The 57,671-nt window shown below is 39.1% G+C and carries 49 protein-coding genes (2 of these 49 only partly in view); 22 read left to right on the top strand and 27 right to left on the bottom strand.

Going from position 1 to position 57,671, the window contains the following annotated elements:
* Positions 1 to 1,295 carry the 5' portion of a signal recognition particle protein gene (gene ffh, locus ADS77_RS05585; RefSeq protein WP_054205158.1) on the bottom strand. The gene continues 85 nt to the left of window position 1, outside the view, so the window shows 1,295 of its 1,380 coding nt (coding positions 1–1,295); it begins with the start codon at positions 1,293 to 1,295; its stop codon lies off the left edge, out of view.
* 272 nt (positions 1,296 to 1,567) lie between these two features.
* Between ffh and ADS77_RS05580 the strand changes: the two genes are divergently transcribed.
* From ADS77_RS05580 to ADS77_RS05570, 3 genes are all read left to right on the top strand, one after another.
* On the top strand, positions 1,568 to 2,374 hold the full coding sequence (locus ADS77_RS05580) for an inner membrane protein YpjD (RefSeq protein ID WP_054205157.1): 807 nt from the start codon (positions 1,568 to 1,570) through the stop codon (positions 2,372 to 2,374).
* A 61-nt stretch (positions 2,375 to 2,435) separates the two neighbouring features.
* A complete protein-coding gene (locus ADS77_RS05575) occupies positions 2,436 to 3,704 on the top strand; it encodes an HlyC/CorC family transporter (protein ID WP_152960587.1) in 1,269 nt (422 codons plus the stop codon).
* Positions 3,705 to 3,832: 128 nt separating this feature from the next.
* Positions 3,833 to 4,672, top strand: a complete 840-nt coding sequence (locus tag ADS77_RS05570) for a mechanosensitive ion channel family protein (RefSeq protein ID WP_054205155.1) — start codon at positions 3,833 to 3,835, stop codon at positions 4,670 to 4,672.
* 55 nt (positions 4,673 to 4,727) lie between these two features.
* Here the strand turns inward: ADS77_RS05570 and ADS77_RS05565 are convergent, their stop codons facing one another.
* Both ADS77_RS05565 and gshA read right to left on the bottom strand, forming a co-directional pair.
* The gene (locus tag ADS77_RS05565) at positions 4,728 to 5,336 is read right to left on the bottom strand and encodes a hypothetical protein (protein WP_054205154.1); all 609 of its coding nucleotides are present in this window, start codon (positions 5,334 to 5,336) and stop codon (positions 4,728 to 4,730) included.
* 125 nt (positions 5,337 to 5,461) lie between these two features.
* On the bottom strand, positions 5,462 to 7,039 hold the full coding sequence (gshA, locus tag ADS77_RS05560) for a glutamate--cysteine ligase (RefSeq protein WP_054205153.1): 1,578 nt from the start codon (positions 7,037 to 7,039) through the stop codon (positions 5,462 to 5,464).
* Positions 7,040 to 7,482: 443 nt separating this feature from the next.
* Between gshA and ADS77_RS05555 the strand changes: the two genes are divergently transcribed.
* Complete coding sequence (locus ADS77_RS05555; protein WP_054205152.1) at positions 7,483 to 9,030, top strand: methyl-accepting chemotaxis protein; 1,548 nt, start codon at positions 7,483 to 7,485, stop codon at positions 9,028 to 9,030.
* A gap of 208 nt (positions 9,031 to 9,238) precedes the next feature.
* On the opposite strand, the gene clpB is transcribed toward ADS77_RS05555, so the two are convergent.
* The 3 genes from clpB to rluD form a co-directional block, all read right to left on the bottom strand.
* Positions 9,239 to 11,815 (bottom strand): ATP-dependent chaperone ClpB, encoded by a 2,577-nt coding sequence (clpB, locus tag ADS77_RS05550; protein WP_054205151.1) that lies wholly within the window; start codon positions 11,813 to 11,815, stop codon positions 9,239 to 9,241.
* Between the two features lie 107 nt (positions 11,816 to 11,922).
* Positions 11,923 to 12,648, bottom strand: a complete 726-nt coding sequence (pgeF, locus tag ADS77_RS05545) for a peptidoglycan editing factor PgeF (RefSeq protein ID WP_054453322.1) — start codon at positions 12,646 to 12,648, stop codon at positions 11,923 to 11,925.
* 9 nt (positions 12,649 to 12,657) lie between these two features.
* Positions 12,658 to 13,635 (bottom strand): 23S rRNA pseudouridine(1911/1915/1917) synthase RluD, encoded by a 978-nt coding sequence (gene rluD, locus ADS77_RS05540; RefSeq protein ID WP_054205149.1) that lies wholly within the window; start codon positions 13,633 to 13,635, stop codon positions 12,658 to 12,660.
* 141 nt (positions 13,636 to 13,776) lie between these two features.
* Between rluD and ADS77_RS05535 the strand changes: the two genes are divergently transcribed.
* Positions 13,777 to 14,538: an outer membrane protein assembly factor BamD gene (locus ADS77_RS05535; protein ID WP_054205148.1), complete on the top strand. Its 762-nt coding sequence runs from the start codon at positions 13,777 to 13,779 to the stop codon at positions 14,536 to 14,538.
* Positions 14,539 to 14,841: 303 nt separating this feature from the next.
* Here the strand turns inward: ADS77_RS05535 and glnB are convergent, their stop codons facing one another.
* Entirely contained in the window at positions 14,842 to 15,180 is a 339-nt protein-coding gene (gene glnB / locus ADS77_RS05530; protein WP_054205147.1) for a nitrogen regulatory protein P-II, read from the bottom strand.
* Between the two features lie 72 nt (positions 15,181 to 15,252).
* On the opposite strand from glnB, the gene ADS77_RS22340 reads away from it, so the two are divergent.
* From ADS77_RS22340 to ADS77_RS05520, 3 genes are all read left to right on the top strand, one after another.
* Entirely contained in the window at positions 15,253 to 15,420 is a 168-nt protein-coding gene (locus tag ADS77_RS22340; protein ID WP_157601495.1) for a hypothetical protein, read from the top strand.
* A 206-nt stretch (positions 15,421 to 15,626) separates the two neighbouring features.
* A complete protein-coding gene (locus tag ADS77_RS05525; RefSeq protein WP_054453320.1) occupies positions 15,627 to 16,175 on the top strand; it encodes a GspH/FimT family pseudopilin in 549 nt (182 codons plus the stop codon).
* Positions 16,176 to 16,259: 84 nt separating this feature from the next.
* Positions 16,260 to 16,790: a GspH/FimT family pseudopilin gene (locus tag ADS77_RS05520; protein WP_054205145.1), complete on the top strand. Its 531-nt coding sequence runs from the start codon at positions 16,260 to 16,262 to the stop codon at positions 16,788 to 16,790.
* Between the two features lie 91 nt (positions 16,791 to 16,881).
* On the opposite strand, the gene ADS77_RS05515 is transcribed toward ADS77_RS05520, so the two are convergent.
* The 13 genes from ADS77_RS05515 to murJ all read right to left on the bottom strand — a co-directional run bounded on the left by ADS77_RS05515 (position 16,882) and on the right by murJ (position 31,652).
* Positions 16,882 to 17,286, bottom strand: coding sequence for a type IV pilin protein (locus ADS77_RS05515; RefSeq protein WP_054205206.1), 405 nt, complete (start codon positions 17,284 to 17,286; stop codon positions 16,882 to 16,884).
* 10 nt (positions 17,287 to 17,296) lie between these two features.
* Positions 17,297 to 20,404, bottom strand: a complete 3,108-nt coding sequence (locus ADS77_RS05510; RefSeq protein WP_054453317.1) for a pilus assembly protein — start codon at positions 20,402 to 20,404, stop codon at positions 17,297 to 17,299.
* A 15-nt stretch (positions 20,405 to 20,419) separates the two neighbouring features.
* Complete coding sequence (locus ADS77_RS05505) at positions 20,420 to 20,905, bottom strand: pilus assembly protein PilX (protein ID WP_054205143.1); 486 nt, start codon at positions 20,903 to 20,905, stop codon at positions 20,420 to 20,422.
* Positions 20,893 to 21,882, bottom strand: a complete 990-nt coding sequence (locus ADS77_RS05500) for a PilW family protein (protein ID WP_054205142.1) — start codon at positions 21,880 to 21,882, stop codon at positions 20,893 to 20,895. Before ADS77_RS05500 ends, ADS77_RS05505 begins: the two co-directional genes overlap by 13 nt.
* Before the next feature lie 2 nt (positions 21,883 to 21,884).
* On the bottom strand, positions 21,885 to 22,445 hold the full coding sequence (pilV, locus tag ADS77_RS05495; protein WP_054205141.1) for a type IV pilus modification protein PilV: 561 nt from the start codon (positions 22,443 to 22,445) through the stop codon (positions 21,885 to 21,887).
* A gap of 122 nt (positions 22,446 to 22,567) precedes the next feature.
* Positions 22,568 to 23,269: a LytR/AlgR family response regulator transcription factor gene (locus ADS77_RS05490; RefSeq protein ID WP_054205140.1), complete on the bottom strand. Its 702-nt coding sequence runs from the start codon at positions 23,267 to 23,269 to the stop codon at positions 22,568 to 22,570.
* Positions 23,266 to 24,306, bottom strand: coding sequence for a sensor histidine kinase (locus tag ADS77_RS05485; protein WP_054453315.1), 1,041 nt, complete (start codon positions 24,304 to 24,306; stop codon positions 23,266 to 23,268). Before ADS77_RS05485 ends, ADS77_RS05490 begins: the two co-directional genes overlap by 4 nt.
* A gap of 29 nt (positions 24,307 to 24,335) precedes the next feature.
* Positions 24,336 to 25,265 carry a 4-hydroxy-3-methylbut-2-enyl diphosphate reductase gene (gene ispH / locus ADS77_RS05480; protein ID WP_054205138.1) on the bottom strand — a complete coding sequence of 310 codons (930 nt, stop codon included), beginning with the start codon at positions 25,263 to 25,265 and terminating at the stop codon, positions 24,336 to 24,338.
* On the bottom strand, positions 25,265 to 25,705 hold the full coding sequence (gene fkpB, locus ADS77_RS05475) for an FKBP-type peptidyl-prolyl cis-trans isomerase (protein ID WP_054205137.1): 441 nt from the start codon (positions 25,703 to 25,705) through the stop codon (positions 25,265 to 25,267). Before fkpB ends, ispH begins: the two co-directional genes overlap by 1 nt.
* A complete protein-coding gene (gene lspA, locus ADS77_RS05470) occupies positions 25,702 to 26,202 on the bottom strand; it encodes a signal peptidase II (RefSeq protein ID WP_054205136.1) in 501 nt (166 codons plus the stop codon). Before lspA ends, fkpB begins: the two co-directional genes overlap by 4 nt.
* Before the next feature lie 9 nt (positions 26,203 to 26,211).
* Positions 26,212 to 29,040, bottom strand: a complete 2,829-nt coding sequence (gene ileS / locus ADS77_RS05465; RefSeq protein WP_054453312.1) for an isoleucine--tRNA ligase — start codon at positions 29,038 to 29,040, stop codon at positions 26,212 to 26,214.
* A 25-nt stretch (positions 29,041 to 29,065) separates the two neighbouring features.
* Positions 29,066 to 29,992: a bifunctional riboflavin kinase/FAD synthetase gene (gene ribF, locus ADS77_RS05460; protein WP_054205134.1), complete on the bottom strand. Its 927-nt coding sequence runs from the start codon at positions 29,990 to 29,992 to the stop codon at positions 29,066 to 29,068.
* 130 nt (positions 29,993 to 30,122) lie between these two features.
* The gene (gene murJ / locus ADS77_RS05455) at positions 30,123 to 31,652 is read right to left on the bottom strand and encodes a murein biosynthesis integral membrane protein MurJ (RefSeq protein ID WP_054453355.1); all 1,530 of its coding nucleotides are present in this window, start codon (positions 31,650 to 31,652) and stop codon (positions 30,123 to 30,125) included.
* Between the two features lie 287 nt (positions 31,653 to 31,939).
* On the opposite strand from murJ, the gene rpsT reads away from it, so the two are divergent.
* Positions 31,940 to 32,200 (top strand): 30S ribosomal protein S20, encoded by a 261-nt coding sequence (gene rpsT / locus ADS77_RS05450; RefSeq protein WP_054205133.1) that lies wholly within the window; start codon positions 31,940 to 31,942, stop codon positions 32,198 to 32,200.
* A gap of 158 nt (positions 32,201 to 32,358) precedes the next feature.
* Here the strand turns inward: rpsT and ADS77_RS05445 are convergent, their stop codons facing one another.
* Positions 32,359 to 32,742 carry a response regulator gene (locus ADS77_RS05445; RefSeq protein ID WP_054205132.1) on the bottom strand — a complete coding sequence of 128 codons (384 nt, stop codon included), beginning with the start codon at positions 32,740 to 32,742 and terminating at the stop codon, positions 32,359 to 32,361.
* 121 nt (positions 32,743 to 32,863) lie between these two features.
* On the opposite strand from ADS77_RS05445, the gene ADS77_RS05440 reads away from it, so the two are divergent.
* Positions 32,864 to 33,313 carry a hypothetical protein gene (locus ADS77_RS05440; RefSeq protein WP_054453310.1) on the top strand — a complete coding sequence of 150 codons (450 nt, stop codon included), beginning with the start codon at positions 32,864 to 32,866 and terminating at the stop codon, positions 33,311 to 33,313.
* Positions 33,314 to 33,412: 99 nt separating this feature from the next.
* Entirely contained in the window at positions 33,413 to 33,658 is a 246-nt protein-coding gene (locus ADS77_RS22635; RefSeq protein WP_054205204.1) for a hypothetical protein, read from the top strand.
* A 184-nt stretch (positions 33,659 to 33,842) separates the two neighbouring features.
* Here ADS77_RS22635 and ADS77_RS22860 read toward each other — a convergent pair whose 3' ends face one another.
* Both ADS77_RS22860 and ADS77_RS05430 read right to left on the bottom strand, forming a co-directional pair.
* Positions 33,843 to 33,974, bottom strand: coding sequence for a hypothetical protein (locus ADS77_RS22860; RefSeq protein WP_268794831.1), 132 nt, complete (start codon positions 33,972 to 33,974; stop codon positions 33,843 to 33,845).
* 100 nt (positions 33,975 to 34,074) lie between these two features.
* Positions 34,075 to 34,995 (bottom strand): 2-hydroxyacid dehydrogenase, encoded by a 921-nt coding sequence (locus ADS77_RS05430; protein ID WP_054205130.1) that lies wholly within the window; start codon positions 34,993 to 34,995, stop codon positions 34,075 to 34,077.
* A gap of 173 nt (positions 34,996 to 35,168) precedes the next feature.
* Between ADS77_RS05430 and ADS77_RS05425 the strand changes: the two genes are divergently transcribed.
* The 3 genes from ADS77_RS05425 to ADS77_RS05415 all read left to right on the top strand — a co-directional run bounded on the left by ADS77_RS05425 (position 35,169) and on the right by ADS77_RS05415 (position 39,384).
* Complete coding sequence (locus tag ADS77_RS05425) at positions 35,169 to 36,881, top strand: GNAT family N-acyltransferase (protein ID WP_054205129.1); 1,713 nt, start codon at positions 35,169 to 35,171, stop codon at positions 36,879 to 36,881.
* Positions 36,882 to 37,043: 162 nt separating this feature from the next.
* Complete coding sequence (locus tag ADS77_RS05420) at positions 37,044 to 38,666, top strand: ATP-binding protein (RefSeq protein WP_054453308.1); 1,623 nt, start codon at positions 37,044 to 37,046, stop codon at positions 38,664 to 38,666.
* A gap of 10 nt (positions 38,667 to 38,676) precedes the next feature.
* Entirely contained in the window at positions 38,677 to 39,384 is a 708-nt protein-coding gene (locus ADS77_RS05415) for a response regulator transcription factor (RefSeq protein ID WP_054205127.1), read from the top strand.
* 123 nt (positions 39,385 to 39,507) lie between these two features.
* On the opposite strand, the gene ADS77_RS05410 is transcribed toward ADS77_RS05415, so the two are convergent.
* Together ADS77_RS05410 and dapE are read right to left on the bottom strand one after the other, a co-directional pair.
* Positions 39,508 to 40,179, bottom strand: coding sequence for a hypothetical protein (locus tag ADS77_RS05410; protein ID WP_054205126.1), 672 nt, complete (start codon positions 40,177 to 40,179; stop codon positions 39,508 to 39,510).
* A 502-nt stretch (positions 40,180 to 40,681) separates the two neighbouring features.
* A complete protein-coding gene (gene dapE, locus ADS77_RS05405) occupies positions 40,682 to 41,866 on the bottom strand; it encodes a succinyl-diaminopimelate desuccinylase (protein ID WP_054453306.1) in 1,185 nt (394 codons plus the stop codon).
* Positions 41,867 to 42,144: 278 nt separating this feature from the next.
* Here dapE and ADS77_RS05400 point away from each other — a divergent pair, with 278 nt between their 5' ends.
* Entirely contained in the window at positions 42,145 to 42,798 is a 654-nt protein-coding gene (locus ADS77_RS05400) for an OmpW/AlkL family protein (protein ID WP_054205124.1), read from the top strand.
* 66 nt (positions 42,799 to 42,864) lie between these two features.
* On the opposite strand, the gene ADS77_RS05395 is transcribed toward ADS77_RS05400, so the two are convergent.
* On the bottom strand, positions 42,865 to 43,401 hold the full coding sequence (locus tag ADS77_RS05395) for a thioesterase family protein (protein ID WP_054453304.1): 537 nt from the start codon (positions 43,399 to 43,401) through the stop codon (positions 42,865 to 42,867).
* Between the two features lie 112 nt (positions 43,402 to 43,513).
* On the opposite strand from ADS77_RS05395, the gene ADS77_RS05390 reads away from it, so the two are divergent.
* Positions 43,514 to 44,002 (top strand): hypothetical protein, encoded by a 489-nt coding sequence (locus ADS77_RS05390; protein WP_054205122.1) that lies wholly within the window; start codon positions 43,514 to 43,516, stop codon positions 44,000 to 44,002.
* A gap of 21 nt (positions 44,003 to 44,023) precedes the next feature.
* Here the strand turns inward: ADS77_RS05390 and tyrR are convergent, their stop codons facing one another.
* Positions 44,024 to 45,580 carry a transcriptional regulator TyrR gene (tyrR, locus tag ADS77_RS05385; protein WP_054205121.1) on the bottom strand — a complete coding sequence of 519 codons (1,557 nt, stop codon included), beginning with the start codon at positions 45,578 to 45,580 and terminating at the stop codon, positions 44,024 to 44,026.
* 258 nt (positions 45,581 to 45,838) lie between these two features.
* Between tyrR and ADS77_RS05380 the strand changes: the two genes are divergently transcribed.
* The 6 genes in view from ADS77_RS05380 to ADS77_RS05355 are tightly spaced (at most 22 nt apart) and all read left to right on the top strand, a layout consistent with a single transcriptional unit that may run on beyond the window.
* Positions 45,839 to 48,064: a CapA family protein gene (locus tag ADS77_RS05380; protein ID WP_054453302.1), complete on the top strand. Its 2,226-nt coding sequence runs from the start codon at positions 45,839 to 45,841 to the stop codon at positions 48,062 to 48,064.
* A 22-nt stretch (positions 48,065 to 48,086) separates the two neighbouring features.
* The gene (locus ADS77_RS05375; protein ID WP_054205119.1) at positions 48,087 to 50,072 is read left to right on the top strand and encodes a hypothetical protein; all 1,986 of its coding nucleotides are present in this window, start codon (positions 48,087 to 48,089) and stop codon (positions 50,070 to 50,072) included.
* Positions 50,072 to 53,188 (top strand): poly-gamma-glutamate biosynthesis protein PgsC/CapC, encoded by a 3,117-nt coding sequence (locus ADS77_RS05370; RefSeq protein WP_054205118.1) that lies wholly within the window; start codon positions 50,072 to 50,074, stop codon positions 53,186 to 53,188. Before ADS77_RS05375 ends, ADS77_RS05370 begins: the two co-directional genes overlap by 1 nt.
* On the top strand, positions 53,175 to 55,448 hold the full coding sequence (locus tag ADS77_RS05365; RefSeq protein ID WP_054453300.1) for a hypothetical protein: 2,274 nt from the start codon (positions 53,175 to 53,177) through the stop codon (positions 55,446 to 55,448). Before ADS77_RS05370 ends, ADS77_RS05365 begins: the two co-directional genes overlap by 14 nt.
* Positions 55,432 to 56,196, top strand: coding sequence for a hypothetical protein (locus ADS77_RS05360; protein WP_054453298.1), 765 nt, complete (start codon positions 55,432 to 55,434; stop codon positions 56,194 to 56,196). The genes ADS77_RS05365 and ADS77_RS05360 overlap by 17 nt, the downstream gene beginning before the upstream one ends.
* A protein-coding gene (locus ADS77_RS05355; protein ID WP_054453297.1) for a hypothetical protein crosses the window boundary here: on the top strand, positions 56,181 to 57,671 show its start. 2,814 nt of this gene lie beyond the right edge of the window; only the first 1,491 of its 4,305 coding nucleotides appear in the window; its start codon is at positions 56,181 to 56,183; its stop codon lies beyond the right edge, outside the window. The genes ADS77_RS05360 and ADS77_RS05355 overlap by 16 nt, the downstream gene beginning before the upstream one ends.

Here is a 57,671-nt window from a genome sequence, read left to right as displayed (position 1 = left end):
CCTTTCATTTTTTTCATCATTTTTTGCATTTGCGTAAACTGTTTTAGCAACTTATTTATCTCTTGCACTTGGGTACCAGAACCCGCTGCTATACGCTTTTTACGCGAACCTTTAATGATTTCAGGACGGGCACGCTCTTTTTTAGTCATTGAGCTGATGATCGCTTCCATTTGAATAAAGGTTTTATCACCCATTTGACCTTTCACTGCATCGGGTAAGTTTGACATACCTGGTAACTTATCAAGCATCGACATCATGCCACCCATATTTTTCATTTGCTTTAGTTGCTCAGCAAAATCATCCAGGGTAAAACCATCGCCTTTAAATACTTTTTCAGCTACTTTTGCAGCTTGCTCTTTATCGACTTTCATCTCGACTTCTTCGATCAATGAAAGTACATCACCCATCCCTAAAATACGGGATGCTATGCGGTCAGGATGAAAAGGTTCGAGTGCATCTGTACGTTCACCCACCCCCATAAATTTAATCGGCTTACCGGTGATATGGCGAATAGACAACGCCGCACCACCGCGAGCATCACCATCGGTTTTTGTTAATATAACACCAGTAAGCGGCAATGCTTCGTCAAATGCTTTAGCTGTGTTTGCCGCATCTTGACCTGTCATAGCATCAACGACAAATAAGGTTTCGATTGGGTTGATTGCTTTGTGCAGCGCTTTTATCTCATCCATCATGTCATTATCGACATGTAATCGGCCTGCGGTATCGACTAATACAACATCAATAAACTTCTTTTTTGCGTGTGTTATAGCAGCCGTTGCAATATCAACTGGCTTTTGTGATATATCACTTGGGAAAAATTCAACTTCAACTTCTGCGGCAAGCGTTTCTAGCTGTTTAATTGCGGCAGGACGATATACATCGGCACTGACCACTAACACTGATTTCTTTTTACGTTCTCTTAAAAATTTCGCAAGCTTGGCAACACTGGTGGTTTTACCCGCACCTTGTAAACCCGCCATCATGACAACAGCTGGCGGTTGTGCGTTTAAGCTTAGCTCTTCGTTTGCTTCACCCATGGCTTTTTCTAGCTCTTCACGAACTATTTTGATAAAAACTTGCCCTGGGCTTAAACTTTTAGTTACTTCAACGCCTACCGCACGTTCTTTAACTTGTTTAACGAACTCGCGAACAACGGGTAAAGCAACGTCAGCTTCTAAAAAAGCCATACGAACTTCGCGTAGCGTATCTTTTATGTTGTCTTCAGTTAGGCGACCGCGGCCGCTGATATTCTTTAAGGTTTTACCTAATCGTTCTTGGAGGTTCTCAAACATGTAAAGGTTCCGATCAAACGTGATATACCGACAGCTCAATTTCACACCGTGAGCAAATTAATAGTTTGCTCTTTATATGCGTTAATTTAACTTAGTCAGTAATATTAAAATTTTAATTAAAAACAGTATACCGTAAATTAAGGTGCACAATACAGTACTCAAGTCGGCTGTTTGAGTTTCTTTTTACAAAGCCTAGGCATTTGTCTTGCTATAAAATACAATGGACTTACTCTAACAAGGATATTTGACTCAAATTGAGTGGCCCAAGTACTATGCTGATTATTAGTTTAACTATTATTGCCAGTTTATTTTACGTTTTAGCGACATCACATGTCCTATCTCGATTATTTCACCAACAAGGTCCGAGCCAAAAGCTCACGGTGATACTAAGCACTATCGCTATCTTAGCGCACATGCTATTGCTGGTAAATTCGGTCTTTCGTTCTGATGGACAAGATTTGAGTATCGTGAATGTCGCACTCTTAACTTGCTGGGTGATCGTGGTGTCTGTCACCACGGTTTCATTAAAGTTCCCTGCAACATTACTATTGCCTGTGGTGTATGGTTTTGCGGCTTTACTAACAATTGCTAGTTTATTTATTCCTCATCATATTCTATTGCAAAGTATTGATATACAAATCGGCCTTGTTACTCATATATCACTCTCTTTACTCGCTTATTGTGTACTTATTATTGCTACGTTATATGGTGTGCAATTTTATTTTATTGATAAGCGGTTAAAGCGCAAAGATTTAGCGATCGTGCGTAGTCATCTTCCTCCATTAATGGTGGTTGAACGCCAGCTTTATCATTTATTGACATTAGGAACAGCACTTCTTACTTTGGCTTTGCTATCAGGGTTGGTTTTCCTCGAAGGTATGTTTGCTAAAGAGTTTATACATAAAACCATTTTATCTTTATGTGCATGGGCTATTTTTGCCACGGTTACACTTGGTCACTTAAGATTTGGCTGGCGCGGAAAACCTGTTGTACTTGCTATAATGAGTGCTGCATTTGTACTGACATTAGCTTATTTTGGTAGCCGCTTTGTGCAAGAAGTTATCCTTAATAAGTTTTAACTTGACTCAGCGTGCTCTCTACCGCTTAATATACCTTGATTAAATAAAAAAGGATCCTTCTTTGGACGACATCTCTACAAGTGTTTTGTTTATAATACTTGGAATACTCATACTTTGTTCTGCATATTTTTCTGGTTCTGAAACGGGCATTATGTCAATTAACAGAATCCGCTTACGCCACCTTGCCAAAGAAAACCACCGCGCAGCAAAGCGTGTCAACAAACTCTTGAGCCGTCCTGATAGACTTATTGGCCTGATCCTAATTGGTAATAATCTGGTAAACATTGCTGCCGCACAGGTTGCAACTATAATTGGTATCCGTTTATATGGTGATTTAGGTATCGCTATTGCCACTGGCGCACTTACGTTAGTCGTCCTTATTTTTGCAGAAGTAACACCTAAAACGCTTGCTGCGCTTTATCCTGAAAAAGTTGCCTTTCCAAGCTCGGTAATACTCAAAGGTTTGCTAAAGATTCTCTTTCCATTTGTCGTCGTTGTTAACTGGATGACCAATGGTATATTACGCTTATTTGGTATTAGTGCGGCACAAATAGATGAGCACAGTATGAGTAAGGAAGAATTAAAAACAGTGCTGAATGAATCTGGTGCGCTGATCCCCGCTCGTCACCAAAGCATGTTGACCTCTATTTTAGATTTAGAGCAAGTCACTGTTGAAGATATTATGATACCCCGTAACGAGATCGTGGCCATTGATATCAATGATGACTGGAAACTTATTAGTAAACAGCTTACCCACGCACAACATACACGCGTACTTTTATACCGTGACCAAATTGATGATGCGGTAGGTTTTATCCACTCACGTGATGCGCTGCGCTTATTAACGAAAGAGCAATTTGATAAGCCATCACTACTTCGCGCAGTTCGTGAAATTTACTTTATCCCTGAAGGCACATCGCTTAATACACAGCTGTTTAAATTTCAGCAATCAAAAGAACGCATTGGTTTGGTCGTCGATGAATACGGCGATATTCAAGGCTTAGTAACCCTTGAAGATATTCTTGAAGAAGTGGTTGGCGACTTTACGACTACTCAAACACGTACTCCAAGTGAAGAAGTTGTATCACAAGAGGATGGTTCATTTTTAGTGGATGGCGGTGCTAACGTACGTGATCTAAACAAAGAAATGGATTGGGAATTTCCGCTTGATGGCCCAAAAACGCTAAGTGGATTAATTGTTGAGTACCTTGAAGATATTCCAAATGCAAATTTAAGTTTACGCATTGCAGGCTACCCTATCGAGGTAATTGAGGTGAAAGAGAACATGATTAAACTTGTTCGAGTTCAAGCCGCTTTACGCAAATCCTAACCCCAAATGATAGAGTAACCAGTAAGTTACTCTATCTCTCTTTCTTATTTCTGAATTTTCCGACATAGATTCTCAACCCAGTGATATATATTAAGCTATTATAATTCTTTATCTTACGGAGAACTTTAATGGATGATATTTCAGTAGAGACTATATACACCAAAGCTATCGAAATGCTTATGTTGTATGGCCCTAAATTCTTACTCGCAATATTTGTATTAGTTGTGGGCTGGTGGTTTATTGGCCGAATTGCAAATATGACCGAAAAATCAATGGCTAAAGTGAAATTTGAAGCCGGTTTAACTCACTTTTTAGTCTCGTTTATTTCAGTGATATTAAAAGTCCTATTACTCATTTCTGTTGCCTCGATGATTGGGATCGAAACCACCTCATTCATCGCGATGCTCGGCGCTGCAGGTTTGGCTGTAGGTATGGCTTTACAAGGCAGTTTAGCTAACTTTGCTGGTGGTGTACTTATCTTGTTCTTTAAACCATTTAAAATTGGTGATGTCATTGAAGCACAAGGGCATATGGGTAAAGTCGTTGAAATTCAAATTTTTGTTACTATCTTACTTACCTACGACAATGAAAAGATTATTATCCCTAACGGCGCACTTTCAAATGGCTGTGTTAAAAATAAATTTGCAGAGCCAACTCGCCGTGTTGATATCGAATTCGGCATTAGCTACCAAGATAATGTACTAAGGGCTCGCGAGGTGTTAATGGCTGTCCTAAATGAGTATGAGTTAGTGCTTAAAGGTGATGAAGCGAAGAAACCTATTGTGCATGTTAGCCAACATGGTGATAGCCATATTGGCATGCTCGTTTGGGCATGGGTTGACTCTGAAAATTATTGGCCGGTATATTTTGGTTTATACGAGCGCGTTAAGATCGCTTTCGATAAAGAGAACATCACCATTCCATTCCCACAAAGAGATGTACATATCCATCAATTTCCAGGGAAGTAAATAGCCTTCCCCCTTAAAACTAACAAGCCCGCAGTGCGGGCTTGTTAGTTTTAAATTAGCCAAATAAACGATCTAACCAACCTTTGTCTAAACTATCTTCACATTTTTTAAGTTGAGCACCATAACGGCTTGCCCTATTTTTTACTTTATTTGCGACACCCATTAGCCACTTTTTCTTTTTGTAGGTGCCACGTTTATAGCCACCCCAGCCTTCGTGGTAATTTAAATATTGTGCGTAAGCATCCCATTTTGATATGCCATTCACTTTATGCGTTTTATAAACAAACCAACCCATGAAGTCGATAGCATCATCAAAATCATCACGATCAGCCCCGCTGTTACCTGTTTCGCGAATATAATCAGACCATGTTGGTGTTTTAGCTTGGGAGTAGCCATAAGCAGAACTTGCACGCCCGGTGGGAATAACCCATAAAAAATATTCCATTGGAGGTGCTGCATCATGCTTAAATGAACTTTCTTGATACATCATACTCATTAGCACATGCTTTGGTGAGCCCCACTTTTCTTGGGCATTTTTGGCATCATAATACCAACTTGATTTTTCTTCAAAAATCTTACAGATATCATTAGGTTGCTTTGGCGGAGCGGTCGCGCAGCCGGTTAAAATCACTCCCAGCGATAGAATTATTAAATTTTTTTTCATTTATTTTGATTCTCGCTGAACTTTTAATAAAAACATCGGTCTTAGTTTATGAATGCGCAGTTTAGCATTGTTTCATCCCTGAAGAATTTTTACGCAGCCCATATGGGCTGCGTTTTTTTTGTCTGTTATTTATCTTTAAAATACTCATCTAAAAACACTTTAAAAGATACGCTATCAGCAGCAACTACAGCAAGCTCGTCCTGTATTGAACGCTGTGCTTGTTGTTGCAAATAGCTATCAGAATAAACGTTGTATGGCGTTGCTTGATGGCTATGCTTGTAATTTTTAGCTAATGCTAAAGCAAAGTGTCCGTTATCAAGACCTGACTCTTTCAATTGCGCCACATAGCGACCTGAATAAGTAAGTGTAGGATCTGTGATCCACGAAGATAAGCGTGCAACCGTTTCACTGTAGTATTGGACACCATAAGCATTATCCATGTAATGAGCCACAGAGCGAAGCTGAGCAAACACCTCTTGTCCCCAGTCGACTAAATTACTTGGTGCGCCTGATTTATTGAGCTCAACATGACTAGCACGCCCATTATTAACAACGGTATCTAGATTCTCAGTGCTGCGCTGTTGCGAGTCCCAATCCATGTCCGGTGAATCTTTTAACAAGCAATATGTTAAAAACACATCGAGAAAGCGAATTTGTTCAATATTAATGCCTGTTTCGCTAAACGGGTTCACATCTAATGCACGAATTTCTATGTATTCAATACCACCACGTAATAATGCATCCGTTGGTGTTTCACCACTTTTTGCATTGCGCTTAGGCCGGATTGGAGAATAAAATTCATTTTCTATTTGTAAGATATTTTTATTAAGCTGTTTTGGTTGATCATTATTGTAATCGCCAATGCCACTGTAAATATCTGATGGCGTATTAATCGCACGCTTTAAGCCGGCGACATACTCATCTAATGAGTTATACATAACCTTTAATGATGACTGCGCACTATTTGTATAACCTAAGTTACCTAATCGAAGCGCCGTGCCTGTTTCAAGGTATAGTGTACCTTTGCCTAACTTTTTAAATGGTAAATCCGTCTTACGACCTTGTAAAAACGAATTACATAAAGCGGGTGACGCACCAAATAAATAGCTTATTAACCAAAGCTCTCGTTTAAAGTTACGGATCAAGCTGAGGTAACCTGCTGAGATAAAATCAGTTAACGGTCCCTTGTCGCCTTTTATTGTCTGCAAACTTTGCCAAAACGTTTCAGGGAATGAAATATTAAAGTGCACGCCAGCAATAGCTTGCATCATGCTGCCGTAACGGTTTTTCAATCCTTGGCGGTAGAGTGTTTTCATTCGGCCAATATTGGAATCGCCAAATTGAGCTAACACTATGTCGTCTTGGTGCTCAATGAAACACGGCATACTGATAGGCCATAATAACTCATCCCCCATCTGCGCTAAGGTAAACTTTTGCAAATCTTGCAACTGACTTAACGTTTCTTCGGCAGATTCACTAACCGGTGTAATAAACTCTAATAACGATTCAGAGAAATCAGTGGTGATATGCCCATTTGTTAACGCACTACCAACCCCTTTAGGATGTCTTTGCTGTGATATAACACCATTAGGCTGAATCCTCAATGCTTCTCTTTCTATGCCACGTTGAATACCTTTAATTGCGTATTGATGTTGTTCTGGAGATAACGCTGCTAGCGTTTTATTTAGATCATGTGTAGTCAAAAATGCTTCCTCGAGCCACGTGGCTTAATCTTAAGTCAATGGGGGCGAATTGATAATACTCAAGGCTAAATAATAGGGATCACACTTATTCTAATTATTTGCCACACAAACTACCGCGCGAATTACAGCAAGGCGTACAAATTTGCCAATGCATTATAGACTAATCTTGCCATTGAAAGTGTCAATATACAATTGCTTTAAACGCACCACTGTCATGACATATATCATGATGTGGTTTATTCAAAATACATAGACCCGCCCAGTCGAGCTAACCATTCAAATAACTGCAAAGTAAATATGGTTAATTGACCTTTTATTTGTTTTAGATCATCAAAAGTGTAATTAGCAATCTATGCGTACCCACTTGAGGTATTTTACCTTTCATTAATTTAGGATGAACTTTATAATCGGGTTTAATAATAAAGTATGTTTAAGGACTACCCATGCGTCGGGGTCAGCAAATAAAGAATGAAGAGGTTACTTTTTCACAGCACCAAGAATTGGTCTCTACAACAGATTTACGTGGTGTGATCACTTATGCTAATGACGCTTTTTGCGCAATAGCAGGCTACACATTAGAAGAGTTGATGGGTAAAAACCATAACATTGTTCGCCACCCTGACATGCCCAAAGCTGCATTTAAAGAAATGTGGGAAAAGCTAAAAGCAGGCCACTCATGGCGTGGAATGGTTAAAAACCTCTGTAAAGACGGTCGTTATTATTGGGTTGACGCTTTTGTTACCCCTATTTTTGAACACGGTCAATTAGTTGGCTATCAATCTGTCCGCAGCAAGCCGACACAACAATTAAAACAGCGCGCCACTGAATTTTATAAAAAAATAAATGCTGGAAAGTCTCTCACTTCATACCGTGAATTAGTTAGTGTAAGGCAAACATGTGCGTTGATCATCACGTTACTGGGTTTAACTCTGTTAGCTGTGACTATATCTGTTACTGCAGCCCTTGTTGCAGTGTTATTTTGTAGCGCTATTGTTTTCCTCAATTATGACGAACTGATTGTAACTCCCAATTTATTAAAGCAGCAAAAGGCTGAGTTTGATTCTGTCTCACGCTATATTTACGTAGGCACTCACCCATTTAGTATTAGCGAATACAATCGTGAGATGCTCAACGCAAAACTACGCACAGTGCTTGGCAGAATAAAAGATGCCACCATAACATTTAACGGTATAGCGTCTAATTTAGATAACCAGTCGTCACTTACAGAGCAAGGTATTTCGGCGCAAGGTCAACGTCTAAGCCAAATAGCGACGGCAATGTCGCAAATGAGCACAACAATTGGAGAGATCTCCACAAGCACTCAAAATACCGCTGAACAAGTTAATGTAACCTACCAAAGCTGCTCTGATATTAAAGTTCACATTGCTGATAACAGCTCAATGGTGTCAGAACTTGCATCTCAAGTAGAGCAAGCGGCTAGCACTGCAAATGCATTAGCAACAGAGGCTGATAAAATTGGTCAAGTAATGACTGAGATTGAAGGCATTGCTGAACAAACCAATTTATTGGCTTTAAATGCTGCAATTGAAGCTGCTCGCGCAGGTGAACATGGCCGCGGCTTTGCTGTAGTAGCTGATGAAGTGCGTGCACTTTCTTCACGTACCCAACGTGCAACATCGCAAATTCACAGCTCAATTAAAGAAATTCAAGACACTTTGTTTAGTTGGTCAACAGTGATGAAAAATACAAAATCCCAGGCCGATGAATGTGTAAATACAACTGGCCATACGCAAATAGAGCTTGATAGCATTTTTGCTCAGATAAGCGAAATATCACAATTAGCCACACAAATATCAGCCGCAGCACAGCAGCAACAAGCGGTCAGTGGTGATATTGGTGAGAACGTAAAACAAATTAAAGGATTTAGTGATGAAAACCTTGCTTTAAGCTTTAATGTAGCTAAAGATGCGGCTCAGCTAGTTGAAGGTTCACGTAAAGTGAATGATATTTTGCTTACTTTTAAAGTTTAAATTATGGTTTATTAGGATGTTAAAGCCTGATTTTAGAGCTTTATTTTTAACTTTACATTAGGCCGTGTTGACCTTTATGGATTGAAATTTGTTCAATCTAGGGGCGATTTAATCGCGGCGCGAGGTTTGTAACCTAGCGAGCTAAATAAAAATAGAACAACAAAAAGTTATGACCAGCACATGCGCTGGTCATAACTTTATTACTTATTTAGCGTGTTGTGAATACTAAACCATTTTCATCAGCGTCTATCACTATCATGTCTCCACTTTGATATTCACCAGCGAGTAGCTTCTGAGACAGTGGGTTTTCAATTGTGTGCTGGATTGCTCGTTTAAGCGGTCTTGCACCATAAACTGGGTCAAAACCGCTAGCAGCAATTCGTTCAAGTGCAGCATCACTAATGTTTAACAAATACCCCATTGCTGTAAGTCGCTCGCGTAATTTGCTCAGTTGAATATCTGCAATCTCTTTGATGTGCTCATTCGCTAGGGGATGAAATACGACAGTTTCATCAATACGGTTTATGAACTCAGGTCTAAATTCATTAACGAGTACACCCATTACTTTTTCTTTCAAGGCACTGTAATCATTACTACCTGTTTGCTCTTGGATGATATCGGAGCCTAAATTAGAAGTCATGATAATCACCGTGTTTTTAAAATCAACGGTTCGACCTTGCCCATCCGTTAAGCGACCATCATCCAATACTTGTAGTAAAATATTGAATACGTCAGGGTGCGCTTTTTCAATTTCATCAAGCAAAATGACTGAATATGGACGGCGTCGTACAGCTTCGGTCAAGTAGCCACCCTCTTCATAACCTACATAACCAGGAGGCGCGCCAACTAAACGTGCTACTGAGTGTTTTTCCATAAACTCTGACATATCAATACGCACCATTGCGCTCTCAGTGTCAAACATATATGTTGCTAACGCTTTTGTCAGTTCGGTTTTACCGACTCCGGTTGGCCCTAAAAATAAGAATGAACCAATTGGTCTATTTGGATCAGCAAGCCCTGCGCGTGAGCGCCTAATCGCATTAGATACGGCAATAACGGCTTCGTCCTGCCCGATTACTTTTGCATGCAGATGATCTTCCATTTGCAGTAACTTTTCTCGCTCACCTTGAAGCATTTTTGAGACCGGGATCCCCGTCCAACGCGATAAAATTTCAGCAATCTCATCTTCGCCAACCTGATTTTTGAGTAAACTCATATCTTGCATTTCAGCTTGCGACGCTAAATCAAGTTTACGCTCTAAATCAGGGATGCGACCATACTGGAGTTCAGACATACGTTGTAAATCAGTTGCTCTGCGGGCAACATCTAAATCTAAACGAGCTTGTTCTAGTTCTGCTTTTATAACTTGGGTGCCTTGAAGTGATGCTTTTTCGGCATTCCACACTTCATCAAGCTCACGGTATTGGGCTTCAAGGTCTGTGATCAATTCCTGCATTTCACTTCGACGCTTTTGGCTTGCGTCATCTTTTTCTTTCGCTAACGCATTGTCTTCTAATTTAAGTTGAATAATACGACGCTCCAACTTATCTAAAGACTCTGGCTTTGAATCAATCTGTAGACGAATAGACGAACCTGCTTCGTCAATTAAATCAATAGCTTTATCTGGTAGTTGGCGATCACTAATATAGCGGTGCGACAAATGTGCAGCAGCAACAATGGCCGGATCGGTAATATCAACGCAGTGATGAAGCTCATAACGCTCTTTTAATCCACGTAAAATCGCTATTGTGTCTTCGACTGAAGGCTCTTCAACTAAGACTTTTTGAAAACGACGCTCTAAAGCTGCATCTTTTTCAATGTACTTACGGTATTCATCAAGCGTTGTTGCACCTACGCAATGTAATTCACCTCGTGCTAAAGCAGGTTTTAACATGTTCCCTGCATCCATTGCACCATCGCTCTTTCCTGCGCCCACCATAGTATGAATTTCATCTATAAATAAAATCACTTGGCCTTCTTCTTTAGCCAATTCATTAAGAACTGATTTTAATCGTTCTTCAAACTCACCTCTATACTTGGCACCAGCCACCAGCGCCCCTAAATCAAGTGACAACACACGTTTGTTTTTTAACCCTTCGGGCACTTCACCATTAATGATACGCTGCGCTAGTCCTTCGGCAATCGCCGTTTTACCGACGCCTGGCTCACCAATTAGAACGGGGTTATTCTTAGTGCGTCGTTGTAGTACTTGAATTGTACGACGAATTTCATCGTCACGACCTATAACAGGGTCTAACTTACCTTGCTCAGCGCGTTCGGTTAAATCTATGGTGAATTTTTTCAATGCTTGGCGTGTTTCTTCAGCATTTGGATCATCCACTTTTTGGCCACCTCGAATCGCTTTAATTGCCGCTTCAATTTTTGTCGCGGTCATATTCAAGGCACGGAAAATATCACCTAACGGTCCTTTATCTTCACAGGCAGCTAATACGAATAACTCGCTCGAGATATATTTGTCTTTACGTTTTTGTGCATATTTATCACATAAGTTAATCAGTGAAACCATGTTATTCGATAACTGTACGTCACCACCAACACCTTCCACTTTAAAGAGTTTTTCTATCTCTTGGGATAATTTAGTATTGAGCTCATCGGCACTCACACTCGCTTGAGCGAGTAATGCACGCACACTTGAACCGCTTTGCTGAAGCAATGAGTACATTAAGTGCACAGGTTCAATAAATTGATGATCGCGACCTAGAGCAAGAGACTGAGCATCTGAGAGCGCAGATTGAAATTTACTGGTAAATCGATCTAAACGCATAATGAGATAACCTATAAAAAAACTAATTGTTTAATTAATGGGTATGTTGAGTGGTTTGTTCAAGGTTTAGCAAAAAATATAATCATGAATATGAGTGTAGTTAGAGGTTATTTGCGCCAGATCAAGCTTGCCATTCGTCCTGTCTGCCTATCACGGCGATATGAAAAAAATGATTCGGGCTGGCTTACGGTGCAATATTCGCCACCACTAATAGTATTAACACCTAACTGTATTAATTGAATACGGGCAATAGCGTAAATATCAGCTAAATATTTGCCATTATTGGTTTCTTTAAATGCGTATTCATAGGCATCTGATTGCTCACAAAATGCAGCTCTTACTTCACTGCCTACTTCAAACTTTAATGCACCAATTGCAGGCCCTAACCATGCAATGATGTTATTTTTTGATGCCGAGAATTGAGCAATCGTATTCGCAATAATACCTGCATTTAAACCACGCCAGCCACCATGTATTGCGGCAACTTCATTACCACACGATGACGTCAACAATATAGGGAGACAATCTGCCGTCATAATTGCTAAAGGCTGATTCTGCAAAGATGTATAAAGTGCATCTGCATCTCGTACTGTTAATGGATCAAAGTGTTTATCAACGACGACAACCTCAGCGCTATGTACTTGATTTAACCAAATCGGCGGATTTGGCAATAGCTGATCTAATAAATGGCGATTTGCTAATACCACTTGCCGATCATCACCCACATGAAGCCCTAAGTTTAAACTTGAAAAAGGGGCACGCGATAGCCCCCCGTCACGAGTTGTACTTAATGCACCAACATTTGTTGGTGCTGACCAATTGGGTGAAAGCATTAACTAAGCTTAATAATCAATATTTGGGTTTGCTTTCGTATCTTCACGTAGCACGTGCGTCATCGCAACCATGTCATCAGGAATAGGTGCCTGCCATGTCATCATCTCACCAGTAATTGGATGAGCAATACTTAACTTAACAGCATGCAAAGCTTGACGATTAAACTCACGTAGCATTTGGAATAACTCAGGTGTTGCTCCTTTTGGTGGACGTGGACGGCCGCCATATGCTTTGTCGCCTATTAATGGGTGATTAATAAATGCCATATGAACACGAATTTGGTGAGTTCGTCCTGTTTCTAAACGCAGACGTAATCGCGTGTGCGCACGAAACTTTTCAGCAACGCGAAAATGCGTAATTGCAGGTTTACCCTGCTCATGAACAGCCATGTGTGTACGCTGTGTAGGGTGACGAGCAATTGGTTTTTCAACCATGCCACCTGCTGTCATCGTACCATTACAAATTGCTTCGTATTCACGCGTGAAATTCTCGCGCTTTTGCAAGGCTTTAACTAAATGTGTTTGCGCCTGAATAGTTTTAGCTACCACCATTAAACCGGTCGTATCTTTATCTAGACGGTGCACAATACCTGCACGTGGAACGTTAATAATATCAGGATGATGATGCAATAATGCATTAAGCACAGTGCCATCAGGATTACCAGCTCCAGGGTGCACAACTAAACCCATAGGTTTATTGATAACTAAAATATCATCATCTTCATAAACGATGTTTAATTTGATATCTTGTGCGAGGTATTCTCGTGGTGCTTCAATACTCGTTTCAACATTAACGACTTCTCCGCCAAAGAGTTTTTCGCGTGGAGTGTTGAAAATTTCACCATCAACGGTGATTTTATCATCCAAGATCCACGTTTTTATACGTGAACGTGAATAATCAGGGAACAATTGTGCTAATACTTGGTCTAGACGTTTACCGCCTAACTCAGTTGGTACATCGGCTTGAAGAGAAATTTGCTCTGTCATTAGTAACTTTACCCAATTTACCAGTGCAAGCTGCGCTCGACTGGGTTAGAATCGCTTTTAATAAAAGCATTATATAATAAGTATAGTTTACTCGGTTTTACCCACTTGGCCTAGCCGAAGACATCGAAGGTAACAAATAAAATGATAAATAGAATAGGGAAACGTGCATTCGCCATTGTTTTTACAGTTTCATTGCTTGGTTTAGGGGCTTGTTCGTCAGCACCAGATGAAGAAGATATCCAACGCGTACCAAATAAATCTGCACAAGCACTTTATGAAGATGCGAAACAAACTCTCGATTCAGGCTTATACGCACGTGCAATTGAACTTTTAAGTGCTATAGATTCACGCTACCCGTTTGGCCCAATGTCAAAACAGGTGCAATTAGATTTGGTGTTTGCTCATTATCAAGCTGGAAATACTGAGCAGGCATTAGCAACAATAGACCGTTTCATTCGCCTTAACCCAAACCACAAAGATTTAGACTACATGTACTATATGCGTGGCTTGGTAAATATTAAAGCGGATGAAAATGCTTTCCAAGAATATTTTGGTGTTGACAGAGCTGACCGTGATGCAAACCGAACTCGTGTTGCATTTACTGATTTATCAACTTTAGTTAATCGCTTTCCTGATAGCGGTTATGCACCTGAGGCAAAACGCCGCTTAGTATGGTTGCTAAATAAAATGGCACGCTATGAACTTAAAGTAGCCGATTATTATTACGAACGAGAAGCATATCTAGCTGCAGCTAACCGTGGTAAATATGTTGTTGAACATTATTCACAAAGTAGCTATCTAGATGAAGCTCTGGAGATGATGGAAAAAAGCTATGAAAAGCTTGGTTTACCAGAGTTAAGTAAGCATGCAAGAATGACTCGCGAACTAAATAAAAATAAGTAGATTATTTCCAAACACACTCTAACGTGTTTGTAATAAATACAAAAAAGGCGCTACTTGATACAAGTAGCGCCTTTTTTAATGGATGAGTAATACCAATCGACTTAAATTTTTAACCATTCTAGCGGACTAAATAAAGCGCTAACTGCGTTAGTCATTTTTCATGTACGACTGCATGGATGCAGGAGCTAGAGCAATGCAGGAGCAATTGCCGAGAACAACACCATGTCAAAGTTTCTGCCTTGTTATCACTGTATTTATCTTTCGCTATAAATGACCATTAACTTAATACAATTGGTATAACGTCTAAATTGCTTCTTCATCTTCTTCCGCTGTACGGATACGAACAACACGTTCAACGTCAGTTACAAAAATCTTACCGTCACCAATCTTGCCCGTTTGCGCTGTTTTGACAATAACTTCAATAGCACGGTCTACATCTTCATCCGTTAGTACAATGTCTAATTTTACTTTAGGTAGAAAATCAACCATGTACTCAGCACCACGATACAATTCAGTGTGCCCCTTTTGACGACCGAAGCCTTTAACTTCGCTTACTGTCATGCCTGTAATACCAACTTCTGATAATGCTTCTCGTACATCATCAAGTTTAAAAGGCTTAATTATTGCTTCAATTTTTTTCATTGTTTGTTGCTACTCATAATTCCCATTTGCATCGATTTTAGACAATCCTGCATCCCATAGCAAACAAAGCAATTGAATTACGATGATTTAATCGCCAGCAGTGGTATGATTGAGCAACAGATTACAGCCATACCCAAACTACCTCAAGGTGTGAGCGTCGTTGGAGTTAAAAGCGATTTAGGCAAGGCATTGATTGCAGAGAATAGTTATTCCCTTGCTAAAATAAATAACACAGTATAAATCGCTTTTAAACCAACCCATTGGGCGATTCACCGGGAGTTACTCTCTGCGTTGTTACTTCTTAAAAGGGACATTCTTACAAGTAACGCTTGATATTAAGCCCCTGTGAAACGCTGAACCCTGCATCTTGAGGCGGTTTGGGTATATAATTAATAATGAGTTTAAATAACTCCACAGTAAGTACCTACTTAGTAGCAGAGGTGTATATGAAAAATAAACAACGTGGTTTCACACTACTAGAATTAATGGTCACAGTTGCAATTGTAGGGATTCTTGCTGCGATCGCATTTTGGAATAGCAGTGATATGCTTAATAAAGATCGTGCCGAAAATTTTCTTTTAGATTTAAAGCGCAATATTAGTTTTGCTCGAGCTAAGGCAAGTAGTACTGATGAAATTGTTATTCTCTGCCCTGTGTTAGAAAGTAGTGTAATCGCAAAAGCGACAACCATTGAATGCTCAAATGACTGGGCTGATAAAAACGCTATTATTGTATTTGTAGATGCTAATCAAGATCAAGGCTATGACGCTGGCTCTGACTCAATACTGAGAGTTATGGATAAAGTACCACTTAATAATCAGCTGAAATTTTCAGGCAGCAATAGCTTACGTTTTAATACCAGCGGTAGAGTAACAACAAACCCTGGTGATTTTGTTTTTTGCCCCAGTAAATCAGGTGAGAACAACAAAGCTTTAAGCGTCTCCCAATCTGGCACAGCAATGTATCTTGGAGATACCACATCTAACTGCCAATAATTACATCTATGTTTGCTAATCTAGGATTAGCATCTAGAATTTAGAGATATTGGATTACTACGGACTTCAAGGATGAAGCAGTTAATGCCCCTTCACCAACATTCTGGGATCACATTAATTGAAATAATGATTGGTGTGTGTATCTTATCTATTTTGCTTCACTTTACTGTATTTCAAATGTCTGAGGTATTAGCGCGTGTAAGAGCTGAGAATAATACAGCCTTATTGCATCGAGGCTTATACTTATCGAGGCTGTATGCAATAGAGCACAATACTTTTACTACTTTTTGCGCCATGAAAAATAAACGCTGTGTGCTGGATCAGTGGGATAAACAAGTTGTTGTTTTTACTGATAAGAAGAATTTTGGAGTACGAGATCCAAATGAAGAAATACTCATGGTGTTTGACCTTGCTCATCAAGCCGATAGATTAAAGTACCCTAGACGTATGATCACTTTTCGCCCTGACGGGACACCAAACGCTTTAAATAATGGGACATTTATATACTGTCCAAATTATCAACAAGCAAAACTTGCTGGCTATGCTGTCACACTGAGCCAAACAGGACGAGCAAGAGTGAAATCCACAAAAGAATGTCAGTCAGCCTCCCTATGATATAAAACCTTATATCATAGGGAGGCAAACGTGGTTAAGTAGCTTATCGCTTGTGGAATATACCCAAAAGCGATAATTAATAATTAAGTTACTAACCCCAGCAGTAGTCGATACTTTTACTGCCCCCTACGCCTTTTAAACCAACATCAGTTATTGTAAAAGAGCCACAATCACCGTCTGACTTTACAGGCCCACCAACTGGCTTTGCTGTTAGAGTGAAATTAGAACCTCCAACGTTCACTGTAAGTGAATAGTAGCCGTTTTCAGTCGTTGTATTAACACCTAAATCACCTAGATTAGACGTGTACTGTCTGTTATCAACAAAGTACTGTTCTTGTCTATTTGCGGCATCTAATAACGCTGTTACAGCTTCTACACGCGCAGCACGCTTTACATGCTCAGAATAACTTGGAATAGCAACCGACGCTAATATACCTGCAATAGCCACTGCTATTAACAGCTCAGTTAATGTAAAGCCATACGTTCTTTTTTTCATTACTTGCATCTTAATTATCATTACTTGCTTCATCATTATCTTCACGTTTATAAATAAATGTTTGTCGTGTTTTAAAACCAAACCCAACCGGTAGCTCATCACTAAATAGCTTTATTTTGCCACTTGTATCCAGATTTAAGCCTGGACCAGTAATTTCTTTTGGTACAAAAGGATTTGTAACACCATACTTTTCAGGGTTTTTAATGCTTGGCCCAATTGTTTGAAATTTACTCACTTCTTCTACGTCTTCACCTGTATCATCACACTTACCATTACTGTCTGAATCCGCACATGAGGCACCACTACCGAAGAATATTTGCGGTGTGTCAGGCACGTCATTACCTGTTTGATACTTTAAATTACTATAGGCCTTAGTGCCATAATGCAAATGAAACGCGTATACGTGTCCTGATCCTCCACTTAATGAACATTGATTCACTGTCGACGTTTTTGATGCTGGTGTATAACTTGTAAAATATGCAATGCCACCAATCACTGTCGCTGCAGCCAATGACTTTTCACCTGCGCTTGGTAGCGCATAGCGCCACCCTTTATAGCTATTGGCTAATTCAGCTTCTAATTCGACAAATTTCTCTACATTATCGAGTGAATTACCAAAAGGATCATCGTTCATCTTCATCAAATCACCTACTTCTATTGTAGGCGGTATTTTTGTTTTAAACGAACGCGTAACCGTGTTTTCATCTCTGATCATGAATAGTTGATCTTGTTCAGATGTTGATGTCGGTTTAGAGCGGTTACCACTGCCTATCAGTACTGCATCAAAGGGGGTATCTTTACGTGTTGTAACACCGCTTACTAGATCTTTTGTTACTTTACTAAACATTGTACGTGCTACCATCGGCTTATAAAAAAAGCGACGGTCTTGGGCTGCGTTGTTACTTCCCAGTTCTGCGAGCTTAAAATGTGTCCATGGATTTTTTGCATCCGTAGGGTTATCTGAGGGCATGTCAACACGCCAAACATTGCCTCCCGTATCTGTTGCATAAAGGCGATCAATATAACCATCGTAATCAGAATCCATCGTCGTTATATCTGAAGCAATACTATGTTGTCCTTGAAAACCATTGCCTGACTCTAAAGACCATACTTTTTTTCCAGTCTGTGCATCAACGATAAAAATACCACGCCCTTTGCTATCATTACTGCGTATTGCATTGTCTTTATTTGTATCATAGCCTGCACCAAAAATGAGCATTGGCTTATTTTTGTAGCCATTTAGATTAACAAAGGCAACTTGTGCTTTTGACCATGTTTGTCCAAGTTCGTTAAAATCGCCACTGCTTCCAGTGATTGGCCCACCCCACATTAACTTTGGTTTATCTGGTATCGAAATATCAAACGCATAGTATTGATTTCCACCACGACGCATCCCAGTAAATGCCCAGACTCTGTCGCTACCATTAACAATGCCGTCTTTATTTTTGTCATCAAAGTAAATTGAGATTGGGCCATCAAAGCCATATACTTTTGTGTCAGCTTGGTTGTCTCGTAACGGTTTCATTATTTTATAAAGGCTGGTCGGTATGAAAGCCCAGCTTTCAGATACAGTGTCTCCACTGTCTTTAAACATATGCAAGTAACCTGCATTTGTTCCAATCAGGATTCTTATGTCGTCATTACCGTAATCTATCGCAACAGGCTTTGAATGTAACGGATCACCAAAAATATCTGTTCGCTGATCAATTATTGAACCATTATCATTTTCATCATTAACATCAACCCCTTTCGACCAACTTATAATATCAGGTAACTCAAGTAAGTTACCCCCAGCTAATTTTAATAAGTTGTTAACGCCACCTAATGCATTAGCAACATCGGTATAATTGAAATCTATTAACCCACCAGTGCCCGCATCTGTAAATAATTTACGCTCTGCAAGCATAGACAACTTTAAATTTACACCTCCTTGTTGTACCGTATTACCATCAGCCCCTTCGTTTTCTGGTAACCAAAAAGTACGTGCATTCTTATCTATAAGACCATCGCTATTAAGTGCTTGTATATCTTCAGAATCAACAATGTTTGCACCAGATACTTTTAGTTTTTTTAAGTTTCCTCTCCACCTTGCACCACTTTCAGGATAAAACATTGCGTAATATATTGATTCTCGACTGCGAGTTTGGTCAGCATTATTAGTAGCAACTGCTGGCGCCGAGAAAGTATCGTTGACTTCTCTTATTCTGGTAATTGTTTTTTTAAGTGCATCAGATAATTGCTCTGCAGTGTTTGCATGCAGATATTGACCGCCACCATCTTTTGCAGCTTCGGCAAGTAATGTCTTACCAGCTGAGCTCATCCCAGAACCAAAGCCTATAGCAAAAACACGCCCCTCATCATGAATTAAGGGTGTGCCAGGATAAAGGTCGACTTTAGTATCTTTAGTGCCATGAATAGATTTTGCCAATGCACTTAAATAGCTGTTACTAATTTTTGACGGATTGCTCCCAAATGTACTTCTATGCAAATTATAAATAACAGTATCAGCGCCGTTATCATTTGAAGGATCGCCATCGGTCATTAAAATAACATTTACTGAGTTATCACATCGCTCTGGTACGCCGCTAACAGGTAGAAAAGGTGAACGGTAGCGATTGCCCACATCAACCGTTCTATCACGCGCACCAACGCTTCTCCCATAAGCACGCTGCTGACCGGTTAAATAAAGGTAAGCTTCCCAAAGCGTTTCTGTCAACGGCGTTGCACCATCTGCAGGCAAGCTATTAATCTGATCTACCAATTTAGTTTTAGTTGCACCAAGACCAGCCATGACATAGCCACCTGAACTACCGTTAAAACGCATTAGACCAAACTCTATGTCATCATTATCATTTACGAGTGAACGAATTGCATCTTTTGCTACACCTAGGCGACTATCATTACATAAAGTCCAGCCTCGATAATAACCACAATCTCTACCTGTTCTCGTAGAAAAGGCCATGCTCCCTGATGTGTCAAAAACAACCACAACCCGTGGTTTCTCTGTCGTTTTTACATTATGGTTAACATAAAGCTCTATATCTTCGGCTTTAGCTTGATAACACACTGCTAATGCAAGAGACAGCAAACTAAATCTTACAAACTTATGGGTCTTCATTTACTTATCCTCACTTTAACTGCCTGTATTCAAGCTCACCATCTCTTGTGCAACACCCGTTACAACAGCCAATGTATGCTTACTTTTTGAACCATATGCGATTGTCGTGTTCATTTGCATCATGTTGCATGAAATTCCAGCTGTATAACTAAACTTACGTGGACATTGCAAATCATGTGCACCCGTATTTAAGTTTATTAGCAGGCTTTTTGTTTTACCACCAAGAGCCAAATCAACCCCACCAAGAGGAATCTCTACTGGCGTTAGAAAAAAACGACTATTACCACCTCTTAGCGCTTCTGTAGCCATCGTTTTTTGTACTTCTCCCATCAAGGTATTATCTGCAATTTCGCGCTCTTGAGCAGCATTTGTGATTTTAATATCTATGCTACTGCTGCTCATTAAAGTCACCGCTATCCCAGTGACAGCAATCACCATTATAAGCGCGACGATTAATACAACTCCCTGCTGGTGGGTCCTACTTGTATTTAAATATTCCATAAATTTGCTCCCACATTGTTCAACCGTATTGTGGTTGTAAATAAAGTTCGACGGAAATGATCTGATTTGCTAATAATTCGTTGATCAGCATCTTCCCCCATCGTATACACTTGACTTTTTAATTTAAGACCATAGTCTGGTAATAATGAACGTACTAAAATAAAGACCTGAACAGTTAGAATTCCCTGACGATTTTCCCAATCTGATGCGGTCATATTTTTAATACTTTTGTAAGTATCAACACGGTTATTACTTGTCGTATCTAAGCCAAATACAAAACGCATATTTTCAACGCCTTCCATCACTGTTTCTGTGATCATACCGCCACTGGGGGTGAGCCTTTTACGCATAAGCACTGGTACACTAATTGACTGTTTATTAATTTCATATGTTTGATTCGCAACATAATAAACATGATGCCCATATGGCCAAACGCTAGCATTACCATTAATGCTGTTTTTATCAATAGGTCCACGTCGAAACTCGGCCTTTTCTTGTTGGGCAATAAAGTAATATTGCTTGTTAGTACTATCATCAGGCTGTACCTGACGTCCTTCTAAATATTTAACTTGTAATATATCTGAGACAGGATCAAAATTTGCATTTTTAATACAACTTAATTGCAAAGCACTTGTTGCTTCTACAGCAAAAACAGATCGAAAATTAGTATTGCTATTATCTGGAAAACTACCGTTATTCTGGCCGCTAAAACAATCACTTGTAGGATTAGGAAGAGTTACCGTATTATCATCTGTAAATCCATCTTCATAAAATGTTCCCCAAAATCCTATTTGTTCAATATCACGTTTCATTATTGATAATGCTAATCGACCCGACTCCTGAAGCTCACCAATTACCATTGTGTCTTTTGTTGTTGATTTCATGCCAACATACAAAAACATCACTCCGCCTAAAATCAATCCACCAATAAAAAGGGAGATCATTATTTCGATCAACGTAAATCCATGCTGCTTCATATTTAGCTCCGTATATAAATAAAGCTGTTTATAACGACTAAGCGCCGCTTTTTATCATTCGCCCCGCACTTTTTCCCTTGTGTACTCCCAGTGGCTGTCATTTCTTGACGCCCTTGCCAACTTATTATTACTTCAATATTAAATTGCTTACCTTTTGTATTCGCCATCATTTGTGGATCAATACATACTGTGGCGTCATCTAAAGTACCTGTATTTTCTCTTGCTTGAATAGCGCGCTTCCATTGCTCGAAATCTAGTGCCGCGATCTGCGCAGCACTACAAGCCCCCGTAAAGCATTGAGAGTTAGAGTTTAATGCCGTTTTACTCGTAAAATCTTTTTTATATAAAGCCCCAATTTGGGGCACATCGTTAGCTCTGATACGTTGAATAATATCGTTTCCTAATGCCACAGCAGCGGCACGTTGCATTGAATCAAAACTCGCTTTTTTAGCCGTCGCTTGTAATGCCACAGCACCAAGTAAACCAAAGCTTAAGATTACGAAAGCAATTAATACTTCAATAAGTGTAAACCCTCGTAGAGATGAAGGGTGTGCTGAGCCCATAAGTATGCCTAATAAAAAATATCGTACGATAAGAATAATCTAACAAGGAGGGAATACAAGAAGGGTTAGGATGAAAGGTTATTTTTGTTGATAAACGGTTAACGCTATTTGCAATGAGTAACCTAAAGTTGCTCTTTTACCACTTTGTAAGCTCGCCGACTTACGGGTAGTAAATGAGTGCAATTTTTAAGCTCCACTACATGGCTACCATCTTCAGCTTTTTTCAATGCATGCAACTGCGATCGATTAATCAATATCTTACGGTGGATCTGTAAAAGTTCCACGGGAAAGTCTGATACTAGCTGCTTCAAGCTTTGCTCGATGATTGCCTCCCCGTCATCAAAAATAATCCGTGTATATTTCTCTTCAGAAATAATGTAATAAACTTTTTCCAACGCTATTACTCGACTAACCCCCGCTAACTGGTAACTTATTGTCGCTGTTTTTTTCTTTTGCATATGAGCTCGAGTTACTCGTCCTATTTGCTCTAGCGTTTTCGCTAAATTTTGCTCAGTCACTGGTTTCACAAGATATCCTGCAGCTGATAGCTGTAATGCCTCTAGCGCATGTTCAGGATGAGCCGTCACAAATACTATCGCTGGCGGTACAGCGAGTAGGTTAAGCTCGTTTGCAACTTCTAAACCATTTAATCCGGGCATATCGACATCCAAAAAAACTAAGTCAGCAACCCACGACTGCATCAATTCTAATGCTTGCGTACCGTTACTTGCTTCTCGGTGACTGCTTAAATCGGGGTATATAGCAAGTAAGCGCTTTAGACGTGAGCGAGCCAATGCTTCATCATCAACGATTAATACTTTCATGGGAAACCCTTTAAGTCTAATACATGCCTAGGCAAAACGAGTTTCACTCGAAAAGTGTCATTGCGTGTTGTAACTACCAACTTTCCTTTCCCTTGATAATAAATGTCTAACCGTTGACGAATGTTCTCCAGCGCCATACCATTCCCAGGACGTTTATTCACACCTTCAAAAATAGGGTTTGATACCAAAATAGTCAACGATTGAGTGCTAAGCAACAACTCTATATTGATTACAGCCCCTGTTACTGAAGGTTCAACTCCATGGCACACGGCATTTTCAATCAAAGGTTGCAATGTTAAACATGGTATTTTCAGCGCAGGTAACTGCTGAGGGATATGCCAATTTACTTGTAAGCGCTCTGAAAACCGCCAAGTTTCCAAAGCTATATACTGTTTTGTTAGATTAATTTCATCTTCTAATAAAGTGCTTTTTCCGACTTTCATCGCAGCTTGCGATAAAGCAGCCAAGGCCAGAATTGCTTGCTCTGCAGCTAATGGATCATAATGGGTCAATTCGGCTGCTGTATTTAAACTATTATATAAAAAGTGTGGACGAATACGTGCCTGCAATGCATCAAGTTCAGCTCTCGCTAATGCATTGGTTTGCTGTTCTTTTTCATAGTGGATAATTAAAAATTGAATAAACAATGCTGCAACTAAAAATACCATTAGTAGGTTTTTTAATAAAAACTCGTAGGGGTTTTGCAGCGCAATATAATCATTTGTAAACTCAGTAAAAAGCAGACTAAACAAAGCGGTAGTTAATAATAAAGATGCCATTAATGCACATAACTGAGGTGTTTGATTTAGTCTTTGAAGCCGTTTACGTAAAAGATAAAGCCAAGTAAGGCTAAATAAAAAGGTGAGATGTAAAAAAAGGCTAATAGCCCCTAAACGAATCCAAATTGCATCAGCCGTCGCTGGAGCAAACGCTAAAATAGTCGCTATAACTTGTCCTACAACAAGTGTAGCCAGTACTCCACGCTCTTTAAAAAGAGCCGCAAAAAGCAAAACATTGGGTTGCAATTGTTTGCTCATCCGGCTCTCCTTTAAAGGTTGTTATAGGCTTAACGCAATTCAACCGGTACTGCAAAGACAATATTCTCTTCTTCGCCCGGGTTTTCAATAACCTGTTTACCACCAAGTTCTTTTAAGCAGTTTATTACTTGTTGCACAAGAACCTCAGGGGCTGAAGCACCCGCTGTTACACCCACCGCATTTGCCTTTTCAAACCAATGCTTTTCAACATTACTTGCATCATCAATTAAATAAGCGGTTGTGCCCATTTTATCTGCAAGTTCACGTAAGCGGTTGGAGTTAGAACTATTTTTTGCACCAACAACGAGCAATACGTCTACTTTATCTGCCAAGTCACGAACAGCATCTTGACGGTTTTGTGTCGCATAACAAATATCGTCTTTTCGTGGACCATTAATTGCGGGATACTTTGCGCGCAAAGCATCAATTACATCAGCAGTATCATCCACTGATAATGTCGTTTGGCTGCAATAAAATAAATTGTTAGGGTTTTTAACATTAAGATTAGCAACATCATCAGTCGTTTCGACTAAATAAATACCGCCATCGTCATTATCGTATTGCCCCATTGTTCCCTCAACTTCAGGGTGGCCATGATGACCTATCAAAATACACTCAATACCCTTACGGCTTGCGCGCGTAACTTCCATGTGTACCTTGGTAACTAGCGGGCAAGTGGCATCAAAAACTTTTAGCTCTCTGCGCTTTGCTTCGCTGCGAACAGCTTGAGACACACCATGCGCACTAAAAATAACAATGCTATCGTCTGGCACTTGATCTAGCTCTTCAACAAATACCGCACCACGTCTTTTAAGGCCGTCAACAACATAACGGTTATGTACAACTTCGTGGCGAACGTAAATTGGCTTTTCAAAGATATCTAACGCACGCTCTACGATACTAATTGCTCGATCTACACCGGCACAAAAACCACGTGGATTTGCTAAAAGAATATCCATTAGCCATTTACCTCTAAAATTTCTACTTCAAAGGTTAATCGCTGACCCGCTAGAGGGTGGTTAAAGTCAATTGTTACTGACTCCCCCTGCACTTCACGCACAAGCCCTGGTAACTCTGTACCATCAGGTTGCGTAAAAGCAATAATTGAACCGACTTTTGCAGGTGTCTCTGGGCCAAATTTACTGCGATCAACGTAATAAATGTTATCAGGGTTAGGCTGCCCAAATGCATCTTCTGGTTCAAGTTCAAATGATTTGCTCTCACCTGATGCCAAACCAAATAAACATTTTTCAAAGTTTGCCGTTAAGCTACCATCGCCCATAACAAGCTTTGCGGGCTTATTATGAACTTTGGTTGAATCAGCTGCTGAGCCATCAGACAATTTAATCGAAAAATGAAATATCACTTGTGAGTTTTCACCAATCACCGATTGACTCATGCTTTTTGCTCCTTTGGACTTTCGCCTGTAAAGGCATCATATAATAGTAGCGCTGCACCTACACAAATTGCACTGTCGGCAATGTTGAACGCTGGAAAATCCCAGTTTTGGTAGTAAAAATGAAGAAAGTCAATTACATAGCCATATGTCATACGGTCATATAAGTTACCTATCGCTCCTGCTAATACTAACGAATAAGCACCGCACAATACTTTATTAGTGGCTGGTAGACGTTTTAACCACCAAATAAGTAATACACTAATTGATATAGCTATAATGCTTAAAAACCAACGCTGCCAACCACCCGCTTCACTTAAGAAGCTAAATGCCGCGCCATAGTTATGGACATACGTTAGATTAAAAAAAGGCAAAATATCAATCGAATCATATAGATTCATGGTTTTAACAACCAGTGTTTTGCTGGCAAAGTCTGCTACTAAAAGTAGCAAACTTAACCAAAGCCACACTAAACCACTTTTTTGGGCTAGTTTGCTCACTTAAAACTCCTATGCGAACTGGCGCTTTTCACCTTCGCCATTTACGTTACTCACGCAACGACCACAAATTTCAGGGTGTTCTGGATCAGTCCCTACATCATCACAGTAATGCCAACAACGCTCACACTTTTTAGCATCTGTCGCTGAAACGCTAATATACAAGCCTTCAATTTCTGTTGCTTGAGTGCCATCTGGTTGGGCATCAACAGCCGTTACAGTTACCTGTGAGGTCAAAAATACAAAGCGTAGTTCATCACCAAGTGCTAATAGCTTATTTGTAAGTTCTGTACTTGCATATAAAGCGACATTAGCTTGTAATGTTGCACCGATAACTTCTTCTTTACGTGCACCTTCAAGAACGCGGTTTACTTCATCACGTACTGTTAGAATTGTTAACCAATCATCATTACTAAATTGACCTTCACTAACAGCCTTTAAGCCATCATACCAAACTGATGTAAATACATATTGATCACGTTCACCTGGTAACGCTTCCCAAATTTCTTGCGCTGTAAAACTCATGATTGGCGCCATCCAGCGCGTCATTGCTTCGGCAATATGATACAAAGCAGTTTGACACGAACGACGTGCATGACTATCGCTCTTCGCTGTATATTGGCGATCTTTGATTACGTCTAAATAGAAAGAGCCAAGTTCACCAGTACAGAAGTTCATTAGCTTTTGCGTCACTTGTAGCATTTGGTAGCTATCGTACGCGGCTAAAATTTCATCTTGTAACTGTGCTGCACGACCAACAATCCAACGATCAAGCTCAACCATATCATCAATAGCAACTTGGTCAGTTTTAGGATCAAAACCACTTAGGTTGGCTAATAAATAACGGCTAGTATTACGAATACGACGGTAGCGATCAGCTGAACGTTTAAATATCTCATCTGATACCGTCATTTCTGCGGTGTAATCAGTTGAGGCAACCCATAAACGTAAAATATCTGCGCCTAGTTTGTTCATCACATTTTGTGGTGAAATAACATTACCTAATGATTTTGACATCTTACGGCCATTCTCATCTACGGTAAAACCATGAGTAAGCACTTGGCGATAAGGCGCATGTCCATTAATAGCAACTGACGTCATCATTGATGACATAAACCAACCACGGTGTTGATCTGAACCTTCAAGGTATAAATCTGCTGGGCCAACTAAATCTTCACGGGCATCAACAACACATGCGTGAGATACACCTGAGTCAAACCATACATCAAGTGTATCTTGCACTTTCATGTATTGCTGAGCATCAGCTTCGCCAAGCAATGTTGCAGGTTCTAAGTCATACCATGCTTGAATACCTGACTTTTCAACCAGCTGAGCTGCTTTTTCAATCAATGCTTGTGTATCTGGATGAAGCGCGCCAGTGTCTTTATCTACAAATAAAGCGATTGGTACGCCCCACGTACGTTGACGTGAAATACACCAGTCTGGGCGACCTTCAACCATGTTAGCAATACGGCTTTCGCCCCATTCAGGTAGCCACTGCGTGTTTTTAATCTCAGCCAATGAATCTTGACGTAAATTAGCCTGATCCATACTGACAAACCACTGCGGCGTAGCACGAAAAATTATTGGCGTTTTATGGCGCCAACAATGTGGGTAACTGTGCGTCAATGCATGATGATGCAATAAAGCATTACGTTCAGTCAGTACATCAACAACGCTCGCGTTTGCTTTAAATACGTGTTGGCCGGCAAATAACTCGGTATCAGGTAAATAAACACCATTTGCGCCTACTGGGTTCGCAACTTCTAAACCGTATTGTAAACCTGCCACGAAATCTTCTTGGCCGTGACCTGGTGCGGTATGAACAATACCAGTACCTGAATCAGTTGTTACATGTTCTGCGACAATGACTGGCACGTTAAAATCATAAAACGGATGAGCCACCTGTAAGTTTTCAAGCGCTGCACCTTTTACATAACCTAATACGTGGTAATGATTAAAGCCATATCGATCCATTGCATCTTTTACAAGTTCTGAGCCTAAAATCAAACGCTGCGTAGCGCCTTCATCATCAACTTGTACCAGTGCATATTCTAAATCAGCATGTACTGCAACCGCGCGGTTAGCTGGCAGTGTCCAAGGAGTTGTTGTCCAGATAGCCGTACTTACAGTGCCTGAGCCTTCATGCCCTTCGTTTAAATCAAAGGCATTAACAACGCCCGCTTGATCAACAAATTCAAAACGTACATCAATAGCCGGTGATTGTTTATCTTGGTACTCAACTTCTGCTTCAGCCAATGCTGAACCACAATCAGTACACCAATGCACAGGTTTAGCACCTTTGTGTAGATGACCTTTTTCGATAATGCGACCAAGCACACGGATGGCGTTGGCTTCAAAATCAAAATTCATCGTTAAATACGGTTTATCCCAATCAGCAAATACACCTAGGCGTTTAAAATCAACTTTTTGACCTTCAACTTGCTTTTTAGCGTAAGCACGACATTTTTCACGAAACTCAGCAGCCGTCACTTTCACACCCGGCTTACCAACTTTCTTCTCTACCATTAATTCAATTGGTAAACCATGACAGTCCCAACCTGGTACATAAGGCGCATCAAAATCAGATAACGTTTTTGATTTAACAATGATGTCTTTTAGAATTTTATTTACTGAATGGCCTAAATGAATATCGCCGTTTGCGTACGGAGGGCCGTCATGCAAAATAAAGGTTTTTTTACCTTTTTTAGCGTTGCGAATTTGACCATATAGGTCTTCTTCATACCATGTTTTAAGCATTTTTGGCTCACGTTGTGCCAAATTGCCGCGCATTGGAAACGTCGTTTCCGGTAAATTCAAAGTATGCTTGTAGTCGCTCATTAATCCTAGTTTCCGTATCGGCTACCTAATTTAAACCAAAACACTGTTTAGCGGCAGCAACATCAGTTGCTATTTGTACCGTCAATTGTGTTAATGTCTCGAATTTTTTCTCATCGCGAAGTTTTTCAATCAACTCCACGTGCATAAACTGTCCGTAAATATCTTGCGCAAAGTCGAACAAATGAACTTCTAATAATGCGCGTGTTCCATTAAATGTGGGTTTGTTGCCAATATTTGCAACCCCATACACTTTTTTATCGTTTAACGTTACTTGCACCGCAAATACCCCATTCACTGGGCATACTTGACGCTTTAATGCGATATTCGCAGTCCTAAAACCTAGCTCTCGCCCGCGTTTCCAGCCATGAATAACACGCCCTGATATTGCATAATCATGGCCTAACATCGCTTTAGCTTGCACTAACTGACCTTCAGCTAATGCTTGGCGGATCAAAGTGCTGCTTACTCTAGCATTTAATTGGCGAAAACTCGCGGTGCTTTTTACATCCATATGAGCCGCTTGACCCATTTTTGTCAGTAAATTAAAGTCACCTTGGCGTCTTTTCCCAAAGCGAAAATCATCGCCTACGGTTAACGCTTTAACGCCAAGCTTATTGATCAATATATCTGTCACAAATTGCTCAGCTTGCATATTGGCAAATTGTTGATTAAAACTAATGCAAATAACGCGTTCAACACCTAATTCCTTGAGCAAACGTAGTTTGTCTCGTAATCGTGTTAATCGAGCCGGCGCATTGTCTTTAGCAAAAAACTCTTGCGGCTGTGGTTCAAATAACATCACCGTGCTGGGCAAATTATATTTTTTAGCGTCATTGAGTAACCCATTGAGTACTTCAGCATGCCCTAAATGCACGCCATCGAAATTACCAATGGTCAACACACAGCCGTAATGCTGCGTGCGAATATTGTGAATACCTCTAATTAACTCCATGCCAACTAATGCCTTTGTAAGCGTTATGTACCGAGTAAAATTTCACTTGGGTTACAGAATCATCAATTATACCCAAACCACCTCAAGATGCGAGTTTCAGTTGGTTATATAAATCGTTTTTTTTACTTCATTAAAGCGTTGTAACACTTTTTATCGTTTTCAATCGTACACCGAACAAAAACAAGGTCAAAAAATACACGAACCCAGCAAGTACCAATAAACCACCTAATAAAATCACTTGCTCTGTGAAGTGCCATTGCTGCCACATAAATTGGATTGAGGTGTACCAAACAACAGCCCCCATAATCAATGCTCCTATGACACATTTAGTAAAAAACACTAAACTAAAACGAGAGAATTGATATACCTGCTCTTTGCTTAATTGGCGATACAGTAAATACGCATTACAGCTAGCGGACATTGATGTTGCCAACGCTAACCCTAAATAACCAATAAAAGGGGCTAGCATGATATTGAACACCATGTTCAATACTAAGGTGATAATACCTATACGCACAGGGGTCTTGGTATCTTGGCGAGCATAAAAACCGGGCGCTAACACTTTAATTAGCATAAAACTAACGAGCCCGACCGAGTAAGCCATAACACCGAAACTTACAGCCTGAACATGGTCAATATTGTCATCTTTAAATGCACCATGATCAAATAAAACCGAAATGATCAACGGACTGATAATCATCAGGCCAACCATCGCTGGCAGCCCTAAAAATATCACAAACCGCACTCCCCAGTCTAAGGTGTGCTGAAAATCGCTGCCTTTATCACTACTATGTAATTTAGACAACGCAGGCAAAATAACCGTTGCGATACCAATCCCAAATAAACCCAACGGAAACTCAATTAATCTATCGGAGTAATACAACCAAGCGATTGATCCTGTCATCAACAAAGAAGCGATTACTGTATCTAGTAGTAAATTAATTTGACTAATAGATACACCAAATAATGCTGGCAACATCAACTTGCGTACTTTTTTTACATTTTCATCCTGCCATGCCCAGCGTGGTTTACTGAGCATTCTAGCTCGATACAAAAATGGCAATTGAAACAACAACTGCACCACCCCACCAACAAACACACCAATGGCAAGTGAATAGGCACCGACAGTAAACTTATCATGTAAAAAATATGCACATGTAATAATCGAAATATTCAATAAAACAGGTGTAAATGCAGCAACCGCAAAACGGTTATAAACATTCATTAACGCACCGCTAAGTGCAACAAGGCTAACAAAAAACAAGTAGGGAAACGTTAATTTTAGTAAGCTGCTCGCTAATTCAAACTTTTCAGCATCTGGGCCACCTTGCCACCAATCAATAAACCAACCAGTACCAAAAAGTCCGGCAATAATTGGCGATGCGATTACACCAATCATGGTGACGATCAGTAAAATAGTCCCTAATGTCCCCGCTGCTTGGGCGACAAAAAGACGAACTTTATCATCACCTTGTTGTTCTTTTATTTCAGATAATACCGGCACAAACGCTTGAGCAAATGCGCCTTCAGCAAATAAACGTCGTAAAAAATTTGGGATGCGATTAGCGAATAAAAAAACGTCGGCTGCGGCTCCAGCTCCCAATAAGTTGGCTACCACCGCATCTCGCACTAATCCTAAAATACGCGATATCATTGTCATTGCACTTACAATCATACCAGAACGAAATAATCCTTTTGCCACCTTAAACTCGCTGTAAAACAATTAAGAAAGGTAATTATGCCTAAAATCTACTGAAAGCACTAGGCTGAGACCACGGGCTTTGTTACAATAGCGATATTAACTGCTAGAGCGGCAACAAATTGATGTTCGTTATTAAGGAGCAGTTTTTCTTGTTATGTCAATTTTTTATTGACATTCATGATTAAAAAAGGCATATTCCACGGCCTTTAAATTAAGCTTATTTTTAAGATTGTTAGGAGCAAACCTTGGCTAACATCAAGTCTGCAAAAAAACGCGCTATCACTAGCGAAAAGAACCGTCAACACAACGCAAGCCGTCGTTCAATGATGCGTACATACTTCAAAAAAGTACTTGTTGCTATTGAAGCTGGCGACAAGGAAGCTGCACAGCAAGCTTTCGCTGTTGCAACACCTATTTTAGACCGTTACGCAACTAAAGGTCTAATTCACAAAAATAAAGCAGCTCGTCATAAGAGCCGCATAGCAGCTAAGATTAAAGCGCTATAATTTATTTTTGCTAGAATATAAAAAACCGGCCTCGGCCGGTTTTTTTATATCTATTTTCTATGGCGCTGAAAAAATAACTCAATAATTTTTAACGCAGCCTAAAGAGTTATTTAATTCACTAGATAATTTGTTATGCGTAATTTTGATATGACTTTAGATTAGGCTATGACTAATTCAGGGTAAAACTTTTTCAACATTGCGGCTATTTTTTTCGGTGTAAATGGTTTTACAACAAACCCTTTAGCGCCTTTATCAATCGCATCTTTTACATTCTCTACCGTAGAATGAGCTGAAACCATCACCACATTTGTCTCAGGATTTATATCGTTTATTTGCGCGATAAGTTCTTTTCCATCGCCATCTGGTAATTCGATATCTAAAAATATAATGTTGTAACTCGCTGCATTACACGCGCTAATGCACTGCGCTGCTGTCGATGCTTCCCTAACGTTTTCAATACCTAAATGCATTAAAGTTTGATTTAAAAAGCTACGTACAGTGCCTACATCGTCCACTATCAAGATTGAAAGCTGCGTATTCATGGTTGATCCCCGTAGGTTATGAACTAGGTTTAAGTTATTATACTTGGGTATATACCTAATAACTTATTTCATTTTATAATCTCATTATAGAGAGCTCTGCTTAAAAGGCCAGATTTGCTTTATGTCTAACAATCAAAAAAAACAATCCTTACTTGGAAAAACACCACAAAGAAGAAAACCGACAACTGCATCAAAAAAAAAGGGGACCAGTCAGCTTCCTAGCTTAATCCAAAGTGTAGATGAGCAACAAATTACAATTGGGGCTAACAACAAAAAAACGAAAGCTAAACTTATTATTACTGGTGTAATTTTACTAATCGCTGTCAGTGTACCTAAGCCACAATTAATAACGTATGAAAAGTTAGGCCTAGTGACGCAAAGTGTTTACTGGCCTGGTATGTTTGGTTACGGTGCCACACTTTTTGATTCAAGCTTGCAGCCTCAAGCCGATCTAACCCAAAACAGCCTTTACTTGTGTCGAAATATGAAGCAGCCTGATAGCTGTCAAAAATATCGAATAACCGAAAATGCAGGCTTTTTTGCTGCGCTCAAAAAGCTAATGATGGATTAAAAAAACTAATCCGAAAAAATAAATTTACTTGGTTGAAAGGTGCGCAAAAACTCACCATAATGGCGCTCCTTTTTTCAACACATGAACAACGATAAAACCATGCTAAACGAGCTTGATTGGCTTTTAAACTTTATACTGTTAGCCCTAGGATTAGGGGCATTTTTTATTAACCAACTAACAATATTACGCGTTGCGGCGATTAGCGCCTGCGTTTTACTGTTTTTATCATTTAGTTTAGACCTAATGTCGTCAAGTGTGATCTCAAACATGAGCCTTGTGTTGATTAATACATTTTATTTGTTCAAAGTTTATACCTTTGGTCAATTAAATGTGACGCCTAATTAATATATCCCCCAAGATAATTTTATATGCCTTACTTGGTTTTACTGAGTGAGGTATTTTTTTGTCTAAACTTATTAGCAAAGAAATAACTCGCTTGCACAATAATGCATTAATAAGCTTGTAAAAAAGGAAGGGAGTAAAAACCGAGCACTATGTAAGAAGGATTGACTCGGCTTAGTGATTACTTTTATTTAACTTGGCTTGTTGATTGTTGAGGTTGTTCATCAGTATTAGCTTGGTTAAACCATGCTGACACTCCCATTAGAACAATAGACACCACAATAACACTGAGTTTTACGCCACCTTGATGTTGTTTCATTATAAACCTTATTATTGTTTTTATTATAAATCGTACGCGTTATAGATTAGCTAAAATTACAAGTGTTAACAATATGTATTTTGCGTTAATTACTTAGATTTTAATAACCTTTTGTTCTATCAACTTGATGATTTAAATCTAGGCCTAATTTTAAACGCTCTACATTTTGTGCAATTTGAGTCGTCACACTATCAAGATCTGACAACGCTGCACAATGTGGTGTTAGTGTGATTTTAGGGTGTTGCCAAAATGGGTGTTCATCACCTAATGGTTCTTGTGTAAATACATCCAAGGTAGCCGCGCGCAATTGCTGTTGGTCTAATGCATGTAGTAGGTCTTTTTCAACCACATGCTGTCCCCTAGATACATTTATTAATACTGCATGTGGTGGTAAATGCGCTAAAAGATTACGGTCTATAATACCTTTTGTTTGTGGTGTTAAAGGCAATAAACACACTAAGTAATCTGCTTTATTGAGTAAATTAGGCAATGCTGCTTGCTGATGTATACAGTTAACATCAGCCATACTTTTTGCGCTTTGCGAAAACGCGCTTACACTAAAGTTATTTATTAAAAGACGTGTTGCGCATGCTTGACCTAACTCACCAAATCCTAAAATAACAACATGCTTATCGCGATAGCTTCGCTTTGGGCACCATTGGTTATCTTGCTGTTTTAATATGTACTCTTTTAAGCGCAGTTTATGCGCCAAAATATGGGCTAATACATACTCAGCCATGTCATGAGCCAAGTTTTCATCAACAATACGTGTAACAACAACATTTTTAGGTAATACATTTAAATCGATGCTGTCTATTCCTGCCCCAAATGATGAAACAGCTTTTAAATTTGGTAGTTGTACCCACATATCTTCAGGGGCAAGCCAGGCAAGAACAAATTCAATATCATTTAAATTATCACAATGTGGCCACTGCGAAATTTTTACATCTGGTAGCTTAGCCTCCAATGCAGTCATTATTTTACTGCAATCACGCCCGCTAATAGCGACAAGTACGCTCATAGAATGCCTATAATAAATAGTATATGTACAATAAGTATAACCTCTGCTGCAATATTTAATCTAATGAGATTCAATTTACGCACTTTAAAAAGTCACACAATTGCAACCTAACTGTCATCGCTTGCTTTTACTCTTTCAATATTGGTTTATCGCCAACATCAAACGAGGTAATAATGATCAGTGTTGATAAAGTAATCGCAGCAAATCTGCCACAACTAGAAAACTCACCTAAAGTTAAAAGTTTAGTTAAAAAAGGCTTAGGGTACTTACTACATGAGCAAGAGTTTGTAGCCTTTGGTGATGCTTACCCTCACTTACAAGGTATTGAGTTTGTAGAACAAGTGCTTGACGAATTAGACTTCGATACTCGCTATAAACCGAAACAAATTGAAAATATCCCCAGTGAAGGTAAATTAGTTATTGTCGCTAATCACCCTATTGGCTCGTTAGATGCGTTGGCATTAATTAAAGTGCTATCAAGCGTTCGCCAAGATTTAAAAGTCGTAGCCAATCGCATGTTGATGTCGGTAACCCCCATGCATTCGTTACTTTTGCCCGTCGATAATTTATCTGGGACAAGTAAAAAGCAAGAGCTTAGTAATATTCACCAACATTTAAAAAGTGAAGGTGCGCTATTGATCTTCCCAGCAGGTGAAGTATCTCGTTTAAGTCCAACAGGTATAAAAGACTGTAAGTGGAATAGTGGTTTTTTACGTATCGCTAAAAAAGCGAACAGCCCTATTTTACCTATTTTTATAAAAGCCAAAAATAGTTCGCTTTTTTATGGTACGTCAATGATTTACAAACCGCTCGCGAGTCTACTACTTGTCAAAGAAATGTTTAAGCAGCGTCAAAAATCATTAGAGTTTGAAATTGGTGCATCAATTCCTCCTGAATCTTACTTAATTGAAAACCTCAAAGACAAAGAGGTCGTTAATTTAATTCGTAAGCAACTCTATGCATTAACATCAAAAAAAATCTTACCGCTTAAAACTCAAACGCCTATCGCAACCTCGGAATGCCGTAAAGAGCTAAAAAAGGCCATAGAGAAATGCCAGCGACTTGGTACCACACAAGATGGGATGCAGATTTACTTGTATCAATATCAAGGCAGCTCACCTATTTTCAGAGAGCTTGGCCGTTTAAGAGAGATCTCTTTTAGAGCTGTGGGAGAAGGCAGTGGAAAACGCCGTGATATTGATAAATACGATATGGACTATCAACATTTAGTCTTGTGGGATAGCTCACAGCTTGAACTCGTCGGCGCATACCGTTTAGCCTGTGCGCAAGATATTATTGAAAAACATGGCCAAAAAGGCTTATACACCGATAGTTTATTTTCATACAGTGATGAAATGGCTCCCTACTTTAAGGCTGGCATAGAGCTTGGCAGAAGTTTCGTACAACCTAAATATTGGGGACGAAAAAGCCTCGATTATTTATGGAATGGCATAGGCGCATTCATAAATACCTACTCTCAGTACCGCTATCTATATGGTGCTGTTAGTGTGTCAAATACGCTCCCAGAGCAAGCTAAAGCGATGCTTGTTTATTACTATCAGCATTACTATGGTGCCAAGCAAACAATAGCCATACCTAATAATGAGTTTAAACTCACAGAGCAACAGCGACTCCAATGCGAAACGCTTTTTTGTGGTAATGATGTTAAAGAAGATTTTGTTGAGCTTAAGCATGTGCTCGCAAACATGGGTGCCCAAGTACCCACTTTATTTAAACAGTACACCGAACTATGTGAGCCTGGCGGCGTACAGTTTTTAAGTTTTAGTGTTGATCCTGATTTCAATAACTGCATTGATGGACTTGTATTAGTTGATCTTGAAAAAGTAAAAGAAGGCAAAGCCAAAAGATATTTAGGAAAGACCTAAGAACGCAAAGGTGTATAAAATAAAGACGACCAGCCATCTAGCTTATTTACTAAACCTACTTTGATCCGTAACGTGAATTTAAGCTCACTGTATGCCATCAAAAGTAGTTTTTATGTAAAGGTATGATACAGTGATTGTACATAAATTATTGACAGACTAGCTATGAAAAGGTCCCTGTTATTTTTATCTTTTATCATTATTTTTTCGGTAGTTAGCATTCAATTATTAGTGATCCCTCATTTTGAAAGTAACGTGAGGTACCCAACTGAAAAATGGGCATTAGAGTTTTTAACCTCAGGCTCTACGGATCTTCTTGCTCAACAATTACAATCCATACCTAAACACCAGAGAATAGCTTACTTACAAACCATACAGGCCAATTTTGGCTTTGAACTTACTTTACAAGACTATCAACAAAATGATTTTTCAAGTGAGCAGCAATCTTGGCTCGCAGAGGATAAAATTTGGGGTGATCCGCAAGCAGATTTAGCTTATCGAAAAATAGATAACGAGCAGCTGTTAGTGATTGTAAAACCTAATACGGTACCTAAGCATCTGGTCAACGAGGCACAACGTTGGATGATGGGCTCTTTTTACTTACTAAGCAATATTTTAGCGAAACACCCACAGCACAATTGGCCGTCGATAATTGATTCGCTCAGTGATAATTTTTCATACCCCGTTGCACTAATGACATTGAGTGAATTAACTTACACAAAGCAACAAATAGCCCAATTGAAAACAGGGGCTATTGTGACCATATCCACTGCGGATTCTAATTTTATTGGCTATCCCGCTGACATTGCCGTACAGCGAATCAAAAATAGCGATAAAGTAATTGTACTTGGCCCTTTTAGCCCTCAACTAAAGGGCAAAGTGGTGTACATGTTAAGTATCTTTTATTTTATATTCGGCTTTTTTCTGCTTATACCAATTATAATATGGTTAATTCCTGGCTGGCGCTCTATGTTATCGCTCAATAAAGTGGCGATATTACTTGGACAAGGTAAATTTGATGCTCGCGCTAAGCTAATTCGTTTTAGCCATCTAAACCATTTATCCAAAACGTTTAATACCATGGCCGAAAAAATACAACGTCTTATCTCTTCTCATAAAACCCTGATAAATGCTGTATCACATGAATTGCGAACTCCCATCGCACGCATTGAATTCAATATTGAATTACTTAGAAATAGTACAGCCAATAACTATCAACTTGGGCAACTAGAGCGGATTGAATTATCTTTGAATGAACTGAATTCATTAGTGTCAGAAATGCTTACACATGCTCGATTTGAGCGTGAAATACCGACACTTACATTTGCAGCCGTTGAACTTAATCATTGGATAAAACAAGAGTTATTATGTTGGCAAGAGGCCAATCCAGATATTGACATTGTCTTACTTGAACAAGGCATTTGCCATGCAATGATTGATACGTTTTATATGAGCCGCGCATTAAGTAATTTAATGCGCAATGCCATCGCGTATGGAAGAAACCGTATCCAAGTGAGCTATAAAAAAACCGTGAAAGGCTGGCTTATTTGTGTTGCGGATAACGGTGATGGTATTCCTTTATCCAATGCTGAGAAGGTATTTGAACCATTCTATCGAGAAGATCAAAGTCGTAATTTGCAAGTCGGTGGCACCGGGCTAGGCCTTGCAATCGTTAAACAAATTTTAGGTTGGCATGAAGGAAGCGCGAGTGTTGAGCCATCAAGCTTAGGTGGTGCGTGTTTCATGCTAAATTGGCCAGCCAAACGCATACATCAAGAATCCACATAGAGAATAATAAATGAAAACAAAAATTTTAGTGGTAGAAGATGATTTACCGCTTGCTGAGTCAATTCAAGAGTATTTAACGATTGAAGGCTATCAGGTTGAAATAGAATCAAATGGCGAGCATGCGGTCTCCCGTATTCTTCAGTGGCAGCCAGCTCTGGTGCTGCTTGACGTTATGTTACCGAACAAGGATGGCTTAACGGTATGCCGCGAAGTAAGGCAGTCATACAGCGGCTATATTTTGATGTTTACTGCACGAGAAGAAGAAATTGATCAGGTTGTAGGGCTTGAAATTGGTGCCGACGATTATTTACTAAAGCCGGTGAAACCTCGCTTACTACTGGCAAAAATTAAAGCTTTTTTAAGACGTGGACATCCCACAGATCCACTCGCCATAAAGCCACAAACGAAAGAGTCTATAACGTTTGGGCAATTAATCATTAATACACATAACCGGACAGTCTCTTTAGCAACGCAACATATCCAGCTCACAGACGGCGAATATGACCTACTGCTACTACTTGCTAAAAATGCAGGAGTTATTCTTTCACGTAGTGACATTGTTGAACAAATAAAAGGTTATCACTATGATGGTATTGAACGTGGTGTTGATAATCATATTAGTCAGATACGCAAGAAGCTCGGTGACAATGCGCGTAATCCAATAAAAATTAAGACTATCCGTTCCAAAGGCTACTTATTTGTGGTTAGTGCATGGTAGTTATGGGTGGATATGGCGCTATACCCTAAATATAGAAGTAGCGCCTTTGAGAGACTTTAACTTTGAATAATACATCTTTCTCAGCAACTACTTCACGCTAACCAGATAAGTTTTAATCTAAGGTTATTCTTGAGCCATTACACGTTTACCATTGCTATCGACAACGAGTAAATATGATGCACCAAAATTACCCCCACATAAATCGATAGCCTGATTGGCAACTTTTAGGCCATTAGCGCAGTTACTAACCGCTAAAAACTCTGTGACACGGCCCTTTTTTGTAATTAATACTTTTTTATCATCAATTGAAACATCATACTCACCGTAGGCAAATAAACGTACATTAAATACATCGGCAGTATTGCTTTGTTTTTTATCAATCACAGACAAAGCCCGTTCACCTGAAGATTGCCAAGCAATAACCCATAAATCATCATTATTACTCAAGGTTGTATTTATGCGTTCCTCTTTATTCGCATTGATACTGTCTTTAACCCCCAAGTTAATCATATTATTAATTACTTTATAACTGTAGTTATAGCGACTACCCACAGCATTGGCCTCCACATCGCCCGAAGCGATATTATCACTATCAAATAAACCGCTATAGCCGGTGCTAATACTCCTTTTTTTGACATGAAAGTCAGCCATATAATCCAATGAATTTATAAAAGACATATTTACTTGATGGGTTAATTTATCATCTAATTCATCCGTGCTTTCACCACATCCACTTAAAGCAGCTGTCACACCAAACAACAGTGCAATACTAAATCCTTTATTACTGGTGCTCATAATAATCTCCATAATGTTTAATTTATCAACGCTAAAAATCGCACTAAACGCTTTTATTACTTTAATAATTTTTTATTAATCAATTACTAAGCATTACATTTCGAATAGCGAAATTGACTGAAAAAATGTTAGCATATTCTTTATGAGACATCTCTCAGCGCTTGTCGGACATTGTCAGGAATTGTCTGTTGATAATGAGCTTTTAGCTTAATGATGACCTTGCGTTATATACCCAAGCCACCTCAAGATGCCGTTTCAGTTGGAGTTAAAAGCAATTTAGGCAAGGCATTGATTGCAAATAATGGTTGTTCCCTTGTTAAAATCATTCCCTTATAAAAGTAATGCAGTATAAATTGCTTTAAACCAACCCTTGGGCGTTTCACAGGCGCTTACTCTCATCGTTGTTACTTCTTAAAAGGGACTGCCATTGTTGCAAAGTAACGCCTTGATATTAAGCCCTGTGAAACGCTGAAGTCTGCATCTTGAGGTGGCTTGGGTATAGTCAGCTGACATGGCTAATAAATACCCGTTCTAAAAGCTGTGTGTATATTTGCTCAATTTTTAGTAAGTCATTAATAGGCACATGCTCGTTCACTTGGTGGATGGTATTATTTCTTACCCCGCATTCAATCACTTGGGTATAATCATTAGCAAAAAACCGCCCATCAGAAGTTCCGCCACTGGTACTTAATAAAGGATAACTGCCTGTCACATTAAAAATAGCTTGTTCAACTTGAGTCAATAAGCAGCGGCGCGTTTGATGACTAGTATAAAAAGGCTCACACGGACGCTCCCATTCCACACTCAGCAAAGCTTGTAGATCGCCTAACGCGAATTGAATTTCATTTTTTATATCACTGCTTTTATAACCATGGCTATAACGAATATTAAATGTCATTTCACACCGTGCTGGCACCATGTTATCAACAACATTAGCAATATTAATCCCTGTTACTTGCAAGCTCGTATGTGAACTTGGCTCGTCACGCTGCCACGTTATACCAGCCAAACGCTTGATTACTTCTGCACTTAAATGGGCTGCATTTATGGTGTTTTCTGGATAAGCAACATGCCCTGCTTTGCCGTTGATCACTAACCGCGCAGACAGTGCACCTCGACGGCCATTTTTGATTGTATCACCAACATGCAAATGACTGGTTGGCTCACCGACAATGCAGCCGTCAAGTTTGATACCTTGTTGCGCTAAACGCTCTGCAATCAGTAGTGAACCATATTCCGCCTCTCCTTCTTCATCAGAGGTGATCAGCCAGTAAAAAGTACCTTCTTTTGCAGCTGCGTTAGCCAGTAACGTACGACTAGCACATAACATGGCGGCAACGCCTCCTTTCATATCAGCAGCGCCGCGGCCATAAATAGCGCCATCAATAATAGCACCTGAAAATGGTTCTGCTCGCCACTGCTCACTTGTCGCGGGTACAACATCAATGTGCCCAGAGAATGCAACTAAAGGCCCATCTCCAAACTCTATTTTTGCTATAAGATTTGTTACGCCTTTATAGGTAAATTGATCGCACGTAAATCCTAAATTCGAAAGTTGATCATTTAGCCAGTCTATGGCGCCAGCTTGATTTGGGGTCACCGATTTAAATTTAATAAGCGTGCGTAGCCAGTCAACAACTTTAGGCTGCGCGTGTATTTGTAATGATGGGGTTCGTGCTAAAAACATATCAACACACAAAATGCAGTAAAGGTAGCTTTATTACAACCGTGTTTTATGACTGGGATATGTCAGTTTATAGAAATAAACATGACTGATTTATAAAACGAATAGAACACGCCTCAAGTCAATCATTATTATGATAAAGGCATCTAAACATTAATCTAAATCAAACAATCTTTTTAGATCCAATAATCTGCTTATAAACATTGATCTAGAACAGTTTCTTATTTCGAATTTACTTGATAATAGCCCCAATTCAAAAAAAGTAGTTCTCGGAGAACAGCATGAAAAAACAACTTAGCGCAGCGTTATTCACCTCTCTTTTAATCGCGTCTCCTTTTGCCAGTGCAGATTTTAGCGTAAACGTAGGTGCTATAAACGTAAATCCTGATAATAGCAGCTCAGCAATCAATGAAGACTCAACTCTTGGTCTAAAAGGTGACTCTGATACACAGCTTGGTATTACTATTGATTATGCATTTAATGATAACTGGGTTTTAGAGTTAGTTGCTGCAACACCTTTCTCTCATGATGTTGACGGTACAGGTGGTTTAGCAGGCAATAAAATTGCTAATATTAAGCATTTACCACCATCACTTATTGCTCAATATCACTTTTTAGACAGTGCATCTGCATTTCGCCCATTCGTAGGTGTTGGTGTTAACTATACGGTATTTTTCGACGAGCAACCTTCAGCGGCACTTAAATCAGTACTTGGCACTGACGATGTTCAAGTGAAGTTAGATGATTCATTCGGCTTTGTAGCACAAGCAGGTGTTAACTACATGTTTAATCAAAGCTGGGGATTGCATGCAATGGTATCTGTAATGGATATTGAGACTGATGCAACTGTCTACGCAAAAGGCGCACAGGCACTTACTTCAACCGTTAAAATTGACCCGGTTGTTGCAATGTTAGGTGTTAAGTATAAGTTTTAAATTTGTAGATACTAAAAATATACTTTAAAAAGGCCTTTCGGCCTTTTTTGTTTTTTCGTATTAAAATCAGCGAGACAAGTTAGTTACTTTTTTCTGTTCAAGCATTTCCTTCCAATGCATTATTTCTGGGGGCAAAATAGGTGCTACGCCATCAAACCCCGCAACCTCTAACATCTCTTCAACGCTAACAACGCCTTTTTTACGCTTAAACACCCCTCTAACATATGCAATAGCATGAAGGCCACGATCAGAGTGAAACTTCTGTTCTATGTAGAAATATTTATGGTCCCAACCAACTAGTCGCGTACTCACTGTATAACGCTGCATTGGCTTGATATCACGAATATAAGTAATCGCAGTTGCATTGACGATGGGAAACCAGCGTTTTTTTAATATCGGCCCCAATAACCCCACTCTTTCAGTCATCCATGTTCGCGCCAAATCCATCATGGCTAAGTAACGAGAGTTTGTCAGGTGCAAATTAATATCACAATCAGTCGGTAACGCTTTGTAATCAATATCAACTGTATCTAATAGCGGCTGATAAACACGATTACGTTTGATTTTAAAAAAAAGTAATAAAAGACGAAAATAGAGGTTCACAATTAAAGGTCTAACCAGTTAATAATACAACCGAGTGTAGCACAGCATCTTGCAATGGAGAATATTCTGCTCTAATCTCAAAGTTCACTATTTTTAAAAAGTACGCATCATTATGATTAAACCTGTCTTTTACTTAGGTGTTTTATTCACACTTTGTAGCAGCTATGCATGGGCTGATTTTGATTATCCGGGAGAAGGAAAGGTTAGCTACCCTACTGGTGTAGAAAAACCGTTTAAATTCGGCTTTGGTTGGCAAAAAAACAATGAGCAATTTACCATTGGAACTAAAAGTTACAATATGCAATTACCAGAATCATATTCCATTGCTATAACGCTTTCTAAAGATGAGCAGCAAATCTGGGTGCAAGAATTTAACAATGGTTTTATTGAAGGGTTTAACTGGAAAATAGGCGAGCACACTTTAGCACTTGAAAAACGTCAGTTTAAAGATCCTGTCAAAGGAAATTATGTGATTAGTTTAGATAATAAAAATTACTTTTTTGCTCGTAACAATATCAGCATAATGATTAAATTTAGCGAAGAAGGGATTGAGACAATCGCTATTGATGGCGTCACTAAAGATATGGGCACTAAACAATAGTACCCATAAATAATTGCAAACTTACACTTTTACTGTTTTACGGTTAATACCATAATCACGTAATTTATTCGCAACAGCTGTGTGGCTTAAACCTAACCGTTTAGCTAGTTGACGTGAACTTGGGTAAGCTGGGTAAAGTTTACGTAATAACGTTGCTTCAAAGCGCTTTACCGCTTGATCTAAAGAGCCTTCAAAATCAGACTCTAAATAGCCCAAGTCATGTGTAAATGTGGGTAACTGAAGATGCTCTACACGTAGTTCATTGTCATCTAATAATGATACCGCGCGGTAAATCGCATTTTCGAGCTGACGCACATTACCCGGCCATGGGTAATCTTGCAAGAACGCTAAGCACTCAGCCGATAGTTCAGGTATAGCATGGCCATTTTGCTGTGCATATTTTTGAATAAAGTGCTCAGCCAATGGACCTACATCAGCCCTACGGTCTCTCAGTGGCGCTATTTCAAGTGTCAGGACGTTAATTCGATAATATAAATCTTCTCTAAACGTTCCCTCTTGCACCATTGCTGGTAAATCTTTCTGCGTCGCGGCAATAATGCGAACATTCACTTTCACTTCGTTCTCATCGCCTACTTTTCGAAATGTACCATCTTGTAAAAAGCGTAATAGTTTGGTTTGTAATTGCGTAGACATTTCGCCCACTTCATCCAAAAATACCGTACCACCATCCGCTTGTTCAAGCACACCACGTTTTGGTGCAGCATTTTCTTCGTAACCTGCATAGCCAAATAATTCAGATTCTGCTACATCATCAGGTAATGAAGCACATGACAATGCAATGAACGGCTTGACTGAACGATTTGACGCATAATGGCATGCACGCGCAAGCAGCTCTTTACCAGTACCTGTTTCACCGGTAATTAAAATAGGCGCTTCCAATTGTGCCATTTTACGTGCTTCACGCACAACTCGTCGCATTGCGGTACTAAAATTATGAATGGTTGCAAAACTCTCTTGTCCATAACGACGAAATGCGCTGACTTGCTGTCCCAACCGACTCTGTGATTTGATGTTGATTACAGCGCCCGCCAATACATCGCCTTCAGCACCTTGCGGCACTGCTATTGGTAAAATGTCAGCAATAAAATCTTCACCTGCAACTTCAACACGTGTTGTTTGGCCTAAAACTTCTTTCCCTTCCAGCCAGCGTGTAAAATTAAAGCCTTTTAATAGATTATTAATATTCGAGCCGAGAATCTCTTTTTCACTCAGCTGTAAGTCTTTACATGCGGCATCATTGCATAACCTAACCCAGCCTTTAGCATCAATAGATATAACGCCATCAGGTAACGCACGCAATAAAGTATTAAGTTCGTTATGCTCACGTTCAGAAGGTAAAAAAGCAGTAGTTCGAACATCTTTAACACCATCAATCAATCGTATTGATGGCATAATTTTTTGGAACTGTTCAAACTCAATCGGGGGGAAACTGACGTACATACGACAGTTCACTGAATCAACTTCAATACCTTTCAAATCAACTTGATAATTGACCAAAATATTAAGTATTTCTTGAGCAATACCGATGCGGTCTGCACAATGAATATCTAAACGCATTATATCCTCAAAAAAAGAGACATTTATATATCACGGATAATACGCGAACTCCTCTAGAGAGGATAGTCAATTGTAAAGATATTTGGACAAGGCTGAAATAAATAATCTAAACATGGCCGTTATTGAATAATAAATACTATAATTTAGGATTGAACAAATTAAAAAATATCAAATGTTTGGCTGGTTGCTAATACAACTATACATTCCGTATAATGAAAACGTGCTAGACAATGTAACTAGAGTGATAATGAGGTCAGTTTGAAATTAAATATATCCAAATATCTTGTGCTACTGTTAACGATCAATATCGCTGGCTGTAAAGTCGAAGATCCTTACGACGCAGGAGAAACACAAGCTCAACAAACTGAAAGTCAAAAAAGAGCCGAGCATTTAAAGCAAACATTTACAGGCTCAATGACTGTTAAGAATGAGCAAGGGCAAATTTTAAGTGATATTACAGTGAACTTTGCTAGCCAGAATTATCAAACTGACGCTAATGGACAATTCACTTACAACGAAATTGCTTTTGGTAACCACCGACTAGTAGTAAGCGACTCAGGGTATTTCCCACTCGCTGCAACAATCACAGTTACAAAAAACGGTAACAACCAAGACATTACCTTAAGTAGCAAGAGTAGTAATACTGTTAGCTTACTGTTTGCTGGTGACACTATGTTTGGGCGTCGTTTCCTCGATCCATCACTTGCAACTATGACAGCTAACATTCCCGATATTGAGGGTGCCCTTATCCGTCCAGCGACAGCTGCTGAAAATGCACAGTCTCTAACACAGTTTGTGGGCTCTTTTTTCCAAGCTGCCGACTTCACATCTGTTAATTTAGAGTCACCAGTGACAGCATCACCTGAAACACCTCATCCAACAAAAGAATTTAGCTTCTTTTCTCTTCCTGAGACCCTTGCAGGAATAAAATCAATCGGCGTAGATTATGTCGCATTAGGGAATAACCATGTCTATGACTTTTTAGATGATGGCCTTAACGATACGCTAACTGAAGTCGCTAATGCAGGGATTGCCAACAGTGGCGCGGGCAACGATATACAAAGTGCCTATCAACCTGAGTATATGGATGTAGGCACCGTTAAACTGGGGCTTTTTTCAGCGACATCGATTACAGGTAAAGAACATGCTATTACCTACGTTACTGACGAAACCAAAGGCGGTGCAGCCGATTTAACAGAATCAGAATTGGTTGAAATGTACCTTGATGAAGCTGCTAATAATAGCGATTATGTAATAGCCCAAATGCACGGGGGCGATGAATATAGCTATGAACCAAGCAACTATATAAAAAGTCGATTTAACTTATTGTCAAAGCAAAAAACTAATTTGATTATTGCTCATCACCCGCATATCGCCCAAGGATTTTCTGTGTTCAATGGTGTCCCCGCCATTCTTGGTCTTGGTAACTTTGTCTTTGACCAAGATAGGTTAGATACCTTATTAGGTGTGGCTGTATTAGTACATGTTAACAAAGATTCATCGCCAATGACTGAGCGTGCATATGCATACCCTATTTATGTGGAGGGGTATCAACCTAAATTCATTAATGGCTTTTTAAGCGATTATTTATTACGCCGCTTAGCCGAATTTTCAGACGATAACATCACACTTATCCCAAGAGATGGCTATGCAGACGTATACTTTGCAAAAAACCAGGCCAGCAGCTCTTCACATACTCAAACAGTCACAATTGCAGCAAATCAATCAATTATTGACCTACGTGATTATGCCCCATCCAGCAAATCATTCTTAACTAAGATTGAACTTATATCTGGTGCAGCCCCTTCAAATATTAGATTTGGTCGCGATGTTATGGTTTTCGGTGATTTTGAAGATTGGGACAATGACGATGAGCAATTGGAAGTTGCACGCTGGGATCATACTGGTGATAGTGTGACACCTTGTATTAGCCAAGCAAGAAATGGCCAGCAAGGCTTGTGTTCATCACGCACTCAGTTTGACAATACACCTTCTATTATTCCTTTTCGCCAAACAATCCGTGCAATGGAGTTACCAAATCTAGAAAATGAAATGAGCGTGTTTAAGGATTTTAGTTTATTTGGTTATAGCAAAGCAGATAATGCAGGCAAGCTCGATGCTAAGTTAGTAATTACAACAGCTGAAGATGGTCTAGAGTTTTCAACACAATATATAAGCATTCAGCCAGCGGGTAGCCACACTTGGCAAGCGTTTAATTATGATTTTACACTCCCATCGGATGATTTAACATTAGGACCAGAAAAGTTACCTGCAAGAGGAATAAAAGTCACTTTTAACCACTACCCTCCTGAAAAAGATGAAGCTAATCTAGCGCTTGATGATGTTACCATGATTTCTTGGCAAACCAAGCTTGAGTTAACAGAGGGGGTTTGGCAAACTGATAGGATGCATGGTTTTGATTTTATAAACTTAAATTCAAATGCCCCACTCACTTTTAAGCTCACTTTCAGTACGCTTGACTAATTTTACTACTCTAGGATTTATAGTGGCTTTTAAACAACAATTTTTTCTATTAAAGAACCAACGAACATTCTGGCTAATTTTAAGTTTATTTATTATTGTAATAGTAGCAAATACATTATCATTGTTTCATTCAGCCAATGCTTTTTTTTACAGTAACTTAGCACAGCTAACGCACAGCCAAAAAAGTAATGTCGTTATTATAGAAAGTGAGCATTTGAGCCGTGATCATAATGTTTTAGTTGAGCAACTATTAACATATAATCCAAAAGCTGTTGTTGTGCTCGCAAATGAGCAGTTAAGCTACTTTAAGTCTGAAGGACAAGGACCTGAACAAAAGGTATTTTATCCTCACCCTAATAACGCATATTGTCTGCCAGCTATTTCTGATTGGTCAGGCTATAACGTTGAATTAGTAGCTATGTCTAAAAGTTTATGCAAACCTGTGTGGCCAGCATTATTTAGTGATCTTGATTTAGACAATAATTTACTAATAAATTTTTCGTTATCTCCTTCGGCTTTACCTAAGTTTACAGCAACACGCTTGATGACTATGGATATAATGGCAAGCCAGTTAGAAGAGAAGGTTGTGATTATTGGCCAAAAAAATGTGGGATTAGGGGTAACGCTTAATGCGCCAAAACTACAACACTCATCTAATTATTTATTACTAACTGCTTATATTGCAGATACGCTAAATAAGAACAATGCTGTGGTCATGCTTTCGAAACTACAAAGTACATTTTTGTTACTAGCCATTGCGTTTTTACTTTTATTTGCATTTCAAAAGCTCTCAATAAATTACAGCATATTTTTAGTTTTAACCCTTATAGCTAGTTGGTTTACTCTTGGCTATTTCACATTGATTCTACAACAACTATTTTTACCTGTTGGTCAAATGAGCATCCTTACTCTGTTTTCTCTACTGTGGGTGATTTTGGTCAGGAAACTAAACGAAGATAGTCAATTAATCAGCCTGATAGGTAATATTCAGCAAAAGATGGCTGGCCGTTATCTGCCAAAATCATTTACCTTACAAAGTAGCCCATGGGATGCCATTATCCGCTTGGTCAATCAACAACTCGCATTAAACAAATCTATATTTCTGGCCCGCAAAGAAGGTGACCATAGACTAAGCGAAATTAGAGCGGTGAACTGTCAGTTAAGCGATATTAAAGAAATGCGCCGAGACTATAAGCGAGAGCCCTACTCTGAAGCCTTAAAAGCATTTGGCGTAATCCCTATCGACAGACCTTTTTTTGAAAACATTGAAGACGGTGAAGTCCAATATATTGTGCCATTAATTTATGCTGGTGATGTACGTGGTTTTTGGGCTATGACTGTAACCCCAGATGAAAATTTTAATCAGCAAGCATTTGAAAAAAATGTAAACGCGTTCGCAGCTCAAATTGGCGAGTTACTATTTCATTATCGTATTTTTGAATCGCAAACAGATGCAAATAATAGCGCGCTTTCTCAGTTATTAACTTTGCGCCTTAAAGAACCTTTAAGCCAACAAGTAAAAGTATCAATTGCCGAGATGGAGCAAAAGCTAACGACTTTAGAACATGTTTTCAACAACATACGCTCAGCGACGGTATTGTTTAACTTGTTTGGCCAAGTAGTACAAATAAACCAATCATTAGAAAAACTAGCAACAAAACATCAGTTTTCAATATTTGAAATGACCGCTCTGGATTTATTATGTTTAGTGACAGATCTTGACCTTGAAGCTGCTAAAGGGAAACTGCGTTTTATTACATTACAAAAAGGTGACATCTATCTCGAGGCACACATTGATAATAAAACGTATATTTTAAATGTTAGAGCAATGGATTCAGCCAATGTGCAAAGTGCATCTGGGGAACCTTTTCAAGTGTCTGGCATTTTGTTTGAATTTATCGATCTTGCCTTTTTCATAGAAAAAATGCCCAACAGTAAACAATTATGTGACTCGATAAATGAACAACAAAAGTGTTATATGCAAAGTTTAGCGGAGCAAACTAACTAGTGGGCGATTTTATTTTACAGCTCTTTCCTGCTGGTGGCGGACTTGGTCAGTCAGTAATTACCACTGTTTGGATTGGTATTACTGTTGTTTGTTTTCTAAATTTACGATTTGGCTTTCCCTTAACGGGCTTAGTAGTACCAGGTTATTTAGTTCCATTACTGATCGTCAGCCCCACCTCTGCAGCCGTAATTTTAATTGAAGCCATCGTTGTATATGGCATTATGCTATTTTTTGCTAAATACATCATGGAACGCTTTGGCTATGCTGAAATGTTCGGTCGAGATCGATTTTTTGCCATCATACTCATAAGTATTCTTGTACGTGTTGTCATGGATACGTTATTTTGGCCACTTATCGCAGGTGTATTGAGCGGCTGGGATATTACCTTTGATTACTCTTCACAGCTCTATTCCCTTGGTTTAGTTATTATTGCGCTAACAGCGAATGTAATGTGGAATGGCGGCTTTAAATATGGCATGAAGGTCACTATTGTCCAACTTGTAATTACCTTCTTATTGGTGCGTTTTGCATTAATGCCAATGACTAACTTTAGTATTGCCAACTTGGCGATTATGTATGAGGCCGTAGCGGCGTCAATTATAGCAGCGCCTAAAGCCTATATCATATTGGTCATTACAGCCTTTATCGCCTCTCGCGCCAATATTAAATATGGCTGGGAATTCAATGGCATAATGCTTCCTGCATTACTTGCATTGCAATTAATGCAGCCAACAAAATTACTCACCTCATTTGCTGAAACCGCCATTATTTTGATTATTGGCGCATCTCTATTGAATTTTACTCGCTTGCGTAATGCCAATATAGAAGGTGCTCGTTTACTGTTGTTTTTCTTCAATATTGGATTTATTTATAAACTACTTCTAAATTATTTCTTAGTTCATTATTACCCCGAAGTAAAAGTAACAGATGCGTTTGCCTTTGGTTATATGCTCTCAACCTTATTAGCGCTTAAAATATATCAAAAGAGCGCCTTAGGATTAGTGATCCGCGCAACTTTTCAAACCTCTATAATAGGGGGAGCACTTGCAATTGTGATTGGGTTCATCATCATGTTTGTCCCTTCATTATTTGTAGATACAGGTATTAAAGAACTTTCTGCAAATCAAAAGATAAGCACTTTAAACCAACAAATTAGTGAATATAAGAGCTACTTATACACAGAAAATAAGGGGCCAATCGAAATAAGTAGCTATCAAGCAAGTCAAAATAAAACCAAGTTTAAACAAGCTATTTATGAAATAAATAAAGCACCAGACTCATCTGAAAACTTAGCTAAAGTAGAGCAAATGCTCGCTAAGCTAGATTTTCAACTGCAGTTTGATGAAAAGTATATATATATCCGCGATGCCCGAAAAACATCACAAAGAGGTTTATTCGTCATCTCCCGACAGCCAAAATCTGGCTTTATTGTGACGGTCCCCTTCCCGACATCTGAAAGCTTAGCAAGTGATTCTGCTGGCCTTATTTTTTCTCATTTCAGCAGTAGCGCATTAGTCTTTGGTACAAGTTCAACACCTAGTGCTGAACTTTCACATAACAATGAGCAAAGCCCCTACTATCTTGCCTTTATTGAGGCTATGGATATAGAACAACTGTTTCAAGTGCGAGAAGTAAATGCAAGAACAAGCCGCCTGTTAGCAAAAACAACCATAGGTGCAACAAGCCAATATTGGATTTACAACCAACTGCCAAGTTCTTTAAGTCAGCGCTTAATTCAACAACTACTAGGGTACGAGGAAACATTCTTTGGACAAGCAACAAGCACTTCGTTGCCTCAAAATGGCTTTGACGGTCAATTGTTTGAAGCCTTTCTTAACAGTGATAATTACACAACATTATTGTCTAACATCTCTCGCGATAATGAGCTCGATGCAGAAAATGCAATTAACTACTCGGAGCAATCTCTCACTGACGTTGTTGATTTTAATTCACACTATATTACAGCTAAAGGTAGTGGCGACTATCTCCCTCTGTCGGTTAACCAAGCTGCACTTTGGGAGTTTGAAATTCTTCGTCCTTTGTACCGTATTAAAGTAGATTTAGCGGGTCAAAATATTGATGAGGACACCATTAACCAACTAAACCAAATTAATGCCACGACTAGGTTGCTAGGTTATGAGCTTACACTTCTTACCAATCAGCAAGGGCGTTTTTTAGTCATCGCGCCGCAGCCGAACAGCCCCGCGACTAAGCATGGTCAAGGGTTTTACATATTAAACCTAAACAATAGCGAGCAATTAAATATTGCAGTCCCGCGACCTATTTTTGAAAGTAATACACTTAAATTTGCGGCGCAATTATTTGCCAACAGTAAAGCCGAACATCTACTAATAGCCGGTGCGCACCCTTACGCTCATCCAAAAGCAAATGTTTTAGCGCCAAATAATGTTGATTCATTATTTAATGTAGTGCATCAGAGTTATTTACGATTTGCTGCTAATGACGTTATATTGAATTTACAGTTAAGAAGTCACAGCGCACCATCTTGGATAAGACCAACTGCGCTGGCCTTTCAATTTACACATTCAAATGGGACTCATCAAAATCTACTTAATACGCTTGATACTAATTTAAAAAATCTTGCTGTAAGCTATCAAGTAGTACATGGTCAAACTGTTACTCGAGGTTTAGAGCTCGGCACTTCGCCACAATCAGGGTATCAGCTATTTGCTCCAAATAGTGAGCTTGCAACCCTATGGTTAGCTTCTGACTTTAAGCAACAATTTTCTGTGAATCAACAAAGTTTAGTCCAGCGTTTATTAGCTATTTCTAACGAGCCAACAGTAAAAGTGATGAACATAACAACACTATCACCCACTGATTGGAAAACGTTAACACCTCAGTTAAAAAATGATTTCACTCATACTATCCAGCGTTATTCCAGCTCACAAAACTTAACGGTGTTAGCACAAATGTGTGCTCAATTAACAAGCTGCCAACTTCAAACGATTGAGTTTGAAGGGCGTAAAGAATACGCATTAGCAATTAAACAACAAGGTAAGTTATTGGCCATCTTCAACCCAGTTACAAATAGATTAACTGACCAAAAACGTTTTAACACTATGATGAGTGAGGGTGCGTATGCAATATATTAAGCAACTCTTAAAATTACTTATCTTGCTTCCTCTTTTAGTTGGTATTGGGTTTTCTGGATTTAGTTTATATATTTGGTTAGGCTCAGCAGAGCCAACAAGTGTTCGCTCTGAAGATGAAACTCGTTCGAATGTGCAATGGTTAAGTAGCGATAAAGCGCTTGTTTTTTCTTTTTCACCATCAAGAACACATTCGATTAGAGTCTTATCAAATGCTATTTTTGCACAACAGTTAAGTCTTGATAAACCAGTAAATTACGCAATTGAATATGCGTTTATTGATCAACAAAAGCAGGTTATCAGTTCACATATTTATCATCATGCATCAAAGCTCACTCCGTTAGAAAATGAGTTTCAAGTAAAACAAATAATTGAAGATCGCCAAGCCCTTACCGTTGCATCAGGACAGTCATTTTACATTAGCCCTGAGCAGCTTAAAAATGTTGCAGCCATTTCCCTAAAGCTTATCCCTGAAGATACTCAGGTGATGGGAGTGGTTGTTCGAGTACATGCTAAAACACTTAATGACAATCAAGATAAGAACAGTACGTGGCTTAAATTACCTTTAGAACGAAGAGAGCGCGCCACAGAATATCACAGCATTGGTGCCAATGCGTTATCCATGAAAGAGATATCAAATGCCGTTACTTACTCATGGCTTAAGCTTGCCCCACAAGGGATACCTAGCATTGATTTCAAGTCAGATATTTTATACGAAACATTACCGTACAATGTTGTAACTTATGATTTCTCGAGCCAGCAATTAAATTTAGGTGACTATTATACCGACGCATCTTTGTGCGCAAGTATTACCTTAGGTGAACCTGATACCCTGCATTTCACAAAAAGTGCAGCCATTACTCCTATCCTAACGTGGTACGACTTAAATCAGTATTTACCACCAAAACGAGTGGTCGTTGAACAAGGTGCTAATAAACCACTCTCTTTTACAACTGAACCACTGGCTGCTGGTCTAGTTACTATTTGTAGCCAAGAACCGCTATTAACTACTTGGTCACTTGTCTCTCAACAAGAGTTGACGACAGCACAAGATAGCTATTATTTGATAAGCGAACCAATGAGCGCACGCTACGATGTTGAACCTAACAGCGATCTAGCAATTGAATTAAGATCAGCAACACGCAACGCAGTTACAGTTTCTGTGCTTGATCAGTCGAACCAAGTTATTGATGACTTCGAAGTGTACTATGATGGTGGAATATCTGCATTCGATCGAGTAATTTTAGACAGCACACAACGCCAGCAAGTAGCACAAGCTAAAACCTTTTACTTACGTGTTGGGAAAAATGCTGCAGCTATCAAAATAAACTCAAAGCATGACGCATTAGTGAGAATAAAATCTCGTAATAGCCTGTTTAACTATCAACGTACGGTATGTCATTTGAATTGTTTTGAAGATGAGACGTTTCATAACATAGCGGCTTGGTATGAACAACAAGCAAGTAATCACTATATATTTAGTGAAAAAGAGATGCTGGTAAATATTCGTGTGTTTGCAGCTCCACCTGAAATAGAACAAAAAGACACCTTTTATCAATCTAGTGATCTTTCAAAACAACTTAGTTTATCAAATGTTGCTCTTGTATATAGTCCTGATAAATACTTTTTGGAGCCAACAGAGCCATCTCAATTTCACTTTGCAAAAATGAATAACAAACAACTAATTCAAAAATCAACCAATATAAAAAGTACAACACCGGCAAGTATTATTTATCAACTAAACAAAAATACAGCGAAAGAAATTGATTTAAAAGACACAGATTTTGAGCAATTAGCACGCGTTGAAGACAGCTCAAAAACCATTTATCAAAACTGGCAAGGCGAGCGTCCTTGGATAAAACAAAGGTTATATAAATTAACTGCCAATAAAGCGGTTACTTTAAACTACCCCACATTACGCCCGAAAAGTGTTGTGGTTAAAATTTATAGTAACAAAGAAAATGACGATGTCGTTTTGAATTTATCACAGCACGCAAAATATTTTAGTGGTCTAAAAGAAGAATATAGCATTGCTAAAAAGCGCTACAGATTACTACCAAGTAGCTTAAGTGAGGCCTTTTTAATACACCCAAAAGATAGCCGTCTATATTCATACCCAGCCATTACAAATCAAATTACGGCGGATATACAAGCAATACACAGCATTCGAGTCACTACAGATAAAGATGTTTGGGTTGCTGTCTTAGAAGAATACTCTAAGGAAGAAGTAAAAGTCAGGTGGTGGAATGATGACTCTTTATAATACCCTATTCCCATTCGTCACACTTCTGGCTATGAGCTTTTCAACATACGCCAAAGAAGCTGATAATTATGCTAGTTTAAAAAAACAACTTAGTACTTGGTTAGCAAGTTCGAATGTAGTTTATGCTGATTTTACTATCACTCAGCCCGTTACTATCACTACTAATGATAAACAGGCGGCAGGAGGGGAAGTAAAATTCAAAGCATCTGGCAAGCAATGTGTTGCCTATGCTCCGCACCGTTTTTATGATATCCATACTTATCGTATTGCACTGGCACTTTTTGAACACTGCCAAGTTTTTTTAGCAAATACAGTTCACAGGAACACACTTAATTTGAAAGGTCAGAAAACAGATTTGGGGAAGTATCGCTACAGTACAACAAATGCATTTATTGATGTTTATAGCCAAACAGTAGACACATTTACTATTTACCAAATTCATGGTTTTGATGCCGCCAAACGACGCACTAAAGAAGCTCTCAATGCTGATGTGATAATCAGTAGAGGAAATAAGTACCCTAACGATAAAATTAAACAAATGAGCCAATGCTTAGTACAAAAGCTGCACTTGAATAGCGTTATTTATCCTATTGAAGTGAAAGAGTTAGGGGGCACTAAAAACATATTAAATACTGTAGCGCCACGCAACAGTCATTTTTTTCATATTGAGCTAAGCAATACATTGCGCGCTCGCCTTATAAAACAGCCAACTTTAATGAGTCAATTTAACACATGCATTACGCTATAGTTGCTTTAATCTCTAGTTTGTTATTGATGGTTAGCTCATTAAGCTTAGCCAGCAATGATAATATTTTAAAATCCCCATATTGGTTGAACGTTCAGCCTAAGTTATTGCTCGCTCAACAACAGCAGAATATGTATTTCGAGGCCAAACAGAGCCATTATTTATGGCTTGAAAAAGGTCAATGGCTCGAACTTGAAAATGATACATTTAGCTCATTTATTTATAGTTCTGGCACAAGTCAAATAGCACAGCAAAGACTTAACCAACGACGCGATTTTATTTGTGAACAAGATAAATGTCAGTTACCAAGCACCTCGTATAATCGCGTAATAAAAATATCAAATCACCTTGATGACGCTGAATACCTGTCAGTCATGGTCGGTGAAAAAAATAGACATAAAGATAGCTTTCGTCGTGCAATAAAACTGCCAAGGCAAGCAACTCGTTTGCGTTACGGCCAAAATGTCGAACACTATTACCATTTTAAAGCCGGAGATACCGTAAAGCTGTTTTTTCAAAACGCAAAAAAACTAAAAATAACTGTTCGAAAAGACCTATTAAATAAAGATATTAACGGTAAAGTATATGCTTATATTAATGACCAGCCGGCTGCTATCGTCGGCGTTTTAGCTAGTCGTGCAAGTGAGTTTCACAAGCCACACATTGGGTTAGCTAACACCGAATACCTCGCCGTGGGTAAAGGTGAATATTTAACACTAAAAAGCGAAACTGACGCATATATTAAACTTGAGCAGAACCATCGCGCTATATACGACGACCTTGCTATGGATAAACAACAAGAGGCGTTATTTCAACCATACTGGGTTAATAATCTAAACAATACGCTAACACAAATTTATCAGCAGCGTGATCTATCACTTCTCGACCCGCAAGTTTATCGCCATAGTGACTTATTGGCTCAACGTCGTTATCTAGATCTACTCAAAACAATCAGTACATCTGACTACCTACTCCCACTATCAAATGAAAGTGATAGTTTCACAAGTTACTTTAAACACTTTGATAGTCTAAGCGGCGTACGCTTAGTTGACGATATTGGCTACCCAATTTTAACCGAAGAGTATGCACAAGTTCATCAACTGGCACATCAAAAACACTTTTTCTCTCTCGATGCAAAACAACGAGTGAAGCAAACTATTACTTTCCATGCAAGAAGTGAAGTTGATACCCAACTGTTAGTGAAAAGTGGTAACCAACAATGGCAGTTAAATTTATTAAAAAGTGAGAACTTTGCAACTTTTGAATTAAATATACCACTGACAGCATCTGGCATCAGTATTCAAAATTTGCAGCAGCAAAGACACCCTATTGAGTATGTGTTACAAAGCGATAGATTGTTAGATTTACCAAATAACGAACTACTGTATGCACAGCCTGGTCTGCTAACAACAAAAAGTAAGATTATAGACTCTTTAATAAAGCAGCAGCTAACGCAAGCAGGAGACGAATTTTTATCA

This window comes from Pseudoalteromonas porphyrae (assembly GCF_001298125.1).
GTDB lineage: Bacteria > Pseudomonadota > Gammaproteobacteria > Enterobacterales > Alteromonadaceae > Pseudoalteromonas > Pseudoalteromonas neustonica.
Note: the sequence above shows the minus strand (reverse complement) of the source record. Positions and strands in the feature narration are given on the sequence as shown.

Coding starts and splice junctions, on each gene's coding strand:
- ADS77_RS05365 (WP_054453300.1), top strand. CDS start 53,175: ATGCAATATATTAAGCAACTCTTAAAATTACTTATCTTGCTTCCTCTT.
- tyrR (WP_054205121.1), bottom strand. CDS start 45,580: ATGCGTTTAGATATTCATTGTGCAGACCGCATCGGTATTGCTCAAGAA.
- glnB (WP_054205147.1), bottom strand. CDS start 15,180: ATGAAAAAAATTGAAGCAATAATTAAGCCTTTTAAACTTGATGATGTA.
- ADS77_RS05535 (WP_054205148.1), top strand. CDS start 13,777: ATGATAAATAGAATAGGGAAACGTGCATTCGCCATTGTTTTTACAGTT.
- ADS77_RS05565 (WP_054205154.1), bottom strand. CDS start 5,336: ATGAAAAAAAATTTAATAATTCTATCGCTGGGAGTGATTTTAACCGGC.
- pilV (WP_054205141.1), bottom strand. CDS start 22,445: ATGGGCTCAGCACACCCTTCATCTCTACGAGGGTTTACACTTATTGAA.
- clpB (WP_054205151.1), bottom strand. CDS start 11,815: ATGCGTTTAGATCGATTTACCAGTAAATTTCAATCTGCGCTCTCAGAT.
- ADS77_RS05515 (WP_054205206.1), bottom strand. CDS start 17,286: ATGAAAAAAAGAACGTATGGCTTTACATTAACTGAGCTGTTAATAGCA.
- ADS77_RS05570 (WP_054205155.1), top strand. CDS start 3,833: ATGGATGATATTTCAGTAGAGACTATATACACCAAAGCTATCGAAATG.
- ADS77_RS05410 (WP_054205126.1), bottom strand. CDS start 40,179: ATGAGCACCAGTAATAAAGGATTTAGTATTGCACTGTTGTTTGGTGTG.
- ADS77_RS05505 (WP_054205143.1), bottom strand. CDS start 20,905: ATGGAATATTTAAATACAAGTAGGACCCACCAGCAGGGAGTTGTATTA.
- ADS77_RS05425 (WP_054205129.1), top strand. CDS start 35,169: ATGATCAGTGTTGATAAAGTAATCGCAGCAAATCTGCCACAACTAGAA.
- ADS77_RS05400 (WP_054205124.1), top strand. CDS start 42,145: ATGAAAAAACAACTTAGCGCAGCGTTATTCACCTCTCTTTTAATCGCG.
- ileS (WP_054453312.1), bottom strand. CDS start 29,040: ATGAGCGACTACAAGCATACTTTGAATTTACCGGAAACGACGTTTCCA.
- ADS77_RS05390 (WP_054205122.1), top strand. CDS start 43,514: ATGATTAAACCTGTCTTTTACTTAGGTGTTTTATTCACACTTTGTAGC.
- murJ (WP_054453355.1), bottom strand. CDS start 31,652: ATGACAATGATATCGCGTATTTTAGGATTAGTGCGAGATGCGGTGGTA.
- ADS77_RS05485 (WP_054453315.1), bottom strand. CDS start 24,306: ATGAGCAAACAATTGCAACCCAATGTTTTGCTTTTTGCGGCTCTTTTT.
- ADS77_RS05440 (WP_054453310.1), top strand. CDS start 32,864: ATGTCTAACAATCAAAAAAAACAATCCTTACTTGGAAAAACACCACAA.
- ADS77_RS22635 (WP_054205204.1), top strand. CDS start 33,413: ATGCTAAACGAGCTTGATTGGCTTTTAAACTTTATACTGTTAGCCCTA.
- rluD (WP_054205149.1), bottom strand. CDS start 13,635: ATGACAGAGCAAATTTCTCTTCAAGCCGATGTACCAACTGAGTTAGGC.
- ADS77_RS05430 (WP_054205130.1), bottom strand. CDS start 34,995: ATGAGCGTACTTGTCGCTATTAGCGGGCGTGATTGCAGTAAAATAATG.
- ADS77_RS05580 (WP_054205157.1), top strand. CDS start 1,568: ATGCTGATTATTAGTTTAACTATTATTGCCAGTTTATTTTACGTTTTA.
- ADS77_RS05445 (WP_054205132.1), bottom strand. CDS start 32,742: ATGAATACGCAGCTTTCAATCTTGATAGTGGACGATGTAGGCACTGTA.
- ADS77_RS05490 (WP_054205140.1), bottom strand. CDS start 23,269: ATGAAAGTATTAATCGTTGATGATGAAGCATTGGCTCGCTCACGTCTA.
- ADS77_RS05555 (WP_054205152.1), top strand. CDS start 7,483: ATGCGTCGGGGTCAGCAAATAAAGAATGAAGAGGTTACTTTTTCACAG.
- fkpB (WP_054205137.1), bottom strand. CDS start 25,705: ATGAGTCAATCGGTGATTGGTGAAAACTCACAAGTGATATTTCATTTT.
- ADS77_RS05500 (WP_054205142.1), bottom strand. CDS start 21,882: ATGAAGCAGCATGGATTTACGTTGATCGAAATAATGATCTCCCTTTTT.
- ribF (WP_054205134.1), bottom strand. CDS start 29,992: ATGGAGTTAATTAGAGGTATTCACAATATTCGCACGCAGCATTACGGC.
- pgeF (WP_054453322.1), bottom strand. CDS start 12,648: ATGCTTTCACCCAATTGGTCAGCACCAACAAATGTTGGTGCATTAAGT.
- dapE (WP_054453306.1), bottom strand. CDS start 41,866: ATGTTTTTAGCACGAACCCCATCATTACAAATACACGCGCAGCCTAAA.
- ADS77_RS05510 (WP_054453317.1), bottom strand. CDS start 20,404: ATGAAGACCCATAAGTTTGTAAGATTTAGTTTGCTGTCTCTTGCATTA.
- ADS77_RS05520 (WP_054205145.1), top strand. CDS start 16,260: ATGCCCCTTCACCAACATTCTGGGATCACATTAATTGAAATAATGATT.
- ADS77_RS05415 (WP_054205127.1), top strand. CDS start 38,677: ATGAAAACAAAAATTTTAGTGGTAGAAGATGATTTACCGCTTGCTGAG.
- ADS77_RS05360 (WP_054453298.1), top strand. CDS start 55,432: ATGATGACTCTTTATAATACCCTATTCCCATTCGTCACACTTCTGGCT.
- ADS77_RS22860 (WP_268794831.1), bottom strand. CDS start 33,974: ATGAAACAACATCAAGGTGGCGTAAAACTCAGTGTTATTGTGGTGTCT.
- ADS77_RS05525 (WP_054453320.1), top strand. CDS start 15,627: ATGAAAAATAAACAACGTGGTTTCACACTACTAGAATTAATGGTCACA.
- ispH (WP_054205138.1), bottom strand. CDS start 25,265: ATGGATATTCTTTTAGCAAATCCACGTGGTTTTTGTGCCGGTGTAGAT.
- ADS77_RS05420 (WP_054453308.1), top strand. CDS start 37,044: ATGAAAAGGTCCCTGTTATTTTTATCTTTTATCATTATTTTTTCGGTA.